The organism is Snuella sedimenti (assembly GCF_016428595.1).
Classification (GTDB): Bacteria; Bacteroidota; Bacteroidia; order Flavobacteriales; family Flavobacteriaceae; genus Snuella; species Snuella sedimenti.
Genome location: NZ_JAELVQ010000017.1, coordinates 1 through 57,671, shown reverse-complemented (window position 1 = coordinate 57,671; position 57,671 = coordinate 1). Strand labels below are relative to the sequence as shown.

Below are 57,671 nucleotides of genomic sequence, written 5' to 3'. Positions count from 1 at the left end.
AACTCTAAAATATTTTAACCTTTAAAAACATCCATATTTTGATATATTTACTACGCCTAAAGATAGTGACCTCTATTAATTTGTATAATAATTATAGTACTCACTAAAAAACGGTCTTGAAACGAACTTATATTTAAACATATCGTTTGTTTTATTAAACAAATGACTTGAAAGATGCTTTTGCCGTATAGTTAATATTATTTTTAGTAATTTGAAATGTGTTTTCATCTAAATCTGCTTTTGTAACACCTCCTCCATTAGGATTTCTTATATATCCCATTGCCACACTGGCTCCTGCTGTAGGCCCATACGAAGCACTTGTAGTATAACCTACTATTTTACCGTTCCATAAAATGGGTTCTGTACCCCAAAGGGTAATTTCCTGATTATCTAACAAAAAGCAAACAAGGCGTTTTTTAAGCCCTTCTTCTTTTTGCTTTAATAGAGCCGCCTTGCCTATAAAATCCTTTTCCCAATGTATTGCAAAACCCAAACCAGCCTCGAGAGGTGTCTCATCTGGTGATAATTCATGACCAATAGCTCGAAACCCTTTTTCAATACGCATTGCCGACACAGCATGATTACCTATTGGACGGATTCCAAATACTTCTCCAGACTGAATAATTGCATCATAAAGTGCACAAGTAGCTGCCACCGGAACATGGAGTTCCCACCCCATTTCACCAACATAACTAACGCGCAGAGCTTGTACCTGTTGATCTTCAATATTAAAATTTCGGACACTACCGTACTTGGCTGGTTGTACAGGAAATACCTCTGGATTTAAATTGTATAGTACCTTTTCTGCATTAGGTCCCATAACGGAAACAACATTAAATGCTTCCGTAACATCTTTAATCTCGGCTTGTCTATCACCAATATGCTTGGCTATCCAATCAAAATCCTTTAATTGCTGTCCAGTTCCCGTGACAATGTAAAATGTATCTTTACTTTGACGAAGGACAGTTAAATCCGATTCAAAAGTCCCTCTTTCATTAAACATTCCTGTGTATACTGTACGATTAACTACAACGTCAATATTTGCTCCACATAATTCTTGAAGAATATTTAGGGCATCTGGTCCTTTAAAAATGTATTTGGCAAACGTCGACTGATCTAAAATCGCAACATTATTTCTACATGTTTTCACCTCATCAATTACCCAATCATGCCAATTTTGCCTAACAAACGAATACTTGGTTTTTGGTTCAATGCCCTTAGGCGCAAAATATAATGCCCGTTCCCATCCAGCCGTTTCTCCAAAACAAGCGTTATTAGCTTTATGTTTTTCATACAGTTCACTAGAACGCACACCTCTAGATGTTTCCATCTGACGTCCTGGCCAAGCCATTTGATAATGCAAGCCCAATACTTCGCTTACGCGTTCTTGTAAATACTTCCGTCCATTTTGAAATGGTATGAATCGACGGATGTCTACAGAATTCAAATCCATAGTCATTCCACCATTTTCAATCCATTCTACAGTATATTTCCCTGCACCTCCTGCACATGCTATTCCTGCAGAATTCCATCCGCCAGAAACAAAAAGTCCTTCGGTTAAAGGAGGTTGCCCCATAATAAAATTGTTATCTGGAGTAAATGCTTCTGGGCCATTTACAAACTTAACAACACTATCTCTAGTAATTCCTTTTAACCGATGCATATGATCTGCAAAAGGTTCCTTAAAATCTGGCCAATCGGGTTCAAGTAAGTCAAAAGCAAATTTGCTGGGGACCTTATCTCCTATCTGCCAAGGCTTAGAACGTTTTTTAAATGCGCCTAGCTTTAACCCTCCATCGTCGAGTGCCCTAAAATACAATCCTGCATTCGGATCTCTAGTACATGGTGCATTTCTTGTAACCCCCTCTATAGGTTTTGTAATCACATAATGATGCTCACAGGGGTATACCGGAATATCAATTCCTGCTTTTAACCCCAATTGACGCATCCACATATTTCCAGCCATTACAACCCATTCGGCATTAATTTCCCCCTTATTGGTTTTAACGCCATTAATTCGTTTTATACCTGCTGATGTTTCACGGTATGTAAGTTCCTGCACTTCAATACCCTCAATAACTTTAACACCGCCTTGCATCGCTCCACTGGCTAGTGATATAGTACATTCACCAGGTAAAACACGACCATCACCCGGTAGATATACACCGCCAACCAAATCATCTGTATTTAACATCGGCCAATATTTTAAACACTCCTGGGGTGAAATTATTTTTGCTTCCACACCAAATACATCTGCCATAGAAGCCATACGTTCCAACTGATGCATCCTTTCCTTTGACGATGCCAACTGCAAGCCCCCACAGTTTAACCAACCAGCATCGTAACCGGTTTCCTTCTTTAAACGGGCGTATAGTAAAGCAGATTCCTTATTCACCCTAGTCTGAGCCGAACTGCTTCGTAGTTGTCCCACCTGACCAGCAGAATGCCAAGTAGTCCCTGATGACAATTTACTTTGTTCTAATAAATAGACATTCTCCCAACCAGCTTTCGCAAAATGATATGCTATTGATGCACCAGCTATACCGCCTCCAACAATTACAACACGGGCATGGGAAGGCACGGTTACTTCAGGTATTTCAAACACTGCCTTAACAGGTGTATTATTAAATAAAGTTTTAATTTCGGACATAATATTTTTAATATTTTAATTTTAGTATAAACATCAACTACTCCCTAACCAAACATGGATAGATAAAGAAGCACTTAATAAAAAACAACTGTTTTATTATTGTAAACCATTACCTTTCTGTTGGCATGTAATTTAATAGCATTAGCCAAAACAATTTTTTCTATATCACGCCCCTTGGCTATCAAGTCATTGACTGTATGGGTATGTGACACATGTGCTACACCTTGTTCTATAATGGGGCCTGCATCTAGCTCTTCGGTAACATAATGACTAGTTGCTCCTATAATTTTAACGCCTCTCCTATAAGCAGAATGGTATGGCTTTGCTCCTACAAAGGCAGGAAGAAAAGAATGGTGGATATTAATAATTTTATTGGGATAATTATCGATCAACTTACTGGAAACAATTTGCATATACCTCGCCAACACAATAAAATCCACATTATATTCCTGTAACAGTTGTAATTGTTTTTTTTCTGCTTCAACTTTATTGTCTTTAGTCACGGGTATGTGATAAAAAGGAATTTTAAAACTATCTGCTATGCCTCTTAAATTGTTGTGATTACTAACAATAAAGGGGATTTCTAAATTAAGTTCCCCTGAGTTGTAACGGCCCAATATATCATAAAGGCAATGGTCATATTTGGATACAAAAATAGCCATTTTTGGTTTTGTTTCTGAAGAATACATACGCCACTTCATATCAAACTTTCCAACTAAAGTATTTTTAAATAGTTCCTTAAATCGTTCAAGGGAAAAAGCTGAACCATCAAATTCACTTTCTAACCTAATAAAAAATATATCCTGCTCGCTATCTACATGTTGATCAACATAGACAATATTCCCTCCATTACCCCCTATAAAACTTGTTACGTTGGCAATTATATTTGGCCTATCCTTACAGTAAATTAAAATTGTAACTTTATTCATAATTATCGTTTTTTATGCTATCGCTTAAGTGTAAAATGTGCTTTGAATATTTTAGAAGTATTACTTCTTGGTTCTTTATACTCAACAGTAAACCAATAATCGTTTGCAGGCATTAGATTGCCTTTAAATGTGCCATTCCAACCTTTGTCTCTTGTCCTGAATTGCTTCAATAATTTGCCATAGCGATCATAGATACAAACTATTGCATTAGACTGCGCATCAATACCTCGTATGTTCCACGTGTCATTTATCCCATCTCCATTTGGGGTAAAGTATTTTGGGTAATCAATAATAACCTGCTGGGTGGTTATTGTATTGCAATTATAAACATCCCTAACGTAAATAATTCGTTCCCCTCCTCGTACCCGTTCAAATCTCGGTTCCATCTGCCAATCGGTAGTATCCAATTTATATTCGTATTCGCCATTCCCTACTACTGTAATGTCTAATATGTTATTCTCTGAAAAAGCTTCCGAACTTAGTTCTACAATAATACTTTCTGGCGGATAGGCCCCTACAACTTCTGTAGTGGCAGGTATAGTACAACCAGTAATTCTATCAGTTGCTATAACTGTGTAATATCCAGCCTCTGTTGGCATGTACGTTGCACTTGTTGCTCCTGATATGACGTTACCCGGCAGCGCTTCGACATCACTGTACCACTGAAAACTATATTCTGTAATACTTAGCATCGTATCGATAGGCGGATTTGGCAAGAATGTGTTTAATTGGGGAGAAATAGATTGATTATCTGCATTTAAACAGATAACATACTCATCTTTAATAGCTATTTCTGGAACAGGATTTACTATTAAAACCACTGGAACTACTCTATAACATTCATTAATACTAGGCTTTACACGAACGTAAATTGTTTGCGTATCTTTTTCTGTGTTTATGAAATTCTCAGGGTTTTTTATAGCGTTTGTATTACCAGCTATAGCATCAGCCTCTTGCTCATAATAGGTAAAGATAAAGTCTGATGCACTTAAACCGTTTAAAATAGCTGATTCACTTCTAAGCAAATCGAAATTATCAAAACCATCATTATCAACCTCACATTCTTCTATATGCATAGGTGCTAAGTTTAAATTAGGATATAAGATGGTTTTTAAGGACAGTATAATGGTACTAGTACACATATTTGCTCCTATGGCCAATACAATAATATCCCTATCTAACTGGGTATTAAGATATGTTGTTGGGTTGGCTATGGGATTACCATCAATAACATCTTGTTGGGTTTCAAAATAACTAAGAGCCATTGTTGTGTCGTTATTGGTTATTTGTTTGTCCCGTATGGTCAAATCGTATTCTGTTTCAACCTGCTCACTACAAATATGTATGGGATCTGGTGATGTTAACACTGGACTCGGCCTAACAACAAGGTTAAACGACATGTCTGTTCTAACACATTCTCGTTCGTCTGTTATACCATTATTGTTATCATCAAACTGAGCTCTTATGTAAATGGTTCTTGGAGTTGCCGTATAGCCTAAGGGATTAACAATAGGCACATTGTTTATAGCATCCTGCTCACTTTCGTGATAGCTTACTAATACAGGCCTGGTTTGCGTACTAATAACTTCGGGGGTTTTTGTGGTTAAATTGAATGTAGCCGTATTTGTATCACTACACAGGACGTAATCGGTTATGACCTGTGCCGCTGGCATTTCGTCTACTCTTAGAGTAATATAATGTCCCAAGCCCAAACAAGCATTTACAGCATCACTGTCTACGCGTACGTATATATCTTGTTGGCCAGGATAATCTTCGTTTCTATGGTTCGCTATATCTGGTATGGCATTTAATTCTGATAATGCATCAACCTCATTATTATAAAAAGTGACCGTTACACCTCCTGCGGGAAACAAGCCTTCAATTTGGGCTTTTGCATCACTAAAATTGAATGTTGTTATACCATTGGCATTGTTGCTATCTACATCTTTTGTATCGCATTCAAAATATTCCAATGGTGCAAATGAAACTGGTATTTGTGATACGCCCACTATAAGGTTTATTATAACTGTTCTATAACATTCGTCCATATTTTCTACCCGTGCATAAACTACATCGGTTAAAGGGGTGGTATTTGAATAGGTAGTAATATTGGTGATTTGATCCGTTAATAATCCGTTTTCAGCCTGAGCTAAAGTTTTATAATATGTAATGTTTTCATTTATATGATCTGTAGATATTAATTTATTGGCTTCAGTTAAATTAAATGGTGAAAGACCATCGGTATCATCATCGCATTGAACTAAATCTACTTCTGAATTTACCTTAGGCAATGGACGAACCTGGAGATTGAAAGAGACATTTGTATAACAAGTATTATTTAAAGTATTGACTATCTTCACGTAGATAACCTGTTGATCCCTAACCGTGTTTTGATAATTAGAAGGCATGGTAATTGGGATAGTATGTGCAGCGTCTTCAAAATAATAAAAATCATAATCTGAAACCTTCTTACCATTTACTAAAGTACTTTCGCTATTAGTTAAATTAAAACTAGTCTTTCCATTGGTATCATCTCCATCTGTATTAGTATCACAAGATTCTAAGATATAAGGTACTATAATTGGCTCAACAGTTTCATATACAACAACATCCACTGGTAGTTTAGGACTCTCGCACTTGTTTAATGTTTGGGTAGCGTAATAGGTTCCTGTTACCAATATTTCTGTCGCCAATAGCGGTGTGGTACTGCCATCTGTAGCATACCATTGTATAGCCGAACCTGTAACACCCAAACTAGATATGGTAGCATTTTCAACATCACAGAACGTTTGGGGTGAAATTGCTGTTGGTAACGTTGTATGGTGAACGGTTAAAGTTACTGGTTCTCTTACAGCAGAAACACGCCAATTATCCACAACTTCCACATAATAAGTTGTTGTAGTAGTCGTCAAAGGAGGTGTAAAAATTGCACCAGTTCCCAAAGCTATTCCTCCTGTGGGACTATCATACCAGGACATTATACCAGATGACGCTGTTGCACTTAGTTGTCCAAAACCTTGAAAACAAATTACATCATCCGTTGTAGACGTTACCGTTGGTAAGGATAAAACATTTACGGTTACAACCGCAGTATCGCATATTGCAGGGTATGCGTTATCACAAATTCTGTAAGTTAGGGTATAAACTCCAGTTGGCGCATTGGTACTCAAATTTACTGTTCCATCAGGATTTAAAGTGATATTGCCCGTTGGATCTGACGATACAACTGTTAAGGACACATCGTTTGGGTTTAAAGCAAGGTTTTCCCGTTCATCATTATCAAAAATATTAAGAACACTACCTCCAACTTGCCAGTTAGCATCTGGTTCTGTATCGTTTACGGCATTGATATTTGGCGGTATTAAACTGCATATAGTGTCGTAAACATTTTTAACTTGTGCGTCGGTAGACACACTATTTTTTACATTTATATAAGCTATCTGCCCATTAGTATCTTCATTGGGAGCTGAAGTCCCTGGTAAATTATCCCTAGCAATTATAAGGTTGGAGTAAAACTTATAGTAATCGTTAACATCGTTATAAGTTGTTACCAAATTGTCATTTACATATACTTTTATTTTTTTTGTCGCAGCCTCCCGTGTGATCGTTAAAAACGTAAATTGGGAACTACCAAAAACATTGGACGCTATATTGCCAGTTGGGTAAAAGTTAAGGTTACTTCCATAGGCATAAATCCCGTTGTCAGATTGCCCATTGGAAAAATCCAAAATTCTATAATATGTATTGGCAATTACAGTGTTAAGTTTTATAATAACCGTTATGGTATAATCATCAAAATTATCTGAACTTGACCTTGTGTACTTTAAACCTGTTTTTTGCCTAAAATTGTAAACCGTTTTTCTTGCAGAAGAACAAAAGGGGGACATTGAAACATTAGTACTAAAAAAATTACCCGAAGCACTCGGATATCCTGAATTACCACTTTCATTGTAATCTACTCCAGATAAGTGTTTTGTTCCTGGGGTATAATTTACGGGATCTGAATTAACTAATGCATTGTTTAAAAAGAAAAAGTGGTGGTCTACTTGTGCACTCGTTATATGTTGCAAGCAAAAGCATAACACAAATAGCACCAAGTATCTTTTCAAAAACATAATTCTTATAATATTTTTACCTCGACTTTACTCAAAATTTATTCTTGCCAGTGCTGTATTTTAAATCGTAATTTCAACAGACCAATTTGCTTTTTTATAAATATCTAAAACAACTCTTCCATTAAAACCTTCTTCTGTTCTAAATGTAACTTCAATTTGTTTATTGGGAAACTGTACGTTCTTCATGATCATGTAGGCACCATCCCTTTCTACCAAACTTTTTCCAGAATCTGATATATTTACAATACTTGGTATTATTTGCCTGCCGTTATATTTAAAGGATATTCTAATAACATTTATGTCTGGTGCTGTAATAATACTCGGATCCTCTCTAGCAAATATATTCTTAATTTCTCTTTTCGATATCACAGCATAAGCATATTTGTATTTTCCTAAATAAATTCCTTTTTCAAAATACCCACTTTGAATGGCAACTTCTCCCGAGGACTCATTCTTAAGGATTAATTTTCCTTTTCCATCCATTTTTCCTTTACTAAACTCTCCGGTATAGCTATCCCCATTTCCCCATTTGTAAGTACCGTAACCATGTGGCAATCCCTTTTTAAAGCCTCCTTTATAAGAATCTTCAATTCCATAAGCTTCACCTTTTCCGTTTGCTAAACCTTTTTTGCATTCTCCCGTATAACTTTGATTAATAGCTTCCAGTTTTACTACACAAGTAGATTGCGACAAACTGAATTGAATAAATAACAGGTTCAAAACAATTATTGAAAAAAGCGTTTTCATTAGGTCTTAATATATTTTTACACCTCTTTTAGTAATTAATTGGGGCAACTTGTGTCGATTATAGAATTTCCCTCTAAGTTCCAACTAGAATCAATGTCTATACACAAATGATTTAAAGCCGTAACCGCTACATCTACTGTTCTTGGTGTGTTATCGTAATTCTTCATAATTTCTACAGTACTAACCGTAGCATCTTTCCACACGGCATTTACTAAGGTACCATTATGCCCATTGGGAGCAGAATCTAAAATATCAGTTCCCGCCCCTTCAGTGAGTTTCCAATGTGCTAAAACATTAGTATACTTTAGATGGGTATTATCCAGTACTTTACATTTCCATTCATCTATATCCGATGCATCAAGCAAAACATCAAATAGCCTTACTTCGGCTACATAACCTTTATATTTCCAATTTAAATTGCCATCGGCTCCTATAGTAAACGGCAAATTATTATCAATATCACCAATAGAAGACATAGAAGCACTTCCCTTTAATTCTCCATCTACATACACCTTAAGTAAACCATCTCTATCGAAAGTAGTACTAACTGTGTGCCATTCATTATCGGTTATTTCACCTGCATTGACATCTACTCTATTGGCTCCGTCACCAACATTTACCTTAAAATTGCTGTTGCTTGGTGAAAATGAGAATACAAAACCTTTGTTTAAGCCACTCGACCAATTTTTTTTACCAATAATTTGTACATCTCCAGCCACCGCCGAACGTATTCTACATTCTAATGTAAAATCTTTATCTGAGCCAAAATTAAAATCGGAATTATGGGACACCTGAGCATATGCATTCTCAAACCATAATTCGGTATTACTATTTAGGCAGTTATTAGCAGGTGGTATAACAATCTGCTCCGTTGTCGCCTCAATTTTTTTATTTGGAATTTCATCTCCACTGGCAATGACGAAAATAGTACGCTCTTCATCGGATGGCCCTCCATGAGAGGTACCTAATCCACCATGGTCTGTACTTAACAAGACTAACCAATTCTCCTCACTATAGGTCTTTCTTTTCTTTAAAGCTGAAATTATAGACCCTATTTGGGTATCTACAACCTCAATAGCATTTATATAATTAGGGTTATCTGGCGCAAAACCTGTACTATGCCCCGCAAAATCCACATTAGATAATTGAACGAACAAAACTGTTGGGTCATTATTAGTCAACTCATTTGCTACTGCATTTTTAACATCATCATCTGTATCTGCATTTATAACCACATCTGCTTGTAAGGATGCCATATAATCGTTTATGGGATTCCACTGCACTATTGACACCGTTCTATTATCTGGATCATCCTGCTCGACATGTTTGAAAAAATGAGGATACCCTGCAAAATTTGGACTGGAATAGGAATTGTTGGTTACGTTATGTTTGTCCTGCCATACGCCACTTAACATTGAAGTCCATCCAGGGCCACTACTAGTTGTAAATAAACAACGTGCATCTAAAGAATAAGTAGCATTCGAAATTAGTGCATCTACGTTTGGTGTATTAGCAACCATTAAAGCATCTGGACGACAGCCATCAATACCAATTATAAGCACCTTATTTTTAATCGCTTCTGGTTCTGGATTTGGATCGGTGACTTCTTCGCTATTGGTCGATCCAGAGCAACCAACTACCATAAGGCAAAATGAACTAATTAAAACAATGTAGTTTCCTTTTTTTAAAATCATGATTGTAAATATTATGGTAAAACACCCACCTTTAATAAGTAATCATTTAAAGATGGGTGTCATTGATTCAAAACTAACTAGTTCAAAAAAGTTATTCTAAGGTACCGGCTGTCCTACAGGAGGCAAATCTTCAGTTACCCAGTTATTGTCGAAAGTTCTATTAAACAACATTACCTCGGTTACCTTAATAGGGACATCCTCGCTGCCGTTATCTATAAAAAGCAAGACTTTAGACAAATCCAATGCATGGTTAGGGTCATCCAACCCAGAACTACCAACTAAAATTCTTTGTCCATCAATATATGCCCTGTAATCTCCATCTCCAACAGTTATAACAATTCTATGCCAGCTATTAGCCTGAATTGCTCCTCCGCCACTACTTCCTATACCTCTGCCCCATAATCCGCCAGAAGGGCTTATATAAGTGGAACCATCGCCTTCAATATTAAGTCTTGTATGAAATAAATTTGAATAAGAACCATAAGACGATGAAGGGACGCTAACATCAAAAACAAGTGTATAATTATTCACCTTATTACCTCCTAAAGTAGCAGATAAATTATGTACTAATTCAAAATAACTTCCACTTGCTGTAAGCACCGCTCCATCCCCTGAAGCCATTCCTGAAGTCGCACTGTGACTTCCCGATCCTCCATCTTTATCCTTTGGCACTAAATCTGTACCAATTGTTGCCTTGCCTAAATTTGAAGCATCATCAAATTCCCATTGTCCAACAAGTATATCTGCTGCTGGCGGCAATGGCAATACAGACGCCACTATAAAGAATGCTGTACCAATAGATCCATCGGCATATACAATGTTAAACTTTAAGGCTTTTGATGAACCTGGCCCAATCTCAAGTTCGGCAAGAGAGGTGGTCATTGATAATTTAAACTTATCTCCTGAAGTTTCAGCAGAATTAAATGTTAAAAGAATCTCGCCATTCGTTCCATCCATAACCTCTACACTGTTAATCTGTTTGGATAGAACCAAATTTAACACAACTGGCTGTTCACCTTTAAAGCGCTCTTCTTTGGTACGGTCGTACTTTAATTCATCTATCTCTGCCTGTGTATATGCTAATCCCGTTTTAGGGTTCGGATTATCAAAATAGTGTTCAAAATTGGATAAGTACCTTTCATCGGCCCATCCTTGTCCATCATTATCATCGCAATTAGATAGTACAATAGCACCAATAATTACGAAAAATGGAATAAATAATCTTCTATGTATGTTAATATATTGCTTCATCATTTTAAATAATTTAGTCTTTAATTTCCCAGATTTCAAAATCTATATCATCCGACTCTATACCAAATTGACGGTTAAGAGCGGCAAGATAATTATCGGGGTTATCCGAATTTTCAGATCCAGGGTAAGACCATCGCTTAGGATAGCCTGGATCTACTCCTACATTAAAACTGGAAAATGGCAAATCTGGCACCCCAGATCTTCTGAAATTAAAAAATGATTCATCTCCAGAGTTTTCAGCAAAGGCTAAATATTTTTGTTCCAACAGCCTCGTTAATCCCTCATCTCCAGAAATATAACTCGACGATGAAGCTGACAAATAACTATTAATCGTTCCTTCGTCTACACCATACCATAGCATCGAACCTTTAACAGCATTATCGTAATGCTCTTTAGCATTGGCTGAAATCCAACCTCTATGCGCAGCTTCTGCAATACAAAATTCTTGCTCCCAATAACTTAACCATACACCTGGTTGCCCAACAAAATTCCAATATTTGTCTTCATTGGGTAATGAAAATTTACCTTCTAATCTCAGTGTAATATTATCGGCAGGACTTACAGTAGGGTCGGCTCCCACATAGGAGTCAAAATCAGCACGTACTCCAGCTTCATTACCAGGATCTTCATCTAGCGCAAACTGTGTGGGGTCTGCTACTAAAAACAACCTTGGATCTTGGTATTCCTTAAGCATTTCTAAATAAGTAGATGCATAATTAACTGATTGTCTATAAACTGCTACATCTGGATTATAGGTTTGCTTAAATCCATCTTCATTTCTAAAAGTTAGCTCTGCATTATCTGCTATACTTTCAAATAACGGGTATTGGCTTGGGTTATTAACTATGTTGGCAAAACGACCTTTAACATTCAGCTCTGAATCATTAGCTCGTTTACTCAGTGACACTAAAATACGTAGGGTATATGCATTTATAAGCTTTTGCCATTTAACCAACTGCCCTCCATAATAAACATCACCATCTATGGTATAACCTTGGTTATCTGCAATAAAATCACCAAGTTCATTATTGGCATCGTCCAACATATCTAAAGTACCAATATATACTTGCTTTTGTGCATCGTAAACGGGTCTGGGAACTTGTGACCCCGACAATGCTTGTGAAAAAGGGATATCTCCCATTCTTCGCGTCATTTCAATATACGCCCTAGCCGCATAAAATTTACCTAATATTCTGTATATAGGAGCATTATTGGCATCGGCAGCCTCGTTCATTTTTTCGATATCCCTTAAGCTGGAATACCCTCCAAAACTTCCTCCAAATCCACTGCGGAAGTTGATATTATATTCACTATCTGTAGACACCCAAATATGATATTGCATACGGATATAAGCGTCTGTAAACGAAGTCGAAACATCCGGAGTTAAACCTGCAAATAATAGCGATGGGGGAACAGAGGTAGGTTGATTAGGGTTTTCCCTTAATTCCTCATAGTCCAAACAACTGTGCAAACCACTAAATACGAATATTAGCAGTAAAATCTTTATATATTTTATAGTTTTCATATCCATTTTTTTAGAATTGTAAGTTTACGTTAAACCCTACCGACCTTTGCGACGGTTGTTGTAAATTGGTATCACCAGTACTTAAAGTATAAGTATCTAAGTCCCCATAGGTATCATCTTTCGTCCAATAGAACAAGTTCCTACCAATAACCGATATGGATGCTGATTTAATAAACGTATTTTCCAACATTTTTCTTGGAAATGAATAGGTGATACTTGCCTCTCTTAGTTTAGCAAATGTTTTTTCAATGATATTACTTCTCCAATCGCCCATATAGCCCTGTGCCCATTGCTGATAATTTACTTTTGTTTCATTGGGTACAAACTCTCTCGTGTCTTCAATTACGTTACCATCTGGATCCCAAGTAACATCACCAGAAACTACCTGCATTCCAGGAATTAACATGGTTCGAGCATCACCACCAGTTGCAAAGGCAATGTTGGTCAAGTCCCTTTCTGGATGTATGGACTCTGGGTGCGAACCAGAACGCCATAAATCATGACCATAACGGTCGAAAGTTACCCCTCCAAAGCGTCCGTCAACCAATACATTTAACGACCAATTTTTATAACGTAAAGTATTACTAACACTCGCTGTAAAATCGGGTTGAGTATTACCAAGGTCTACTGCAGGGGTGCTAACAGGTAGTCCGTTAGGACCAATAATCAATTGCCCATCGTCCATACGATCCCATGTGTTCCACCAGTAATGATTTAACTCACCGCCAACCCAAGTTCGACCTTCTCTCTCTGGTACTGATCCATCTTCAAGTGCAGGTAAAGAAATTAAGTAACGTGTATATTTATCAACATTAAATAGCATAGACCATTCGAAATCGTCAGTTCTTATAGGAACAATATTAATAGTAGCATCAAAACCTCTTGTCTCTGTCTTTCTACCATTTTGTAAAATTCCTGAATACCCGGATGCATCTGAAAAGTCTTGGGTGAATATCTGTGGGCCAAAGGTATTCTCATAGTACGAGAAGTCTATTCCAAGCCTACCTTTAAAGAATTTTAATTCTGCACCATATTCTACCGAACTGTTGAATTCGGGTTTTAGATCGGGATTTTCCAATCTACTAGGGTAGGACGCCGTAGGCGTGTTTCTCCATCGTCCAGTACTAAACTCATTGGTTGCCTCAAAAATCCCGAAATCGTCACCAACACTGGCAAAGGCTGTTCTTACTTTTAAAAAGCTTATAAACTCGGGGAGTTTAAATGCATCACTCAGCACAGCACTCATATATATCGAAGGATAAAAGAAACTATCGTTACCTTTTATTAATGTTGAACTCTTGTCTACCCTCGCAGTTGCTCCTACAAAAAGTAAATTCTTATAAGACAAATCAAAAGAAGCATAACCACTATACACACCTTTATACGATGTATTACTACTAGGTGTTACCTGATCTACTGAATTTTGAAGCGTGAATATCTCAGGAACAATCAACTGAGTTGTACTTGCACTTTCTCCAACTTGTTTTAAGTATCTCTGGTTTGCTCCTAAAGTTGCATCTATACCAAAATCATCATTAAAGAATTTTTGGTTATAGGACAGTAAGAAATCGGTATTGTTCTCAAAATATCTAGTATGGTTGTGTCTAAAGCGTCCACCTCGGTCTGGAATGTCGTAATTATAAATATCCTTCGATATTTCCTCATTATTAGTTAGGTCATAAGAATTTAAGGTTGACCTCACATGGATGTTTAAGTTATCTGAAAACTTATAATTAAATTTTAAATAGGTAAGAATATCGTTTTTTATCCAAGGCCGTTTCCAAGCATGTGCCAAAGCATAAGGGTTGTTAAAACGCCATTTTTCCACAAAATTTTGCGAAATACCCTCTTTACCTTCTTGCCAAACCTGTCTAAAATTCCTAACATCATAATGCGCTCCACCCCAAATAGTTAAATTATAAATAGGAGACGTTGGCCCATAACTCCCTCGAATTCTGTTATCGGAATTTTGATGGTTAAACTGTAAAGACCCATCTACCGAGGCTTTATCGGATATATCTAAATGACCTGCTAAACGTATGGTATTAATATCCAACCGTTGTCCTGGAGTTGACGCTTTTGAATACCTGTATGTGTCAGAAATAGCGAAGTACCCTCGATCAAAATTACTTTGTACGGTAACATTATGTGTGGATACAATACCGACATCCATAAAATTCTTTAGGTTATCCTCTCCTCTAGATATCCAAGGTGTAGCTATCCTGTATCCTGTTTCGGGATCTATAGGTGAGTCGAATTGCTCTATTAATCGTCCATCAAATTTAGGTCCCCAAATAGAGTGGTCAACATCGTTTTGACCGCCTCCCAAGGTTAAACCATCACCTCCGGCAATACCACCACCATAACGGTATATACCATTATTTCCAGGTCCGTATTCGGTTTGTGCCCGTGGAATCCTTAAAAACCCTGTTTGGAAAGTATTGGAAGTGTTATAGGTAATTACTGTACCTTGTTTTCCTTTACCCGTTTTCATTGTTACCTGTAAAGCACCGTTTTTTCCTAAAGATCCATAAAGTGCCGATGCAGCAGCACCCTTTAAAACTGTTATACTCTCAATATCGTCTGAAGACAGGTTCCAAAAATCACTATTTGGCTGCGGCACACCGTCGACAACAATTAACGGCGTTTCACCCCTTAAATAAATTTGAGGGTCTGAAAAGAAATCGGAACCATTGTTTGTAACAATAACCCCTGCTATTTTTCCAGTTAGACCTTCAACAAAACTAGGAGGTTGTGCTTTTGTTAAAGCTGCTCCTTTAACTTCCTGCGTAGCAAAACCTACTTTACGTTTTTCTTTTCTAATTCCTAATGCCGTTACAACTACTTCTTCTAATTGTGCAGCATCTTCTTTAAGTATAGCATTAATTACATCATCATCGCCAACAGTTATTCTTAATGTTTTCATCCCAATATAAGAGAATTCCAAAACATCTCCTTTATTGGCCTTAATGGTATAATTTCCATCAAAATCTGTTTGTGTTCCAATTGATGTACCTTCCTTAATAATATTAACACCGGGTAAGGGAACATCGACTACATCGGTAACTGTTCCGGTAATTGTCATTTCCTGCTGACCTTGTTGCTCATCCTCGCGAGCTAAAGCCAGAGCTTTTTCTTTTAAAACAATTGTATTACTATTGGCGAATTCAAAATTAAACACCTCACTTACAAGACTCTTTTTTAAAAGTTGATTGGTTCCTATAACACCTTTTTTTAAGATTACTTTAGGAAAGTCCTTAAACATATCTATTTGATAGATAAAAGTATAATCCGTTTGATCCATAATAAGATCAAAAACTTCGTCCACTGTTAATACTTTATCCTTATTAACAATGATCTTCGTGTTTTGGGATAAGATATTGCTAGGTGTAAAGCTTAATAGTGATGTGCAGAATAAGAATATAAAAGATCGCACCATAATAATTAGTAACTTCTTCTTAAATAGAAAAAGAAGATAGGTTGATTTAATTTTCATAAATTTGCATGTTATTAATTGGTTAAATTTTTAATTAATTAGTAATTCTAAAAAAGAGGGGTAAAGCGTTTACTTTGGCGAGCTAATTCTTTGCACTCTCTTTTTGCTTTTTTATTTAATAATTATTGCGTTGTTTTTTATTTCATAGGCATTTATAAATTTTGTGTTTTTAATTATTGTTAGTATTTCTTCTAAATCTTGATTTTTACTTAACACACCTTTAAAAAGCACGTTCTCCATACTCTTTTCAACAAATAATATCTCTACATCGTACCATCTTGACAATACCTTAGCAATTTCTTTTAATGATTTATTTTTAAAGCTAAAAAAACCGTCGCGCCACGATATTTCAGTTGCTACATTAACTTTTGATATTTCAACAGCTTTAGTTTCTTTATTCAAAGCTGATTGTTGGCTAGGCTCTAAAGTCTTTTTTTGAATTTTATTATCCAAAACCACTTTTCCTTCTACCAATGTTGTGTAGACATAAGCTTCATCCTGATACGCCTTAACATTAAACTCCGTTCCTAAAACCTCTATTTCTTGCTCTCCTGTGAGCACCTTAAATAGAGAGCCTTCATGATCGGTACTTGGAGACACATCAAAATAGGCTTCTCCATATACCAATTCAACCCTTCTGGTTTCACCTTTAACAAAAAACTTAGGATATTTTAATTGCGACTCCGAATTTAACCAAACCTTTGTCCCATCTTCCAATACAACAAAAAACTGCCCTCCCCTAGGTATTGTTAGATAATTGTAAACTATTTTAGAAACATCATTTATATTGTCTATTTTCTCATAAATAATTTTTTCTCCGTTACTTTTTACATTAGCGTTTGAATAAGATTGTCCTTCTTCCAAAACAATATTTGAGCCATCCTCAAGAGTTAGCGTTGCCTTATCCGTTCCTATTTGTATTATACTATTGGTTACAGAAACCTCTTGTAGTTCAGTTGATGAATCTCCTTCTTTATTTATAAACAGAAACACAGAAATTAACAATACAATACTTGCAGCTACCGCATACCTAAACCAAGGTTTAACAATACTTAGCATATTATTCTTTCCCGATTTATTAGAATGCTTTTGCCCTTTTAACTGTGTTATAGGTTCTGGGAATTGTAATTTGTTCTTAATCTTTATCCAGTCGGTTTCACTTTTACTAGAAGCCGTAAGAACCCAGGCCTTTTTTAATTGAATGAACAATTTTTTGTTTTCTGATGAAGCCTCTACCCATTGAAACAAAATGGTTACTTCCTCTTCGGAAGCGGTATTTGAAAGGTACTTAAATATTAGGTTATCCATTAAACGAGTTTTTCGCGTCATTAGTTTGTACACTTCAAACTCTATATACCCTATATTAAAAGTTTATTTTTTTATGAATTATTAAAAACAATTACAAAAACACCGATAAGTAATGCGCCAACTTTATATTAAGCTCCTTGATAGCTCGTGTCATATTAGCTTCTACCGCCTTAACGGAGACTCCCAATTCTTCAGCTATTTCCCTATTCTTTTTATTTTCGATTCGGCGTTTTATAAAAACCTCTCTACAGCGCTCTGGCAAATCCTGGATCGCCTTATCTATAGTCTCTTTTAATTCGGTAAGATTCATGGAATCAAAATTCAACGCTTGCAAGACCTCTTGGTTCAACTGCTGTTCTTTTTCCTGCAATTTAAAGTCCTTATACTTAGAAACCACTTTGTTATGTCTAATCTGATTTAAGCATTTTGACTTAGCAGCGGTGTAAAGGAATGCAGGTATACCAGTCTTTTTACTCACCTTTTCCCTATTAAGCCACAATTTAATGAAAGCCTCTTGGGCAACACTTTTAGCCTTATCTTCATCGTGCAAAAACTGCACACAAAAACCAACAATATTATTGTAGTACTTATCGAAATAAAATTTAAAAGCTACCTCATCTCCCCGTTTAAAACGGAGAAACACGGATTCTCTAGCAGATAAGACTCTCTCCATCATATTTAACCCCTCAAGTAACTAATTTAAATATTTAAAAAAATACGGTTTTAAGTAATTATATTTAAACTATTCAACCTTCTTTTTTATTAGAACGCGCATTTGCACATTGCTGTCTAAAAATAGCATCAAACGGATCGAAGTTACCAAAACGTTCCATACTAAACGAATCAATATTCGTAAACAATGGTATATTGTAAATTAATTCCGCTATAATACGCCCGTAACCTCCCGAAGTAGCCACACCCGCTCCCGAACAACCTGTAGCAACATAGAGTCCTTCCACATTTTTTGCTTTCCCCAGTGTTAGTGACGCATCTGGTGTATAGGTAGAAATCCCAGAAATACAGTGGGCTATTTCCATATCCTGAAACTCTGGAAAAAATTCCTGAAATTTTTCACCTTCATTCATTAGTATGTCCCAAGATTCATCTTCACTTATCATATTATATCCGTGCATGCTGTTAGGTAAAGCTTTCGGATCCACATGCAAACCCGTTTTATCTCGTATCCCAAAAAGCAAGGCTTCACCTTCTGGCCTACAATACGCAGAAGCATCTGGAAAAATAGCCATGGGCTGATTGGGATTAAACAGGCCTGGTCGTCGTCCAGTGATCCAATAAATACTTCTTACCGGTGCCATGGGAATAGCCTCATTCACTTGCATAGACAGCATATTACTCCAAGCTCCTGCTGCATCGACTACAACATCGCAATCAATCACCCCCTTATTTGTCTTCACCCCTGTTACGCTTCCTTGTTTACATAAAATTTCTTCTACATTCGTATACTGCTTAATAGTCGCGCCACATAATTTAGCGGCTTTAGCAAAGTTATTAGCTAAAACGGTCGATTCCATATAACAATCATCTTTCATAAAAGCGCCACCTCTAACTTCAGAAATGTCGATCCAAGGCAACCGTTTCTTAATATCTTCAGCAGTAATCCATTCATGTTCCAATCCAAACTCTTTAGCTATTTCCATAAGATTCCTAACACTTTTTTCAGAAGTATCGGATGCTACCACATGAATACTCCCCACCTTCATAACACCAGAAGGTTCTCCCAACAAAGCTTCCATCTCCCCTATAGCCAACATGGTTTCCATAACCAAAGGAATAATTGGTTTTTTTGTTCTGGCTAAAGTTACTAACGATGCTGCTGCTGCCGTATTGCCACTGCCAATGTAATCGCGATCTACCAATGTTACTTCAGCATTCCCCATTTTACTAACATAATATGCTACTCCAGCCCCAATGGTACCACCACCTATTACAACAACTTTTTTTCCCATCAATAAAATATTTTGATTTAACCCTAACCTTTTTACTATGATTTAAAACAAATTCAAATTTAACTTAAACTACAATGTTTTTTCATAATGGTAAAACGTTTAACCTAATAGTAAACTTTCGGTAACATTGAATTACTCTCTTTACATCATTTACTGTTCTTCACAAATATAAAGATATTAATGTTAAAAAATTATAATATATGTCAATTTTTATTCTCAAATATTATATTAATTGTAAAATTATTTTACATTTGTTAAAATTTTAAAGATAACTATTACAAAATACACAATGAAAATTAACAACAGAGAGTATCCAAAACAAAAGAAGACGATTATAGGCATATGTATGGACGGTACGTCATACCCCTATTACGAAAAGGCAAAAGATGTTATGCCAAACTTACAGCGTTTTATTAAAGAAGGCTCGATGGGATTGGTGAAAAGTGTTATCCCTTCGTTTACAAACCCTAACAACATGGCTATCACTACTGGTGTACCTCCAAAAGTAAACGGCATTTGTGGCAATTTTTATTGGGATACGGAATTACAGGAAGAAGTCATGATGAACGATCCGAAATACTTAAAAGTTCCAACTATCTTATCAGAGCTAAGCCATAACGGTCGTAAAGTTGCTGTCGTTACCGCAAAAGACAAATTAAGAAAAATGCTAGCCCATAATTTAGATGGCATTTGTTTTTCCGCTGAATTTGCAGATCAAGCGACTTTAGAAGAAAACGGCATTGAAAATGTTGAAAGTGATTTAATGGGTAAAGAAAGACCTGGTATATACGATCCTTACATATCCGTTTATTGTATAGAGGCAGGCGCTAAACTTTTACAACGCGATCACTATGATGTTATGTACTTAACGACTACCGATTTTGTTCAACATAAATATGCCCCGGGAAGCGAAGGTGCTAACGACTTTTTAGCAAAAATTGATCATTGGCTGGGAGAGCTTGATAAATTAGGTGCTATTGTTGGTGTAACTGCCGACCACGGTATGGAAGCAAAAACCAATGCCGATGGTTCCCCTAAAGTACAGTTCATAGAAAAATTATTAAACGAACAAGGTATTAAAACCCGTGTTATCCTACCTATTACCGATCCTTACGTTGTACATCATGGTGCTTTGGGAGGTTATGGAACACTATATCTTGATGACAAATCACAATTAGAAGCCGCCAAGACTTACTTATTAAGCTTAGATGGCATTGAAAAAGTTTTAACCAATGTAGAAGCTGTCGAAGCTTTCGAATTACCTTCAGATAGAATTGGAGACTTAGTCGTGTTATCTGATGCCGCTACAACCATAGGAAGAACACCGGAATGGCACGATCTTGACAAAGTAAAAGAAGGTTTACGTTCCCACGGTAGTGAACACTGCCAGGTAGTGCCTATGATTTTCAACAAAAAATTAAACGATACCTACGCCGAAAAATTAGCATCTGGAACGTGTAGAAACTTTGATCTATTCCATTTCCTTTCTAACGGATTTTAAACTGGAGTAAAACAAAAACTATTAAATGCAAAATTATGAAATGAGCCATAACAATTCTGGATCCCAATCCAAAATGCTTCATGGCGAATTACATCTGACCAATAAAGAACAATAAAAAATAAACAGATGAATGAACAAGTTGGAATTTTAGAAAAAGAAGGTCATAAAAATAGCGATGGAATCATTGAGTTTGGTGCTATTATAAATGGTAAACAAGTTAGTACTGGAGAATGGATAGAGGTGCACAATCCTTATACTAAAAAACTAGTAGGCAGGGTGGCTTCTATAAACACTGATACCTTGGATCAAGTTTTAAAGGACACTAAAAACACTAAAATAAATTTAACACGTTATGAACGTTATGAAATTTTAAATAAAATTGCTGATGCCCTTGAAAAACGTGTTGATGAAGTGAGTCAAATGATAACAGATGAAACGGGATTATGTTTAAAAGACACGCGTTACGAAGCTAGCCGTGTTTCTGATGTTTTACGCTTTTCTGCCATGAAAACCCTAGACGATGACTCCCAAGTATTTCCTTGTGATGTTTCCAAAAATGGAAAACCACGACGCATCTACACGACGCGCGTACCTTTAGGTTTGATAAGTGCTATCACGCCTTTTAACCACCCAATGAATCAAGTGGTACATAAAATTGCCCCTGCGATTGCTACCAATAACACCGTAGTTTTAAAACCATCTGAAAGAACACCGCTTTCTGCCTATTACTTTGCGCAATTGGCTTTAGATTGTGGCTTACCTGCAAACATGCTCAACTGTATTAACGGGAAAGATATTCAAGCAACTTCAGAAATGATGACGGTACACCCAGATATTACTATGGTTTCGTTTACTGGAGGCAGCAAAATTGGAAAAATAATAGCTTCGAAAGCTGGTTATAAAAAGCTTGTCCTTGAACTTGGTGGCAGTTCTGCCTTACTTGTTTTGGATGATGCCGATATTGACGAAGCTGTTGAAGTTACCATGGCAGGAACCTTTAAAAACTCCGCCCAACGCTGTACTGCTATTCGAAGAATATTGGTACACGAAAGCATTGCCGATGCTTATGCTGCCAAACTAGCCGAACGCGTAAAAACCATTAAATATGGCAACCCATATGACGAAACCAACGACATGGGAACGGTTATTACCGAAGAAGCTGCTATTGAAATGGAACGACGTGTGCAAGATGCCATAAAAAATGGAGCGGTTTGCCTAGCTGGAAATAAACGGGAAGGTGCTTTGTTTGCTCCAACAGTATTAGACCACATTAAAAATGACCATGAAGTAGTTGCTAAAGAAACCTTTGGACCGGTAGCGCCTATTATCCGCTTTTCAACCTTAGATGAAGCCATCGAAATAGCCAACGACACACCGTATGGATTATCTGGAGGTGTAGTAAGCAATCATTGGCCTTCCATACAACGGGTTATAACCGAACTGGATACTGGCACAGTAAATGTTAACGAAGCACCTAGTTACAGGTTGGAATGGACACCATTTGGAGGTGTTAAAGATTCTGGATTAGGTTACAAAGAAGGCGTTATAGAAGCCATGAAAGGCTATACTTACATAAAAACATATTCACTCCCATGGGATATTGCCTAGTCATCCATATACTATCGGTCACAAGTAATTACTAAATACCTGTGACCGATATAGCAATTGAATTAAGCACTTTTCGCAATTAGTTAAAACCATTAAATTATTAAAATAACGCACTCCTAATAAAACATCCGTAAATGCTCATCTCATCAAATATATGAATATACGGATGCTACTTGAGAGCTTTAATATCAAAAACAAACCTATGAAACCAATTACACGAAATATACTATTGAACCCTGGTCCAGCAACAACAACAGATACTGTTAAATGGGCACAAGCAGTATCAGACATCTGTCCACGCGAACAAGAATTTGGAGATCTCATGGAATTCTGTTCGACAGAAATCACAAAATTTGTAGGCAATACAGCAGATTATGCCACTGTACTTTTTGGAGGTTCTGGAACAGCAACAGTAGAAGCTATCTTAAGCTCTGTAATCCCCGAGAATGGCAAAATCTTAATTATAGATAATGGTGCTTACGGTAAACGTATGCGACAAATAACAGAGGTTTACAAAATTGAAACCGTTGCTTTCGAATCGTCGTCCATAGAGCCTATAGACCTAAATGCCCTTGAGTCTTTAATTAAAAACACCAATGGCCTCACCCATTTGGCCATGATTCACCATGAAACTACCACTGGTTTACTAAATGATATTACGGCTGTTGGTGAAATTTGTAAACAACATAACATTAGCTTTATAGTAGATTCCATGAGTGGCTTTGCCGCTATTCCTGTAGATATGGAAACCATGCACATTGATTATCTGGCTGCAAGCTCCAATAAAAACATACAGGGTATGGCTGGTATTGGTTTTGCAATTTGTAACAAAAAGGTGCTAGAATCAACCGCTTCCATTCCTATGCGAAATCTATACCTTAACCTGTACGCACAATACGCCTATTTCGAAAAAACACACCAAACACGATTTACACCTCCTGTTCAAACATTTTATGCGCTAAAACAAGCTATTATTGAAACACAGGAAGAAACCATAGAAGGACGTTATGCTCGCTATAGTAAGTCTTGGGAAACATTAATTTCTGGTTTAGAATCACTTGGCCTAGAATACCTGATAGACAAAAAATACCATTCTAAAATTATTACATCCATTATAGAACCCAATACAGATGCTTATGATTTTAACGCTATGCACGACTACTTTTTTGAAAGGGGTTTTACGATATACCCTGGAAAAGTAAACAACTACGATACCTTTAGAATTTCCAATATCGGACAAATAGATTATAAGGACATTGAGGCTTTTTTAAAAGTATTAAAATCTTATCTTGTAGAGATAAAATTTATACAATAATTAAAACCTTAAATTTTGGAAGATATATTAGTAAACCTCGGAAAACAATTAAAAAGAATAAGAGTAAACAAAAACTTAAGTTTAAAGCAAGTTGCTGAAATGAGTGATGTTAGCATTGGCTTAATTTCAAAAATTGAAAATTTCAGAACCACGCCTTCACTTCCCGTTTTACTTAAAATAATGCAGTCATTAGAAATTGATTTATCAGAATTAAATCTAACTTCTAACAATACCGCACCCTATATTTTAATTAGGAAAGGAGAAGGAACAATTGAGGATCGCGAAGATTCTGTTGGACTGGAATATACCTTCTTGTTTTCAGACAATATATCGGAAAGTAATTTAAGGACTTATATTGTTAATGTAAAAAAGGATGTGTACAGAGAACCCATTTCGACCGATGCTAAAGAAATTATTTATGTCATTCAAGGAAAACTAAATTATATCATTAACGATGAAGTCATTGTGCTGGAAGCTGGTGACACCTTGTTTTTTGATGGCTCCATACCTCATGCCGTCCAAAACATTTACAACGAAACCGCTTCCATGCTCAAAATGTACATGATTCAAAAGTATCCCTATTAACTGAACCACTATGCTTGAAAATCCATAGGTCCTAATACACAAAAAATTATCCGCCCGAACGGCACGGGTGGCTTTTGTTAATTGTTAAAAGTTAATAGTTCTTCACCAATAACCATTAACCATTAACCAATAACCATCAACCAATAACCATCAACCATTAACTAATAACCAATAACCAAACAACTTTAATGTAGGGAAAATTTACAGAACCTAAAATAACTACAATGAAATTACAGGGATTTAACCTTTAACTAAATAATAAATGAGCCTAACTAAAGAACAAAAGTATTGGAGAAAACGTATTTTTTTCCTTACATGGATTGCTTATGCCGGTTTTTATTTTGGCAGAAAAAACCTGTCTGTAACATGGAGTTCCATGGCTGCCGATCTCGAATTGAACAATTCAAATTATGCTAGTATTATATTTATATATAGCTTAATTTACACGATCGGACAATTTTTAAACGGTTATCTATCCGATACTTTTGGCCCTCGAAAAGTTGTATCCATAGGGCTCTTTTTGGCTGCTATAGGCAACTTTTTCTTAGGCATGACATTCTCTGTAGCTATTGTTGTATTCTTAATTGGTTTAAACGGCTATGGTCAATCTACTGGCTGGAGCGGCTTAATAAAAAATATGACACCATGGTTTAGAACCAACGAACGCGGTATTGTTATGTCCTGGTGGTCTACCTGTTATGTTACTGGTGGTTTTTTAGCAACTGTTTTTGCTACCTATGCAGCATTCGATATGGATTTCATGTCTGAACTGGGTTGGAAAAGGGGGTTCTTTTTCCCATCAGCTATTCTATTATTAATTGCTTTTCTGTATTTACTTTTCACTAGAAATGATCCAAAAGAAACCAATATTCCAATTATAGTAGAAGACAAATACAACTTTCAAACGGGAGGATCTGCAAAGGCTGAAAAGCTTAAAATATTAAAATTGTTAATTACCAACAAAGCGCTCTGGATTTATTCCAGTTGTTATATGATCTTAAAAATGACACGGTACTCCTTTTTATTCTGGCTACCTATTTACTTGGAGAGGTCTTTGCAATACGACCCTAATGAAGCGGGATATATTTCATCTGTATATGAATTAATAGGCTTTTTTGGGGTTATTTTGGCTGGATACACATCCGATAAGATTTTTAATTCGAAACGTTTTAGCACAGTATCCTTGATGATGCTAGGTTTAGCTAGCGTTTGTCTTCTACACCCCTATCTGGTTACATTTGGCAAATTTGGCACTATCTTGAGTATTGCATTAATAGGCATGGCAACCTACGGACCAGATTCGCTGATCTGTACTGCGGGTTCTATGGACGTAGGCGGCAAAAAAGGTGCAGGAATGGCCGCTGGAATCATTAACGGTATGGGATCTATAGGACAAATGTTTTCTGGTTTCATTGTTGTAGCTATTAACGAAGCCTTCGGTTGGAATAATTTGTTTTACTTTTTTGTCCTTATGGCTACAATTGGTGGCGGTTTGGCTGCATTAAAATGGAACTTTAAAAGCCCCGAAAGACATCTGGAATATCCTACCAATGCTTGATATTAATATTAATGTAATTTAATAAGAAGTAATAGCGTTATTTTCCTTACAAGAGACAAATGCTTCTTACTATTTTAAAAGTAATTCCATAATGCTTGTTTTTATTAAAAATATTGACAAAAGGTTTCTTTTCGCTATTTTTTTAAGTCTTTTTGCATCGAAATCGAATTCGCAAGCACCTTCGTTTAATAATAGCTACCAAACCTATGCCCAACTTCCCAGAGAGATCGCATATCTCCATTTAAACAAAACCACATTAATAAAAGGTGAAGACTTGGGCTTTACAGCCTATATTTCGGATAAGGCAAGCAAACGACTTTCACATGCCACCAGAAACCTTTATTGCCTAATCACGGACAAGAATGATAGTGTTATCAAGCAACAACTGCTCAAAGTGGACAATGGCATAGCCAGTGGTACCATGGCAATAGACAGCCTGTTAACCTCGGGCTACTATACCGTCAAGGCCTATACCAACTATATGTGCAACTTTAGGGAGCATAACCACTTTGCACAGCAGATACGGGTAATTGACCCTGAAAGGGAATCCGTTGTCAAATTTCAAAAAAGGGGAACAAAACCGGATGTACAGCTCTTGCCCGAGGGCGGGCACTTGGTATCGGGCATCCCCAATGTAATGGGGGTTATCGTCAAGGACAGTTTGGGTTTTGGTATTGGGCACGTAGTAGGCGAATTAAAGAACGATACTAATGAAACCGTTGCTGTTTTTAGAGTAAATCACCTGGGTATAGGCAGGTTTTTAATGATGCCCAAACTTGGAGAAAGCTATCATATTGAAATAGCCCAAAAGGACAACCTCTTTAAAATTCCAGTAAAAGCCGCAGAACCAAAGGGCATCAACCTGAAGCTTACCGATACGAAAGGGCAAATAGCACTGGAATTCAAAGCGAACAACGCAACCTATGAATCGATAAAGGACGATACCTACACTTTGGCCATACATAACGGCCACGAGATTGAAAGTGTACCGATAACCTTTTCTAAGGGACGAAAACCCATTAAAGTATTCAACAAGAAAGCACTGTTTACGGGCATCAATATCTTTACCCTGTTCGACCAAGGAAACCGTCCCCTGTTGGAGCGACTGTACTTTAACTATGAGGGCATCGATATACAAACATCAGAAGCCGAATCAAAAGCTACCCAAGCAAAAGACACTGCAACAGTAACATTGTTGTACAAAAATATAGACACAAGCAAGTTCAATAACTTCAGTGTATCGGTATTGCCAGCGGATACAAAAAGTTACGGGGCGCACCATAATATTGTGTCACAGGCCTACCTACAGCCCTATGTTAGGGGGTATATTGAGGATGCCCAATATTATTTTACAGACATCGATAAGAAGAAGCAGTACGATCTCGACAACCTGCTGCTCACCCAGGGCTGGAGTGCCTACAGTTGGGACGATATATTTAACGATCCGCCCAAACTGGAGTATAGTTTTGACAGGGGCATCAGTATTAAGGTGGTGGCAGAAAAGCAAAAGGACCAGAAGTTTTGGGTGCATCCCATTAATGACTCCGCGCCGGAGTTTTTGACATTTTCAAAAGAGGAAAAAGGGGGTATCATAACCGAAAAATATCCATTAAAAGGAAATTCCATAAAAGTGAGTAAGGTGCAAAATGCGGGGCATTTAATTAGTGCAGATGTGAAGTTAGCGTATTATCCGAATACAATCATTAGTATAAATGAAGATTTTCTTGAATTAGACCCTAAAGAATATAACATCGTACAACAGCCCATAACACAAGTGAAGCGTTTTGGCAATAGTCTATTATCGAATACCCAAAGGTTAGATGAAGTTGTAGTTTATGGGAAGAAGGAAACAGAGAGGGAAACGAAGATAAAAAGAATCGTTCAAGGCAAAGTTGATTTTTTTAGTGAAGGGCGTAATAAATACCCAACTTTTTTAAGTTATATACAAGCTAGAGGTTTTCCGAGTAAGAATGGAAGAATATTTAATGCAATTTCACAAAAGCCTCCAGCATTTTATATTAATGACAATAGAGTTAGAAGTTACGATGATCAACTTTTAAACTTATACCACCTACCTTTGAATGAGTTCGACTATGTTATAACTAATAGAACAAAAATGGAATTTCCCCATTTTGGTGACACGGAAACTGTACAAGGGTTCGTGAAAATATATTTAAGAGATCCCAGAAGCGTTACCATTAAAGATATACGTAAGCGCTCTACTAAGTTTATGCCTCCAATAGCCTTTGAACTTGAAAAGACATTTTACAAACCAAAGTACCCTAGCTATCATGATGATTTTTTCCAAGAATATGGTGTTATAGATTGGCTGCCGGAAAACCACCTCAATGAAAAAGGGGAACTACAGATTGCCTTCCCAAATTTGGAACAAGAAACAGTAAAACTATTTATTGAAGGTATTACCAATAAGGGCAAATTAATTTCAGAGATTATAAATGTCAAGTTATTCAAGAAATAAACACAACAAATCTAATATCATTAGAACACTACCTTTGTTTGCTAAACAAGGCCACTCTCATCAAGTTAATTATCACTGACTAACATATAAACAAGCTATAAAACTGCCTCGGTTATTAATCTAACTTAGTTAATTTATAAACAAAGCGCAGAATTTTAGTAAAAACCCGCGCTTTGCTTTAAATATTATACTTGACTCTATTTGACAGCAAGAGGTTCGTAATCTGGATTTAATTCGGTAGGAACAGGTGCCTTCATTTTTACCCGCCATGCTTTTAACGCTTCATGTAACTCCTTTACTTTATCCGGATTTACTTCAGACAAATCATGCTGCTCTCCAAGGTCTGTTTCCAAATTATATAACTCTAATGCGCCATCTTCAAAATATTCATGCAATTTCCATTTTCCCTTTCTAATCACACTACCTGGTCGTGTTCTAAACAACGAATCCCCCGCCTGGTCTTTTTCTGGATTTACAGATTGTAAATAAATTGGGAAATGCCATACCAAACTACGCTCTGCTAATGCTTTATTTTCTGTTAACAAAGGGTATAAAGATGCGCCATCCAACTCTAAATCTTCTTTACTTTTCACAACATCCAACAAGGTTGGAAAAACATCCATTCCCGAAATTGGAATATCTGTTTTTCTGGGCGTTTTAATTTTTTTGGGCCACTTTACCATAAAAGGCACCCTAATGCCGCCTTCATAATAGGAACCTTTACCTGCACGCAAAGGAAATTGTGATGATACACTTGCCAATCCTCCATTATCTGAAGTAAAAATAACCAAGGTGTTATCGGTTAAATTATTAGCTTCTAAGCTAGCCAGCAACCTTCCAATATTTTCATCCATCGCCTCTACCATGGCGCCATATGTAGCATTAAAGCGATTATCTGCATTAACAATCTTTTTGTATTTATCAATAAGATTCTTTTTTCCTTGTAAGGGCGTGTGTACGGTATAATAAGGCAAATAAAGGAAAAACGGTTTTTCCTTATTACTTTCCATAAATTGTATTGCCTCAATTGTAAGTCTTTCGGTTAGATACTCTCCTTTTTCACCATCTGTAAGTGCTTTATTCCTATAGGGACTGAAATACGATTTTGGATGTCCTTGATGGGTGCCTCCAATATTTACATCGAATCCCTGTGTTTTTGGATCGTCACTTAAGTGCCATTTCCCAACAGAAGCATTTATATAGCCATGCTTTTTTAAAACCTCAGCTATAGTCGTAAAATCTTCACCCAAATCGTCTGTATTGGGCGTTGGTATTAACTTTCTATCTTTTGACTTTCCCCGTGTTGAAGGACTAACGGTATAAATGCCATGTCTAGGGGTATTTAGTCCGGTCATAACACAGGCTCTACTTGGCGCACAATTAGCAGCTGGCGCATAAGCATTGGTAAATACGACACTCTCGGTTGCTAGCCTATCTAAATTTGGTGTTTGATACATTGGATTCCCCATAAAACCCAGATCGCTCCAACCCAAATCATCAATTACGACAAAAAGGATGTTCGGCTTTTCTACTTCTGGATCAGATACCTTTTTAGATACTGTATTGCAAGCACTAATTAAAAACAGACTGAGTATGCTACTTATTAATCTTATACGTTTTTTCACACGTTTAAATTTTAGTAATTGATTGATTTTATTGTAATTATAAAATTAAGAACGTGTGCAACCACTCCTTACACTCGTTCTCTCATTAATCTGTTTTTGATTAAACACATTACCAATACTATTCTGAAGAAATACTTTCATTATTCCCTACCAATGCCTCTAAAGCTTCAATTTTAAACTTATCGATCTCAGGGGTTCTATGCTCCTTTTTTATAATAGTGTATAGTTGTTCAATAATCTCTGGATGTGCCTCTGCTATGTCATTCTGTTCAGCAATATCTGCATCCAAATCATACAGTTCTACTTTTGTATTGCCTTTCTTTATATCTTTCCAAACTAGCTTCCATTTCCCCATTCTAACAGCAACTTGTCCACTATATTCCGGAAATTCCCAATACAGGTAATCATGTTCCTTTTGATCATTATTCTGGACAAGGGTGTCGTAAAAACTAATACCATCTGTAGTATCTGGTGATTTAATTTGAGCTACATCACACAGTGTAGGCATGACATCCCAAAAGGCAGAAATATGATCGGTGGTAGTGCCTGCTTTAACCTTACTGGGCCATGATGCGATCATCGGTACACGAATCCCCCCCTCGTACACAAAGCCTTTACCACGGCCATACTCACTTCTAAACGGCTTGGCACTATCAAACCAAGGAGAATCTGTTCCACCATTATAGGTCGGGCCATTATCGGAAGTAAAAATGATAAGGGTGTTATCGTACTTTCCTGTTGCTTTTAAATGTGCTATTAGCTTCCCTATATTCTCATCCAAATAAGACACCATAGCAGCATACGTCGCTTTTGGAAAGCGGTTAGGAAAATAGCCTTTATTGCCCACATAAGGTGGTTCCTCTCCAAACTTTTTAATATAATAATCTACCCAGCGCTTAGGTGCTTGTAACGGCATGTGCGGGATAGGTGACGCCCAATAAATAAAGAAGGGATCTTCTTCCTTTACCGAATCGACAAAGCCAATCATTTTTTCGTAGGACACATCGGGCGCATAAAATGGCTGTGTATATTTGGCATAGCTTTCTACAGCATTCGGATCGGCATCCTTGTCTATTTTCGTATTAGGAGCCACAGTATCATTGGCTAAATGGAAACGCTTTTCATTTTCGTATAAATGCAAAGGTGTATAGGTATGCGCCTGACGTTGACAGTTGTAACCGAAAAAGTAATCAAACCCCATAGTAGTGGGTATGGATTGGGTATGTGGTGCTCCCAGTCCCCATTTACCAAACATGCCGGTAGTATACCCTGATTGCTTTAACAATTTGGCAATGGTAATCGTGTTGGATGGTAACGGACGCTGTCCTTCCAGAGTAGAATCGGCTGCCACTTTACGATAGTTCCACACATCACCGGGTTCGCCGCGTTGCCATTCGTCATTCCCTCTAATATAAGAATGCCCCATATGGGTACCTGTAAGTAACGACGACCTTGCCGGTGCACAAACGGGCGCACCTGTATAATGCTGCGTAAAAAGCATACCATTTTTTGCTAATAAATCGATATTAGGAGTTTCTATTTTTTCCTGACCATAAGCACCAACTTCGGCATAGCCCAAATCGTCCGCCAAAATGTAAATGATGTTTGGTTTAGCCTGAGTCGCTTTTGCTGTCTTCTTTTCGGAATTACAAGACATTACAGACAAAATCATTAAAAAATAAATGCTGTGCTTAAATTTCATAAAATATGTATTTCGGTTATCTTTTAAAATTACAAGTATACGAGTAATACCGCTTATGTACCAAAAAATAAGAGAGATGTTCTTTAATAAAACATCCCTCTTTATTATTAACAACCAACCTTATTCCCAGCCTGTATTTTGCACCAATTCTGGGTTTAAAACTATTTGATCGGATGGTATAGGCTCTAAATAATAGTGCTCTGGAACTCCAGGAGGCACGCCCCAAGGTGATACATAGCCTTCGGCCACTCCTCCTTGAATTGGCAGTTTATTACCATAATCTGCATTGTTAACCCATCTTCCCAACTTTTCATCATCACCATATTCAACCAACTTTTTCCATCGCTTAATATCGAAAACCCTGCCTAATCCTTCTGCTAAAAACTCTACACCTCGTTCTCTTCTTATTTCCCATAGTTCAGGAGCTACATCGGCATCTCGTGTAGGATCATTAGGAATGTTAGCCAAATCTAGTGGCGCTACGGCTCCCCTAGCTCTTAATTTATTAATTGTCTTATCGGCTACCTCTTGAGTAAATTGTCCAAGTTCGTACATAGCTTCTGCATAATTCAAGAAAACCTCACCCATCCTAAAAGTAGGGGCATCATGCGAATCTCTACTCTGCAAACGACTAATTTTATTGGAAAATTTGTAAAAGGCATAGCCTGTATAGGTTACATTAAACCCATGTCCTTCATTAAACTTCCTAAAGTGTGGCGAAGTTCGAACAACAAGTCCACGCCAGTTAATCGTTGGCAATGTTTTATGCTCATCATCACTTAACGTAGCCATTAAATCTATGTATTCTCTACTTTTTGGATCACTGTCGTATTCCCATGTCAATTGATTTTTACCCCCCGTATCCACTCTAAATGGAGGCGGTGTATTGAAATATAACCTATGGTCTCTATTTCTAAACTCATCGTAGGCATCTTGTTCACCATCAAAAAGTGGACTTGTGTGGATGGTTTGCCCATCCAAACACAAATACTGATCTACCGCCTTTTTAGTAAGATCTCTGTGCCCTATGGAACTTCTGTTGAAATGAGACCATCTACCATTTAAGATACCAAACTCATAAGCTTTGTAAAGCAAAATTCCATTTACATCAGCCAAACTTTCACTGTTAAACACTTCATCATAACTAGGATGTAAATCTGGGTGTGCTTCAATAAGTTTAGCCCCAGCATCTACACTGGCTTGTAAATAAGTGTTTTCACCTCCCAATCCATGATACTTTCTCCAGGTACCTTCGTAGAGTCCAAATCTGGAGATCAATGCTCTAACGACATCGGTATTTACCGTATTATCCCCATTGCCACTCGGACTAATTAAGCTCTCAGCCTCTGTAAGGTCGCTAAGTATATTTTGTGCCAATTGATCTCTTGGTGTCTTGGGGCCAAACAATTCTTCATCGGCTTCTGTTAATGCTCTATCAACCCACGGCACTTCTCCGTAATTAGCAATGAGTTCCACGTACACATAGGCTCTAAAGAACAGTCCTACACCTCTCCAATGATCTTTCTCGCTGTCTGTTAACTGGCTATTTTCAATATTATCAAGCATTAGGTTTGCCCGTCTAATGTTAACATACGAATCATTCCACAAACCAGAAGATGAAGGCACCGTTTTACGCTGCCACAATAATTCATGTCCTACAGATCCTGCGTTATTGACCATTAAATCACTTCCCATTTCTCTAGTAATAGGTGCTAAATCCCAATAACCGGGCAAAATATTTGCGTACAGAGACCAAGCATAGGTTTCAAAATTAGCATTGGTAGTAAACGTTGTTGCAACCGTTAACTGATCTTTAGGAAGCTTTTCGAGAAAACTTTCACTACAACTACTACATATAAGTAGTAACAAAATTGCTATTGTAATATGTATATTTTTCATCGCTTTATAATTAAAAAGTTAAGTTTAAACCAACAGAATAGCTCTTAAGAAACGGATATATAGCACCGCTCCCTCGCGTAATCAATTCGGTATTAATACCATCGGGGTAATCGTTAAAACTAAACAGGTTTTCTCCGGCTACATATATACGTAACTTATCGATTTTGTTTTTCTTTAAGATAGCTTTAGGAATAGAGTAACCTAAAGTTAAGTTCTTTATTCGCAAATAAGCACCATTTAACATGTACTTGGTTTGCGTGCTTCTACTTACGCCGTAGTTAACACCTCCAAGTGGATAGTTTCTTGGAAAAAAGGCGTCTTGATTGTCGGGCGTCCAATAGTCTAATTGTGACTTATACACAACAGAAAACTCATCCAAATAAGGAAAACGCACACGGTTATTTAAATAGATATCTCTTTTGCCTACGCCATTTGCCAAGAATGAAAAATCAAAATTCTTGTAACTAAAGTTTCCAAAAAAGCCATATTGGTAGCGCCTGGTATTGTTTCCTATTACCTTCCTATCCCCAGGATTTTCAAGTGTATTGTTACCATCTGTTATAATGCCATCGCCATCAAAATCCACAAATTTAATATCTCCCGGATTCTGATTACGTCCTTCCCAATGTGGTATGCCATCTTTTAAGGTACCTCCTGTTAAATAATTAGGGCTTGAAGGATCCTCGTTCAAAGTTCCCGGTTCAAAATCGTCAACTGTATAATAACCATCGGTCGTGTACCCCCAAATATTACCTAGTTTTTCTCCAACATAATACTGACTCAATAAACCAGCAGGATTGTCGAACTTGGTTATTTTAGACTGATAATCATACAAGGTTGCACCTATAGTATATTTAAAATCTCCTATCTTATCATTCCAGGTCAACGCCAACTCCCATCCCGTAGATTCCAGATCGGCCACATTTTCCAAAGGGGCATCAGCTCCTAAAATAGCTGGAAGTTCTGCTCCCGGAGCTAACATGTCTAAAGTTTTTCTTTTAAACCAATCGAAAGAAGTTGACAACCTACTCTTAAAAAAGGCAGCATCGAACCCTAAATTTAATGTTTGTACCGTTTCCCAAGTAAAAGAGGAACTTACTAAATTTGGTAGTGATAAAGTAGAATACCTCGAACCTGTATCTTCATTTAACCAATTAACCGTTCCTGTTTCTCCATAATCGGTTATCCCTAAACCTGGCACTGCGGGATATAAAGATGAGGTGTTTTGGTTTCCAATTTCTCCCCAAGAACCTCTTAGCTTAAGACTAGACAAGAAATCTATAGATTCCATAAAGGATTCACGTCCTAAGTGCCAACCGGCCGAGAACGATGGAAAAAACCCAAAACGATTACCATCAGGGAATCTTGACGAACCATCATAACGTCCGCTTACTTCTAAAAAGTATTTTTCATCAAAATTATAATTTAATCTACCAAAGTACCCCAATACAGACCACTCTCCATAAGAATCATCGGTCGTTTGAGCACCTGTAGCCCCAGAAAGTGAAGGTAGGTCTACATTAATGAGGCCATTTCTTTGTGCATCAAAGCTCTCAAAACTACTTTCCTCATTGTTTATACCTGCAAGCACACTAAAGTTATGCTTGTTTATATCAATTGTATATTTTCCATACAAGTTTAAAGCATTATATTCTGTCTGCGTATTTTCCTTTCTAAAAAAGGTATTGACCGGATCTACTGCATTTAACACAAACCGCTCTGGATTTACAGTTAAAATTTGATTGTCACTGGTAGTTCTTGTAAAATTTCTTTTTTCGAAGGTATACTCACCTACAAGGTTTAGGCCTTTTACCAGGTTATAATCCAACTTTTGAAAAAATCGAATATTATCATTCAAAATTTTAGGGGCTACTTTAAGTAGTTCTCTATTGGCTGGAGTGTCGTAGGGCACCTCGGTACCATCATCAAATACAAAGTTTCCTTTCGCCGGTGAATACGGGTTAAAACTGATAGAGTTACTATAACTCCCCAGAGGTGTTCTTTGTGTACTATAGCGATAAATGATATTGGTTGTAGATGTTAACTTTGCCGTTAAGTTACTTGTTAATGCTGCATTTATATTGTATTTTCTATAACTATCATTTCTTGTAACAATAATACCATCTTCATCACTATAACCTGCAGAAACACGGTAACTCGAATTTTTACCACCTCCACTAAAGTTAAAGTTATGAATTTGGGTCAACCCTAAGTCATCAATCCATTCGCCTATAAGGTCGGTATCAGCTAAGGGATATCTTAAGCCATCTAATTCGGCATAGCCCTCAGGGTAAGCACTTGGATTTGCTCTATATTCTTCTAAAAAATCGACCCAGGAAGGAATATCTTGTCCGGTCCAAAATGGATTGGTTCCCCAATCATTTAGCGCATTTATAAAATCGTAAGTAGGCGCCTTATCTGGAATATCCTCTGGATATGCTAAACTAAAAGTGGAAGAATAGTTAAATTTTACCGGTTGATCTCTAGCCGGTGTTTTTGTTGTTATCAAGATAACGCCAAAAGCTGCTCTGGCTCCATAAATGGATGTGGCCGATGCATCTTTTAAAACGGTAATGGATTGGACATCCTGTGGGTTGATATCTTCTATGGATACAGGTACGTTATTCAACAAAACAAGAGGGCTTCCTCCGTTAATAGAGGTTGTACCCCTAATGTTTATACCTAATCCCGAAGCACCTGGCTGTCCTGAATTCGTGGTAATTTGTAAACCGGGAATAGTTCCTTGAATTGCTGCAATAGGGTTAGTAACCGGACGGTTTCCTAAAACATCTTCCATATCAACAGATCCAGTAGCACCTGTTACGTTGGCCTTTTTCTGTGTTCCAAATCCAACCACAACAACTTCGGCCAATTCTGCAGCATTTTCAACCAATGTCACAGTTATGTTGGTTTGATCGCCTACAATGATTTCTTTTGTTAAAAAACCAACATACGATACTACCAATATGGCATCTTTATTTGCTACTGTTAAAGAAAAATTCCCATCGAAATCAGACTGCATACCATTAGCTGTCCCTTTTTCTAAAATATTAGCTCCAGGTAATGGTTGCCCATTCGAATCCACTATAGTTCCTTTTATATCAACACCTTGCGGTAAGGTTTCAAACTCATCCTCTATGTTCACTTCATTTATTGGAACGGACAGTTCTTTTTTAGATTTAAGTATAATTTGCTTATCAACAACTTTATATACGATATTCAAATTTTTGAATAGCTTGTCTAAAACAGATGACACGCGTTCTTTTTGAACTTTTATTGAGGTTATTTTATGATAATCAACCTCGCTATCTTTGTATATAAATTTAAACTCCGTAAGGGATTCGATTTTATCCAAAACATTCTCTAACCTAACATTTTCTAAGGTTAAAGTAATTTTTGTTCTTTGCGCATACGATTCATTAGCTTGCAGCTGAAATAAAGAAACTATTAAAAAGAGTGTGGTTAGTTTCATTTTTAAATCAAAATTTAACGTTAAAGAAGTGCTATACTCCTTTAACTTAAGTCGCATTTTCATATTTTTGTTATGTATTAAGTGGTTAATTAATTTAATCACTAGTTATAAAGCGGAGGGTGTTGCAACCACCTTCCGTTTTTTTTTATAAAAAACTAGTGACTATTTTAGTTTGTTTTTGAGTTGTTTTACTTCATTGGCAATACTTGTTTTTTTAAATGATTAGTTAATTGTTATTAGGTTGTTTTTTATTGTGTAATCGATGGGGTGAAGTTCATTAATGTATTTAAACACTTGCTCGATAGTCTCGATATCAAAAGTGGCTGTTATAAAATCTTTACCTAAATCTTTATTGTTATTTTTAATCACCACATTATAATGTCTTTCAAGCTTTCTTACAATATCATCAAACGGTATGTGCCTAAAAATAATCTTACCGCTAATCCAAGCAGTATGCATTTCTACATCGGCCTTATCAATAGAAATACTATTGTATTTTTTATCCCAGGCTGCTTTGAACCCTGGTTTTAAGTATGTAGCCGTTTCTGGTTTATAGGGCACTTTCTTATTATGTACGCTTACAGCTCCTTCTACCAAAACAGTACTAATGGTTTCATCCTCTGGATAGGAGGATACATTAAACTGAGTCCCTAACACTCTTACATCAATTGCATTGGCATTAACCACAAATGGATGATTGGCATCTTTAGCTACATCAAAATAGGCTTCACCGTCTAAAAATACCTGTCTGTTTTCTCCTTTAATAAATTTTACAGGGTATTTAAGAGATGTCCCAGCATTAAGGTTTACGTTTGTTCCATCAGATAACATTATTTTAAAACGCTTACCGTAGGGAACGGTTAGTGTATTATACACCAAAGTATCTTTATCCGTCTCACTGGTGTAAACTAATTGGTTTCCTTTTTGGGATACAATAATGTTACCTTTGGCATCAACTATATTGGATGATGTGTTTAATTTTATAATCTCAATACTACCATCTTCTAATTGAAGCGTGATGTTTTCACTTGGAAAAACAGATTCAGACGGCTTATTAAAATACGCTTTTTGAAGCAAATATCCAATGCCGAGAAGAAAAACAACCACCGCAGCATATTTAAATATACCCCGCATTACACTTAATGATCTTAGTTTAGAACCAGTTGTCTTTGCTTTAGGCGCTAAAGGACGTTCGAGTTTTTCCACAACGCTTTTCCATGCGTTGTCAATATCGATATGTTCAATAAAACCAATACGCTGTGATTTCTTATACAATTGTAGATAATCAGCAAACAGTTGCTTATTCTCAGGTACTTCCTGCAACCATTTTTGTAAATCATTAAGTTGACTTTTACTTATGTTGTTTGCCGTGTAAGCTGCAATTAGCTTTAAAATATGATCGTTGACCTTGCTCATTATTTGACCTCTTGTATATTATATATATAGCTTAAGACCAAAAATGGGTGAAAAAAAATATATTTTTTTTAAACCAGAAGAACTAAAACAATAGCGTCTAACGAATTACGAAGTTGCTTTAAAGCTCTCGAATAGTGTGTTTTTACTGTGTTTACAGAAACACCTAAGTGCTCTGCTGCTTCTTTATATTTCATGTTTTGTAGAACAATCGCTTTAAAAACACCCTTGCTCTTTTCAGGAAGCGCCTCAATTTCTTTATATAGTTTCTTTTTCTCTTTTTCAACAGTAGCCATATCTGGCATTTCTTCTTCTATTAACAAATCTAACTGTTGGTCGATCACTTCAAAACGATATCTGGAACGCTTTTTTAAGGCTTGAAGGGTATTGTTCTTAACCGCTTTAAAAAGATAGGGACCAATAGCATTATTGAAACTCATAAATGTTTTTTCATCCCACAACTTAACAAATAGTTCTTGTACAATATCTTCTGCTAACGAAAACGAGCCACAAAATTTTAACGCATAAACACTTAAAGGCATATAATACAGATCAAATAGTTCCTTAAACGCTGAAGCATCTCCACTTTTAAGCTTTTCTAGTAACTTTAAATCTCTTGACCGCATAGAACAATTTAGAATTGCAGGAAATATTTGAAATAAAAGACTGTGCTAATATAAATTAATTTACAAAACTAAAACCAACTTCTTTCCCTAAGATAAAAAATTCTTGGGACATAATTTTACAAGACTATTAGCCAATACAACGCACTGACAACAAAAAAGCACCCATTTTAGAGGGTGCTTAAACTTAATTATGCTAAATACAAAACAAGCATTTCTAATAACTATATTATACTTGTCAATATTATTTAACGAGCCTTAACCAGTAAAATAGGACAAAATCCCTATGACTATAATGACCAATAACACAGACAATACTATATCAATTTTATTATAGCTGTCTTTGGACAGCCTCTTATCTTCGAGGGATAATGTTCCAAAGGACAAGCCTTTTATACGCTCATAATTTGGTGGATTGGTTGTTATGCTTACTAAAAGACACAGCCCTACTGAAAATACAAACATAAAGATTGCCATATGCGCAAAGTTGATCGTGGCAAAACCATACATGATCCCTGACGCTACCTGCTCTCCGGTTTCTCTAAAATGATTTATTTGTGGTTGATAATATATCTCTGATGCCAAACGTATTATAAGCAACCCAAGTCCAGTAAGTAATGTGGTTATTGCGGCCTGGGAATTGGTTCGTCGCCAGATAATCCCCAATAGGAATACGGCTGTTACTGGAGGCGCAATATAAGACTGTACATTTTGAAGGTACTGGTACATAACGCCACCGCCTATCTTTTCCATAATTGGAATCCACAATATCCCTAAAAACACGATTGCAGTTGTAGCTACTTTGCCAATATTCAACAACTCCTTCTCTGTCTTATTAGGCTTCAACTTTTTATATATATCGATGGTAAAAATGGTTGAACACGAATTAAACACGGATGCTAGCGAACTCATCAAAGCTGCCATTAATCCTCCAGCGACCAAGCCTTTTAGACCTATTGGCAACAAAGTCTTAACAAGCATGGGAAAAGCCCGGTCTGCCTTATCCAATCCAAAAACATCAGGATTTTGAATGCTCAAAGCAAAAGCAATAATACCCGGTATCAAAAAAATAAAAATGGGAAGCAATTTTAAATACGCTCCAAAAATAGCGCCTCTTCTACCAACCTTAATATTATTTGCAGCGAGTGTTCTCTGTACAATGTATTGATCGGTACACCAATACCAAATACCAACGATAGTCCCCCCAAATAACAGGCCTGTCCAAGGAAAATCGGGATCACTCATTGGACGCCACATATTAAAATGTTCGGGACTAACATTTGTAACAGTGCTTGAAAGTTGTCTCCATCCACCGACCTCTTGGAGTCCCAAATAAGTAATAATTACAGATCCCAAAATAAGAATTATGGTTTGTAGGGTTTCAGTATAGATCACAGCTTTCATTCCCCCTATAACGGTATAAACTCCTGTAAAAATGACAATCCCTATGGCTCCATACCAAAAAGGGATCCCCAATAATTCGGACACAACAATACCGCCTGCATAAATGGTAACGGATACTTTAGTTAACACGTAGCCTACTAAAGAAAAAAGGGACAAAAACCAACGGGATCGGCTATCGAACCTTTTTTCTAGAAATTCGGGCATGGTAAAGGCTCCACTTCGGATATAAAAAGGCAAAAATAACCACCCCAAAAGCAATACAATCCACGCATGCAGTTCGTAATGGGCCATGGGTGTTCCGGATTCGAACCCCGTTCCTGCCAAACCCACAACATGCTCCGACCCAATGTTGGAAGCAAATATGGAGGCTCCTATTACAAACCATCCCACATTACGACCAGCCAAAAAATAATCTTCAGTATTTTTGTTTTTTTGTAAAACAACCCACACTGCGACAGCAATAAGGGCTACAAAATAAATTCCTAAGACTACCCAGTCCCAACTTTCCAGTACAGTACCCATACCTTCTTTATATTATATGTATTGGCTAATTATATTTTCAAACAATTCTTGTTTGCCACTTTGCAGTGTTAATTCACCATTGTCTTGCGCTATCTCATATAAATCTTTTAAATTCAATTTTCCAGCTTCAAAATCCTTTCCTTTACCAGTGTCGAACGAACTATATCGTTTTTCCCTTAATGCTTCGTAAGGAGAGGAACTAATAATCTTATCGGCAATTAGCAAGGCGCGGGCAAATGTATCGGCACCACCGATATGTGCATAGAACACATCTTCCATATCGGTAGAATTCCTTCTTATTTTGGCATCGAAATTAATACCGCCTCCCTGAAGTCCGCCAGCCTTTAAGAATACGAGCATGGCCTCTGTAGTTTCCTGAATGTTGTTAGGAAACTGATCTGTATCCCAACCATTCTGGTAATCGCCTCTGTTAGCATCTAAACTTCCTAACATACCGGCATTGGCCGCAACTTGCATTTCATGCTGGAAGGTATGCTGTGCAAGCGTAGCATGGTTAACTTCTATATTCATCTTAAAATCCTTTTCTAACCCATACTTGTGCAAAAACCCTATTGCTGTAGCGGCATCGAAATCGTATTGGTGCTTCATGGGCTCCATTGGTTTAGGTTCTATAAAGAAATTCCCTTTAAACCCTTGTGCTCTGGCATAATCTCTCGCCATTGACAAAAATTGCCCAATATGGTCCAGTTCACGCCCCATATCGGTATTAAGCAAGGACATATAGCCTTCTCGTCCACCCCAAAACACATAGTTTTCACCATCTAATGCTATCGTAGCGTCCAAAGCCAGCTTTATCTGTCCGCCTGCTCTAGCTACCACATTAAAATCTGGATTGGTCGCAGCCCCATTCATATAACGCGGATTGGAAAAGCAATTAGCTGTTCCCCACAACAACTTAATACCTGAATTGGCTTTCTTTTGCTTGATATACTCGGTTATGGCGACCAATCTTTTTTCAGATTCAGCAAAGGTTGCTCCTTCCTGAACCAAATCGTAATCGTGAAAACAAAAATAATCGAAGCCCATTTTACTAATAAACTCAAAAGCAGCATCCGCTTTATCCTTTGCTGCCTGAATAGGATCTGAAGACTGGTCCCATGCAAAGTTTTGTGTTCCTGGGCCAAACGGATCACTTCCTTGTCCGCAGAAGGTATGCCAATAAGCTATTGCAAATTTAAAATGCTCGCGCATGGTTTTTCCCGCTACAACCTGATCGGGATTATAGTATTTAAAAGCTAAGGGGTTATCTGATTCTTTTCCCTCATATTTAATTGTCTCAATACCTTTAAAGTATTCTTTGTCTCCTAAAATTGCCATGATGTTATTATTTTTTTGATTCTATTACTAACTCTAATTCTTCTTTCCATCTTTTATAAGCCTCCAAATACAAGGTTTTATCGGCTGTTGGCTTAAATGTTGTAATAAGGTCGTTTTCAACAATCCATTTTCCAAAAGTTTCTGTACCTCCTTTGTATAAACCTGCTGCTCTTGCCGCACCAATAGCACCTGTTGTATTGTAAATCTCAATTTCCTGATCTATTAAAGTAGCGACTGTGTTTGCAAATAGTTCTGAACGGAACAAATTGTCATTTCCAGCTCGTATCACTTTAGCCTCAATACCGTCAGATTTTAATATCTCCATCCCATAGACAAAAGAAAATGCAATACCCTCTAAAGCAGCTCTGCAAATGTGTCCCCTGCCATGATTATTTAAATTGATATTTAACAGCCGTGTACCAACTTCCCTATTATTTAACATGCGTTCTGCTCCATTCCCAAAGGGAATCAAACAAACACCATCTGATCCTATTGGCACTTCTGCCGCCAAAGTATTCATCTCCTCGTATGAGCTTACATCTAAATTATTGAGTAACCAACGGTATTGAATACCTGCACCGTTAATGTTTAACAGTTTTCCAATTCGCGGTTCTGACTTTTTATAATTTACATGTGCAAAATTGTTAACCCGCGTATGTTCTTTACCCGAAAGTTTATCTGTAACCGCATATACCACACCCGAAGTACCTCCTGTAGCTGCTACTTCTCCGGGATTAAAGACATTTAATGACAATGCATTGTTAGGCTGGTCGCCAGCGCGATAAAAGATAGGAGTCCCTATAATTAAACCACTTTCTTCTGCTCCCTTTTTATCAACTACTGATTGTTCTCCGAAAGTATCCACTATATCTGGTACCAAAGACATTTCAATACCGTAATACTCTAAAAGAAATTTGGCAATAGCATCGTCCTTAAAATCCCAAAAGATCCCTTCAGATAATCCTGATATGGTTGTATTGATCTGATTAGAAAACTTATAAGCAATATAATCGCCAGGCAGCATAAACTTATAGGCCTGTTTGTAAATTTCAGGCTCATTGTCTTTTACCCATTTTAATTTGGAGGCAGTAAAATTGGCTGGTGAATTTAGCACATGACCGGCACAGGTATCTGCTCCCAAACCCTGAAAGGCTTTATTTCCAATTTCCACAGCACGGCTATCGCACCAAATAATGCTATTTCGTAGCGGGTTCCCTGCTTTATCAACTAAGACCAAACCGTGCATTTGATACGAAATCCCGATACCTTTAATTTGTTCTCCAGAAACGTGGTATTGTGCCTTTAACCTATTGATGGCTGCACAAACATGTTGCCACCAAACATCCGGATCTTGTTCGGCCCAACCATTTTTTAAGGCGAGTATACTCATTTCTGTTTCGGGCTCCTGAACAAGGCCTTTACGTTTTCCTGTAGTTGCTTCAACCAAAGCTGCTTTAATGGATGAACTTCCTATATCTAATCCTAAGTAATACATATTTATAACGATTCTCTAATTGCAATTTTAGTGGGTATATAACACTGTATAGATTCATTAGTGGTAACAAACTCTGCCGCTTTTATGCCCAAGGCTTCAAAATTGGTTGATACGACTGTAATTCCCTTATATATAAACTTTTTCATTGGTGTCTCATTATATGATAGGAAACCTACATCAACACCTGGCTCTAAGGCTTTATCTCGGCATTGCTCCAAAAACTTACCCAAAATGCGATCACTTACACTTATATAGGCTATACCCCTTTCTACCTTAAAGGCTTTAGAGTTATCAACGATGTTGTAATCGAATTGATGCTCTTCACAGAACTTCTCAAAAAAGATAAGAGTTTCCTTAGGGTGATACGTAAACTCGGGATATATGAAACTTAAGGACTTGTATTTTTTAAATCTGTTTTTAATATCTACCAATGTTTCGTAAAAGGCTTTGCCAAAATCTTGAAACACATAATTGTTGTCGGAATTAGAATGCACATTCCAATCAATTAATAACAACTTGTCTTTATCAATTTCTGAAAGCACACGAGGCACTTCCTTATGATCAAATCCCATGACCACATACTTATAATATTTACCTTTGGTATTCCTAAATATGGTTTTAAAATTATCGGGGTTATAGTGGTGAAATTGAAGATCGACAATAATATTATCTGGCAAATTATTGATAAAAGCCCCATACAATACTTCTTTATAGGCTTTAAAGGTGTCTAAAACTAAAAGCACCTTGATACTATTTCCTGAAATAAAATACCCTTTGTTAGGCGTAGATTTAACAATGCCATCCTTCTTTAACTGGGAATACGCCTTAAAAACAGTATCCCGTGCCATTCCATAATCTTTACTGAATGCATTAATGGATGGTAATAAATCGCCTATTTTTAAAACATTGTTCTCCAGCCCTTCTGTAACAGCATTTATTATTTGTTGATATTTAGGAATACCCAAATTATCATCCAGAACCAACTTGAGCTTGTTGTTACTCATCATCAATTTACTTTCTAAAATTGTTATTTTTTGTGTCTACATATAAAAGCAGCACAGAACAGCACAGGATACAATATTAGAAATAAATTTTATTTTCTCAAAACCTTGTTAATAAATTTTTCGTATTACTAAGAGACTGTTTAAATTCCACCTTTTGGTTTTGTTATGCCCCTTTTTTCACCACTTTTCGTTATGAAAATCCTCATTTAGCGCTGCTAAACTCCGGTTTTAAAGCCTTAGTTGGCAAAAAAATGACCTATAACAGATTTCAAAAACGAATTTTAAACAGTCTCAATAATGTTGGAAACAAAAAATAAGACTTATTTTTGTACTTAAATAACTATTATGCAATGTTACGAAGCCATATTAACCGTTACTAAAAATGATTTAGACGATCTTAATCATGTAAACAATGTGAGTTATGTGCAATGGGTTCAAAATATAGCCAAAAATCACTGGCTTCAAAAAGCTTCAAAATCAATACTAGACACCTATTTCTGGGTAATGGTATCCCATTTTATAGAGTATAAAGGTGAAGCCTTGTTAAATGATGTTATAAAACTAAAGACCTATATCACTAAATCAGAAGGGGTTAAAAGTACTCGAATTGTTGAAATTATTAATGAACGAACCAATGAATTATTGGCCAAATCAGAAACTACCTGGTGCTTAATTAAATCGGAAACAAAGAAGCCTACTAGAATTACACAAGACATAAAAAATCTCTTTTTAAAATAATTCCTTTAAATACTAAATTCTCTTTTTTTAAGTTATATTTTAGTTTTTTGTATTAAACTATTTTACACTAATACTACCTGTTAAACTTTATCTATTTATGAAACACCCGGCATATTTTGTACTTACATTAGTATTTTTGCTGTTATGGAGTTCCTGCCGGAAAGATTTTGAGTTTTCACCAAGTACCGGAACACTAGAATTCTCTAAGGACACAGTTTATTTAGACACTGTTTTTACAAATATTGGATCTAGCACCTATCAATTAAAAGTATATAACAGAAGTAACAAAGATATTGTTATTCCGTCGGTAAAGTTAGGTAGGGAAGAAAACTCAGAATACAGACTGAATATAGATGGTATCCATGGGAAAACCTTTGAAAATATTGAAATACTAGCCAAGGACAGTTTATATGTCTTTATTGAAACCACGGTAGACATAGCTAACAAGTCTACTACAGAAAATCAATTTTTATATACGGATGCGATTGAATTCGATTCGGGTACTAACCAACAAAAAGTGCCTCTGGTTACCCTTGTTAAAGATGCTGTTTTTATATATCCAAATAGGGATAATACAACCAAGATTATTGAAACCTTAACTCTTAATATTGATGGAGAAGCGGTTGAAACGCAATTACAAGGTCGTGAGTTACTCCCCGAAGAACTTAACTTTACCAACGAAAAACCCTATGTTATTTATGGGTTTGCTGCTGTTCCTAATGGAGAAACATTAACCATTGATGCCGGAGCCCGTATTCATTTTCATGCCGAATCCGGATTAATTGTTACCAATGGCGCATCATTAAAGGTAAATGGCTCTTATAGTACGAATCAAGAACTTTTGGAAAATGACGTTATTTTTGAAGGTGACCGCCTGGAACCAGCCTTTGCCGATACGCCCGGACAATGGGGAACTATTTGGCTTTTTGAGGGCAGTATAGATAACCAAATTAACTATGCTACCATTAAAAATGCCTCAGTTGGTATTTTATGTGATGGTGAGGTCAATGCCGTATCTAGCAAGCTAAGCATAACCAATTCACAAATCTATAATTCCAGTAATTTTGGTATACTTGGCAGAAACACCTCTATAACAGGCGAAAATGTCGTTATAAACAACTCTGGAAAATCATCGTTTGCAGGTGTTTTTGGTGGTAAATACAACTTCACCCATAGTACGATTGCTAATTATTGGTCTAATGGATTTAGACAGTTCCCTGCGCTCTTGTTAAACAATTACACCATCGATGACGAAGGTGTTACTCATGTAACCGATTTAGCGGAAGCAAACTTTAATAACTGCATTATTTATGGCAATGATAATCCAGAAATTCTATTGGACGAAATTGAAGACGATGCCGTAACATTTAACTTTAAGTTTACTAATTGTTTAATTCGCTTTCAAGACTCGAACAACAATTTTACCGGGCCTAACTACGATTTAAATGACTCCAATCGTTATGAAAATAACGTTTTTAATGCTACTCCCGACTTTAAAGATCCATCAACAAATCAATTGATCATTGGTTCAGAATCTAATGCCATAAATAAAGGGACTGCTTTATTTGCAACACAGGTTCCTACAGATATTTTAAATGTTAACAGAACCGCCGCTCCCGATTTAGGAGCCTACCAGCATATTATATTTGAAGAGGATAACCAATAAAAAAACCGTTGTGCATTTTGAACTAAAACAGTAATCATATGTCTGTTCTGTAAAGCTCAACTAATTGGAAAGCTAGTTTAAAAATCAAAACACCTGTTCTCGATACAAATTTCACTCAAATTGACAGGATTTTATCAGAATACAAACGGGTTAATAAAAAAATCCTGCATAAAGCAGGATTTTTTTATTCTTAAATTATATTGGTGCATTATGCAAATAACGGTTTTCCTTGCATCATGGCATTCACCTTTTCTCTTACAGCTCCTAAAGCTACTTCGTTATCATGATTTGTAATAACCTCATCTATCAATGTTACAATAGCATCCATGTCAGCTTCTTTTAATCCACGTGTCGTAACTGCAGCAACGCCTAAACGAATACCAGAGGTTACAAAAGGTGACTTATCATCGAAAGGTACCATGTTTTTGTTCACCGTGATATCTGCTTTTACCAAAGCTTCTTCGGCTTCTTTACCCGATATATCTTTATTACGTAAATCGATAAGCATACAATGGTTATCTGTACCTCCCGAAATAATATTATAGTCTTTAGCAACTAATGCTTTAGCCATAGCCGCAGCATTGTGCTTTACTTGCAATTGGTACTCTAAGAAATCATCACTTAGGGCCTCACCAAAAGCTATCGCTTTAGCAGCAATAATGTGCTCTAACGGTCCTCCTTGATTTCCTGGAAATACTGCTGAATCCAACAAAGAAGACATTTTACGTAGCTTGCCGCTTTTTAAGGTAATTCCAAATGGATTATCAAAATCCTCGCCCATCATAATCATCCCCCCTCTAGGTCCCCTTAAGGTCTTATGAGTGGTTGTGGTAACAATATGACAATGTGGTATCGGGTCGTTTAAAATGCCTTTAGCGATCAATCCGGCAGGATGTGAGATATCGGCCATTAAAATAGCTCCAACGCTATCTGCTATCTCTCTAAAACGCTTAAAATCAATATCGCGAGAATATGCTGAAGCGCCAGCTATAATTAATTTGGGTTGTTCTTTGGTAGCAATTTCCTGAATCTTATCGTAATTTAAAACACCTGTCTCCTGCTCTACCCCATAAAATACAGGATTGTATAGTTTACCTGAAAAGTTAACTGGCGAACCATGTGTTAAATGACCTCCATGAGACAGATCAAAACCTAGAATTTTATCCCCTGGCTTTAAACAAGCATGGTAAACTGCTGTATTAGCCTGACTACCAGAATGTGGTTGTACATTTACATAAGCAGCACCGAACAAAGCCTTTGCTCTATCTATAGCTATTTGTTCTACTTCATCAACTACTTCACAACCTCCGTAATAACGCTTTCCGGGATATCCCTCAGCATATTTGTTTGTTAAAACAGAGCCCGCAGCTTCCATCACTTGGTCGCTCACAAAGTTCTCTGATGCAATAAGTTCAATACCATGTAACTGGCGTTCTTTCTCAGCTTGAATAAGTTCAAAAATTTGTTCGTCGCGTTGCATAAATATAAATTCTGGTTAAATATTCGGCAAAAATAACAAATAGATTAGTTAAATACACCAAAAAACATATATTTGAAAAAGAAATTAATAAACTTTGAAATAAACCATATAGGCTATGCCAATATCAGCTAATAATCCAGATAGAAAATCCTGGTTGCACGTAGACAAAAATTCAGATTTTCCAATTCAGAATATCCCCTTTGGTGTATTCTTAACACGCGATGATATTATCACCATTGGCACACGCATTGGAGATACAGCCATTGACCTTGGTGCTTTACACCAACTGGGGTATTTTGATGGTATCCCACTAACAGATGATATCTTTCTTCAAGACACTCTGAACGATTTCATTGCTGATGGCAGGAAAACATGGCGGGCTGTTAGAAACAGAATTGCAGAAATTTTTGATATTGAAAATACCACACTTAAAAATAACAAACAGCATAAAGAGACTGTCTTATTTCGATTGGATGAAATTGAAATGCAACTTCCTGTACAGATTGGTGATTATACTGATTTTTACTCTAGCATCGAGCATGCGACCAATGTAGGGACTATGTTTAGAGACCCAGACAATGCGCTTATGCCTAATTGGTTACATATTCCAGTAGGGTACCACGGAAGAAGTTCATCCATAATCCCTTCGGGCATTCCTGTTCATAGACCACAGGGACAAACCCTACCTGCCAATGCAACCGAACCTGTTTTTGGTCCTAGTAAATTGGTTGATTTTGAATTGGAAATGGCTTTTATAACTACTGACGCCAACGACTTAGGTGAGCCTATCCCTATAGATGAAGCTGAAGAATATATTTTCGGTCTGGTTTTGTTTAATGACTGGAGTGCTCGCGATATTCAAAAATGGGAATACGTCCCCCTTGGCCCTTTCCTTTCTAAAAACTTTGCTTCATCCATATCTCCTTGGATCGTTACACTGGACGCTTTAGAACCTTATCGTGTTGAAAGCCCTAAAGCCATTAAACCACAATTGCCTTATTTGCAATACAAAGGAAAAAAGAGTTTCGATATTCATTTAGAAGTTGCTATTCAGCCCAACGGTTCCAAAGAAACGGTAGTGAGCAGATCTAATTTTAAATACATGTACTGGAATATGTCACAACAGTTAGCACATCATACGGTTAATGGTTGTCCAGTAAATTCAGGTGATCTTATGGGTAGTGGTACCATTTCGGGGCCAACACCTGACTCTTATGGTTCTATGCTTGAATTAACGTGGCGTGGCGAAAAACCACTTAAAATGAACGATGGAACAGAGCGTAAGTTTATTAATGACAATGATACCGTAATACTTCGAGGTCATTGTGAAAAAGATGGTACGCGTATTGGTTTTGGAGAAGTATCGACCAAACTACTGCCTCCTTACAAGAAAAAATAAATGCTCCTAAAGCCAATCCTGATTTATATGATCGCTTGATGAGCAAGGTGTAAATTGCTATTGAAGATAAAACAATAGCAAGCGTTACATTCATTTGGGTGTAGGGTGAACGTGATACTAGAGAACAATTGTGGGAATAAAGAATTTCTTGAAAAAAACTCCATCCGTTCTGATCGGAAGGGTATCCTCGAGGAATTCTTATTGATTAACAACAATTAAAAGCATATGCCATAGTGTTATTTTTTTTAATATATCTAAACCAAATACCATACTACCTGTGATAAGCAAAAAATAACGCACCACTAGGTTTCTTAAGTACTCTACAAAAAATATTTCATATATTACGTCCCGTTTCATAGTCGGCTAAAATGCAGTTTTGGCACTACTTTTGAAATAATTGAAAAATAACCCAAATTTTAATCTATGCATAAACTATTACTCTCATTACTATTAACAGTTACGATACTAGCTTGTAGTACCAGTAAACAAATTGAAAAAGCGGTAAGTATAGGCAACTACGACCTTGCCATTAACGAGGCCATTGGTAAATTAAGAACCAACAAAAATAAAAAAGGGAAAGCCGAATTTATCATCCTGCTTCAAGATGCCTATGGTAAGGCTAATGAACGTGATTTAACTAGAATTAACTTTTTAAAACAGGATAACAATCCTGAAAACTATGTTCGCATCTACGATTTATACCACAAACTAAACGATCGTCAAGAGCGCATCAAACCTCTATTACCTTTGTACTTAAATGGAAAGGCAGTAAAAATGAACACGGTTAATTACGCCAATGAAATTATTGCCTTTAAAAATAAAAGTTCGCAACACTTATACAATAATGCTTTGACTCTTTTAAAAAGCAATAATAAAATGGACGCGCGCTATGCCTTTGAAGACCTACAGGAAATAGAGCACATAAACCCTAATTTTAAAGATGTACGACAACTAATAGAAGTAGCCCATAATAAAGGCACCGATTTTGTTTTGGTAGATATGATAAATGACACCGAAAAAATAATCCCTGAACGCCTTGAAAATGATTTACTTAATTTTAGCACTTATGGCTTAAACAACTTATGGACTGTATACCATAGTAACGCAGACAAGCAAATAACTTACGATTACAGCATGCGTGTTAACCTTAGGGAAATAAATATCTCTCCAGAACAGGTAAAAGAGAGACAAATTATTAAAGAAAAACAGGTGGTTGACGGTTGGCAATATCTTTTGGACGATAAAGGTAATGCCGTAAAAGACAGTTTAGGCAATAAAATAAAAGTTGACAAAATGAAAACTGTACGCTGCGAATATTATGAGTTTAAACAATTTAAAGCGGCTCAAGTAACTGGCAATATTGAATACAATGACTTAAAGACCAAGCAACTTATCGATGCTTTTCCTCTTACCAGCGAATATGTTTTTGAACATATTTACGCGACCTCCAGAGGCGACCAAAGGGCATTAGAGACACAACTATTACCATTTTTAAAGAAAAGACGTGTTCCTTTCCCTACAGCCGAACAAATGGTTTACGATACTGGTGAAAATCTTAAACAACAATTAAAAAACATACTAAACTCCTATTCCTTTAAAAGGTAGACAAAAAGACTCTCAAGGGAGTCTTTTTGCTTTTATGTTAATCAATAATTGTTCTAAAAGTAAGGTTTATTCTTGCATTTAAAACTACTTTCGTAGGTGGTAACCGATGCAGCCAATACTTCTGCGTAGTTCCTTTCATAACCAATAAACTTCCGGACACCAAAGCTATTTTAATTTTCTCTTTTGTCTCTTTATGCTTAAAAGCAAAAAAACGTTCTGCTCCCAAACTCAATGATGCAATTGCTCCGTTCTTTTTTAAATCTTTTTCATCATCACTATGCCAAGCCATCCCCTCTTTTCCATCATGGTACAGATTAAGCAAACAGGAGTTAAACGTCTCCCCTGTCATATCTTCTATCATTGCCTTTAACTCTAGTAACTCTTTGGTCCAAGGCAATGCCAATTTGGTAGTTTTTGAATAGGTATATTCGAAAGGTTTGTCTCCATACCAAGCAACTTTTCTTTTTGTTATGATTTTTTTGCCAAATATAACAGCCGCATCGTGTTTCCATTCAACTGTTTTTAACAACGCATCAAAATAATAATCAGCTTGTTTTATACTTAACAACTTGCCATAATAATTAACAACACCATCTTTAGGCAGCAAGTTTCTTGTTGGGTCAATCCCTAATTCAAATAATTCCATCTTTAATCACAAGAGCAATATTTATCACTATTTGCCTTTTCAAAACATTCTCTCCCTTCTTTAAAAGCAAAGTATGACAGTCCCAAAGTTCCTATACTGTCAATGTACGGAATGCTAAACAATTCATAAATACCACTGCTAACAAGTAAGATTATAGACATATAAACGCATACCAACGTACAATTGGCATCTGCTAATATAGGATCGGAATGTAACCTGCTCCCAACGCTTCGTTTCCAAACAACCAATCCCCACATAACTAAAATAGACACTATTGAAATTATAACACCCCAAAAGGTTGTAATTGGTTTATGTCCAGTCCAAATATTGTAAATACTGGTAACTACAAGTCCAAAAACCAATATATAAAAAGCAAATCCTGTAATCTTTAGGGCAAGACGCTCAAAATCATCCCGCTTACTGTTTGGGTTTCTTTGAATTCGCAAAACCATATGTGCTATTCCAAGCCCCGAAATAACTTCAATAAAACTATCTGATCCAAAACCAAATAACGCCAAACTTTCATCTTCAAACCCTAAATAAGTCGAAATACCTCCTTCAACTATATTATAAATAATTGTAAACAAAGCCAGTCCAAAAGCAACCTTATAAAGTTTTTTAGCATCCATCATTAAAATTTGTTTTTAATTTTTCTTTCAAAAGGCCAGCAAAAAAAGCAATAGCCTTTGGCTATATAAAATTAACAATTATTTTCACCTCAGGATCATAGCCATAACGCATTTCTTATTGAACGCGTTTAACATCTAAAATTTCTGTCAAGGTAACCACCTAAAGACCATAACTTAATAAGTGTTAAAAAAACTAAAAACGATGCGGCACGTCGGTTTTTAAAGTATTTAATCCTATATTTGTTCGATTACAACCAAAACAAACCGTCTATTTACCCTATGCAAAGATTCAGGATCTTAGTAAAACCTACGCTTTTAATTCTTGCGACATTTATTCTTACCCTAAGTGTAATTGAATATGCATCGGTTCCCAAGGCTAAAGTTGAAACACCTACAACGACATCAAAAACACCATTAGTTGATCTACATAAGTTACAACTATACAGGTCCCAACAACAGGAATTAAAAACTGCTATTCGTGCGTATTTCGATAAAGCTATAGCCAAAGGTGAAATTGTAGGTGCAGGCGTAAGTATTGTAAAAAGTGACTCCATTATAATATCCGATGGTTTTGGGAAAAGGAATATTAACCTTAATGAAAAAGTTAACAAGGAAACCATATTTAGACTAGGATCCTTATCTAAAGGGTTTGCAGGGATATTAGCAGCTAGCTTTAAAAATGAGGGCATTTTGGATTGGAACGATAAAGTATGTGATTACATACCAGAATTCCAATTGGGTGACAAAACCAATACAGATAAAGTTACATTGGCCAATATTTTATCTCATACATCTGGCACTCCTTACCATAGCTATACAAACCTCGTTGAAGCGGGTTTACCTTTGAATGACATTGCGAAACGCTTTAAAAATATATCCCCTATTAGCAAACCTGGTTTAATGTATAGTTATCAAAATGCTGTATTTGCCCTTTGTGGTGAGGTGATGCATAAAGTAACAGGAAAAGAAATCTCAACGTCATTGGAGGATCGTTTTTTTAAACCCCTGGGAATGGAGACCATATGCATGGATCACGAAACCTTGTCCCATGCAAAGAATATCGCAATGCCACATATAAAGACAAGAAAGCACTGGAAGCCTATAAAACTCACCAATAAATACTACAATGCCATTGCCGCAGGAGGTATTAATGCAAGTGCTCTAGACATGGCAAAATGGATGCGGTTTTTGTTAGGGCACAATCCGGAAATCATGGATAAATCGGCTTTAAAGGAAGCCTTTACACCATTTGTAGAAATTAAAGGCAGAAGTAAATATTACCAACGCTGGCCAGGACATTTAAAATCTTTTTATGGTTTTGGGTGGCGCATTCATACGTTTGTAGAAAAGGATACAAATGAAGAAAAAACCATTTTGCACCATGGAGGAAGTGTTAATGATTTTAGAAATGAAATAGCCCTGTACCCAGAGTCCGACTTAGGGATATGTGTACTTTTAAATAGTCATTCTAGAATAGCAAGTAAAGTTATCCCTGACTTACATGACATTGTAAAAACGGTTTTGAAGCTAAACACCCCCATTAACTCTTCACAAAAACTTACTAGTGTTAGCGACTCTTTATTAAATAAAAAAATTGGTAGTATACAATAAAGGTGTTATTTGAGACACTATCCCGTAAAGTGTGTAAGTTATAAATCGAGGGTTTGTCCTTTTTAAATGTATTGCCTGTTTCAAAATTTAGTAAAGAATTCAATACATAATGTATCAGTCAGTCTTCTTCTTTTTAAATAGTTTTCCAAAAAATCCGCTATTGGTATTCTTCTGTTCTTTTGGCTGAATAGCTTTCTTTTTATTGAGTCTTTCTAAAGAATCCCTCTGCTTTTCCTGTTTTCTATTTAATTTCTTTTTAATTCTTTTAATAGAATCATTTTGCTTTATAATATACCTATTCTTCTTTTTACGAACCCGTTCTAAGGAATCCTTTTTCCTTTCAAGGTTTCTATCTATTCTTATTTGAACCTTTTCCAGTGAATCTTTTTTTCTAAGTTTTCTTTCGAAGAACCCCATTGGCCTTTCTTCAAACATTTCATTTTTCACATAATATACGGTATCTTTAGTATTATAATTAACCCACCTACCTTCTTTTAAATTATTCCAATAACTTCCTTTTTGGGATATGGAACCATCGTAATTAAAAGCAATCGCTTCGCCATGCTTAAAGCCATTACGCCATGCTTCCTGCAATCTCAATTGTCCATTTTCGTACCAATGCTTCCAGTTGCCTGTTTTTAATCCGTAATGGAATACACCTTTTTCGGCCAATTGATTGGATCTGTAATACTTAACATAATTATCATGTAATACATCTCCACCTGCGCTCGATACTGACTGGTGTATTTCTCCAGACCGATACCAAAAATAGATCTTATCGGGATAAAATAATTTTGGGCTCTTGTGTGTTACATAACACTCAACATCAAAATCTGCATCTCTTATTACTTTTCTTTGTAAATCGGAAGAAAAAGCAAAACATAAGATACAGGTTGATAAAAAAATACTGCTTCTAAATAGTACTTTACTCATTATGGTTATTCTTTTTCAAAAAGTCTACATCCCTTTAATTAAACAATTAACAAACCCATTACAGTCTTTTTTCTGATACGTTTCACTACAAACTCCCCTTTTCAAAAATAAGGGCATAGTTTCAAAATTGAACAAGGTTTTACCTTATTAATACTAAGGGCTTTGCATAGAATTGCTAATCATTGGTCGTTACATAGAAGTAATCCGCTTTTTTTCAAGTTTCTTCAAATAAACCTTTTGTAATTTGCTCCAAAAACTGGAGGTTATTTTACTACTGTATATTAAATCATTCTGTCTGTCCCATATTGAAAACTTCTTAACATTGTACAGAGGCGCACGTGCGGTAGACATTGTTGTAGAAAAGTTTCCGCTGGTAACGGTTTGGTTTTTAAAAACAACTCCTCCTGGACTAATATATTTATAATCAAAAACGTAACGATATATATTTGTATCCAAGTATTTGTCATTTTCCTCAAATTCACCTGCTGTTATAAATTCATAGCTTCCGTGATAGTGCTTTTTAACATTTCTCTTCAAATACTTATTATAGCTCCTATGATGGGTAATAAAAATTATAGTAGTATTGTCTCCTCTAAAATCAATAGGAATAGCTCCGTGTTCTTCCGTTAAGTATTGGTTACCTTTCATTCTAACTACCGCGCCACAAGAGTTCGCCAGCACCGCTAAAATTACCACATATATCGAATAGGGTTTGATCTTACTAAGCATCGTCGTGTTTTTAAAGATTAATATAGCTACTAAAAGTATTCAAAACAAAATAGAGTCTATCATCGTGTAAATAACACTAAAACATTAACCGTTGAGGTAATTGTTGCCCCAGACTGGGTAAAACTTTGTTCTTTTGTAGCACTAAGACGCATGGTTGTAGCATTTAATTCTTCAATAACATAATCTATAGATGAGTCACCAGGATCAACAAGATCTAAATCGGAAGGAGAAGAAAAGGACAACATCTCACCAACAAGGGTTAATATGTTGCCTTTAAGCGACCAGGTACCTTCTGACTGGTATTCACTTATTGAAATCACCTGCGAGCTTTCCTGACCAGCTACAGAATATGTTAGTGCAATATCATAAGTTCCTTGAGAATTAACAGCATTAGGGTTATCTCCAAAAAATACAGTTGCATCAATGTTCTGACCTTCTCCAGAAAAGTCTGTTGTAATACTGGTGCCTGAAAAACTGCTAACCGTTTCACCGTCGTAAGTTAAAGCTGCCAAGTTCCACGTTCCCAAAAGGTCTTGTGCATTGTTATTGTTATCATCATCGCTGCTACAACTACCTAAGGTTAACACACTCACACATGCCATAACCAGTATAAACAAGTTTAATCTCTTTTTAGTCATGATCTTAAATTTAATTAAATTTATAATTTTTATAAAATGACTACTAAGTAATTCAAAATTTATGAGTTTGACATAGGGTTTTACCTTATAAATTCTAGGGAAAATCCTTTATTGTATAAAGGAGAGCCAGAACTAAATACCCAAAACAGTTTGCTTGACGCTTTGTTTGTAAAAAAGCATTTTAGACCTATCATCTCACCCTTCAACCTATTATTAATGCCCAGTGGTGCAAACCTTTGCATCGTTAATTCATTTATCGACTTAGGCGTTTTGTAAATATTAATAATATGAGTAAATTCAAGGGATAAATACATAAACTTATGGAGCAAAGATTCAAAAGCCTATCCTTATTCGAATTTCAAGAGCGTTTTT

The 57,671-nt window shown here is 36.4% G+C and carries 38 protein-coding genes; 11 read left to right on the top strand and 27 right to left on the bottom strand.

Going from position 1 to position 57,671, the window contains the following annotated elements:
- Positions 1–154: 154 nt before the first annotated feature.
- From JF259_RS12655 to JF259_RS12605, 11 genes are all read right to left on the bottom strand, one after another.
- Positions 155–2,650: a GcvT family protein gene (locus JF259_RS12655; protein ID WP_199115702.1), complete on the bottom strand. Its 2,496-nt coding sequence runs from the start codon at positions 2,648–2,650 to the stop codon at positions 155–157.
- 74 nt (positions 2,651–2,724) lie between these two features.
- Positions 2,725–3,579, bottom strand: a complete 855-nt coding sequence (gene purU / locus JF259_RS12650) for a formyltetrahydrofolate deformylase (RefSeq protein ID WP_199115701.1) — start codon at positions 3,577–3,579, stop codon at positions 2,725–2,727.
- Between the two features lie 17 nt (positions 3,580–3,596).
- Positions 3,597–7,649, bottom strand: a complete 4,053-nt coding sequence (locus tag JF259_RS12645) for a T9SS type B sorting domain-containing protein (protein WP_199115700.1) — start codon at positions 7,647–7,649, stop codon at positions 3,597–3,599.
- A gap of 105 nt (positions 7,650–7,754) precedes the next feature.
- On the bottom strand, positions 7,755–8,441 hold the full coding sequence (locus JF259_RS12640; RefSeq protein ID WP_199115699.1) for an MORN repeat-containing protein: 687 nt from the start codon (positions 8,439–8,441) through the stop codon (positions 7,755–7,757).
- Positions 8,442–8,476: 35 nt separating this feature from the next.
- Entirely contained in the window at positions 8,477–10,135 is a 1,659-nt protein-coding gene (locus JF259_RS12635; protein WP_199115698.1) for an alkaline phosphatase family protein, read from the bottom strand.
- Positions 10,136–10,231: 96 nt separating this feature from the next.
- Positions 10,232–11,389 (bottom strand): hypothetical protein, encoded by a 1,158-nt coding sequence (locus JF259_RS12630; protein WP_199115697.1) that lies wholly within the window; start codon positions 11,387–11,389, stop codon positions 10,232–10,234.
- 10 nt (positions 11,390–11,399) lie between these two features.
- Entirely contained in the window at positions 11,400–12,911 is a 1,512-nt protein-coding gene (locus JF259_RS12625; RefSeq protein WP_199115696.1) for a SusD/RagB family nutrient-binding outer membrane lipoprotein, read from the bottom strand.
- 10 nt (positions 12,912–12,921) lie between these two features.
- Entirely contained in the window at positions 12,922–16,407 is a 3,486-nt protein-coding gene (locus JF259_RS12620; protein WP_199115695.1) for a SusC/RagA family TonB-linked outer membrane protein, read from the bottom strand.
- 111 nt (positions 16,408–16,518) lie between these two features.
- A complete protein-coding gene (locus JF259_RS12615) occupies positions 16,519–17,736 on the bottom strand; it encodes a FecR family protein (RefSeq protein WP_199115694.1) in 1,218 nt (405 codons plus the stop codon).
- A gap of 70 nt (positions 17,737–17,806) precedes the next feature.
- Complete coding sequence (locus tag JF259_RS12610; protein WP_233164257.1) at positions 17,807–18,391, bottom strand: RNA polymerase sigma-70 factor; 585 nt, start codon at positions 18,389–18,391, stop codon at positions 17,807–17,809.
- 70 nt (positions 18,392–18,461) lie between these two features.
- The gene (locus JF259_RS12605) at positions 18,462–19,682 is read right to left on the bottom strand and encodes an NAD(P)/FAD-dependent oxidoreductase (protein WP_199115693.1); all 1,221 of its coding nucleotides are present in this window, start codon (positions 19,680–19,682) and stop codon (positions 18,462–18,464) included.
- Between the two features lie 289 nt (positions 19,683–19,971).
- On the opposite strand from JF259_RS12605, the gene phnA reads away from it, so the two are divergent.
- The 6 genes from phnA (at position 19,972) to JF259_RS12575 (ending at position 28,728) form a co-directional block, all read left to right on the top strand.
- Positions 19,972–21,183: a phosphonoacetate hydrolase gene (gene phnA / locus JF259_RS12600; protein WP_199115692.1), complete on the top strand. Its 1,212-nt coding sequence runs from the start codon at positions 19,972–19,974 to the stop codon at positions 21,181–21,183.
- A gap of 126 nt (positions 21,184–21,309) precedes the next feature.
- Positions 21,310–22,791: an aldehyde dehydrogenase family protein gene (locus JF259_RS12595; protein WP_199115691.1), complete on the top strand. Its 1,482-nt coding sequence runs from the start codon at positions 21,310–21,312 to the stop codon at positions 22,789–22,791.
- Positions 22,792–22,993: 202 nt separating this feature from the next.
- A complete protein-coding gene (locus JF259_RS12590) occupies positions 22,994–24,106 on the top strand; it encodes a 2-aminoethylphosphonate aminotransferase (protein ID WP_199115690.1) in 1,113 nt (370 codons plus the stop codon).
- A gap of 15 nt (positions 24,107–24,121) precedes the next feature.
- Entirely contained in the window at positions 24,122–24,691 is a 570-nt protein-coding gene (locus JF259_RS12585) for a helix-turn-helix domain-containing protein (protein WP_199115689.1), read from the top strand.
- A 262-nt stretch (positions 24,692–24,953) separates the two neighbouring features.
- Positions 24,954–26,249 (top strand): MFS transporter, encoded by a 1,296-nt coding sequence (locus JF259_RS12580; protein WP_199115688.1) that lies wholly within the window; start codon positions 24,954–24,956, stop codon positions 26,247–26,249.
- 91 nt (positions 26,250–26,340) lie between these two features.
- On the top strand, positions 26,341–28,728 hold the full coding sequence (locus tag JF259_RS12575) for a hypothetical protein (RefSeq protein ID WP_199115687.1): 2,388 nt from the start codon (positions 26,341–26,343) through the stop codon (positions 28,726–28,728).
- Positions 28,729–28,925: 197 nt separating this feature from the next.
- On the opposite strand, the gene JF259_RS12570 is transcribed toward JF259_RS12575, so the two are convergent.
- The 10 genes from JF259_RS12570 to JF259_RS12525 form a co-directional block, all read right to left on the bottom strand.
- A complete protein-coding gene (locus tag JF259_RS12570; RefSeq protein WP_199115686.1) occupies positions 28,926–30,353 on the bottom strand; it encodes a sulfatase in 1,428 nt (475 codons plus the stop codon).
- A 118-nt stretch (positions 30,354–30,471) separates the two neighbouring features.
- Positions 30,472–32,055 (bottom strand): arylsulfatase, encoded by a 1,584-nt coding sequence (locus JF259_RS12565; protein ID WP_199115685.1) that lies wholly within the window; start codon positions 32,053–32,055, stop codon positions 30,472–30,474.
- A gap of 120 nt (positions 32,056–32,175) precedes the next feature.
- A complete protein-coding gene (locus JF259_RS12560) occupies positions 32,176–33,954 on the bottom strand; it encodes a RagB/SusD family nutrient uptake outer membrane protein (protein WP_199115684.1) in 1,779 nt (592 codons plus the stop codon).
- Positions 33,955–33,964: 10 nt separating this feature from the next.
- Positions 33,965–37,483: a TonB-dependent receptor gene (locus JF259_RS12555; RefSeq protein ID WP_199115683.1), complete on the bottom strand. Its 3,519-nt coding sequence runs from the start codon at positions 37,481–37,483 to the stop codon at positions 33,965–33,967.
- A gap of 165 nt (positions 37,484–37,648) precedes the next feature.
- Positions 37,649–38,842: a FecR family protein gene (locus JF259_RS12550; protein WP_199115682.1), complete on the bottom strand. Its 1,194-nt coding sequence runs from the start codon at positions 38,840–38,842 to the stop codon at positions 37,649–37,651.
- Between the two features lie 68 nt (positions 38,843–38,910).
- Positions 38,911–39,465: an RNA polymerase sigma factor gene (locus JF259_RS12545; RefSeq protein WP_199115681.1), complete on the bottom strand. Its 555-nt coding sequence runs from the start codon at positions 39,463–39,465 to the stop codon at positions 38,911–38,913.
- Positions 39,466–39,720: 255 nt separating this feature from the next.
- A complete protein-coding gene (locus JF259_RS12540; protein ID WP_199115680.1) occupies positions 39,721–41,388 on the bottom strand; it encodes a sodium:solute symporter in 1,668 nt (555 codons plus the stop codon).
- A gap of 12 nt (positions 41,389–41,400) precedes the next feature.
- Entirely contained in the window at positions 41,401–42,726 is a 1,326-nt protein-coding gene (xylA, locus tag JF259_RS12535) for a xylose isomerase (protein WP_199115679.1), read from the bottom strand.
- 7 nt (positions 42,727–42,733) lie between these two features.
- Positions 42,734–44,221 carry a xylulokinase gene (locus JF259_RS12530; RefSeq protein WP_199115678.1) on the bottom strand — a complete coding sequence of 496 codons (1,488 nt, stop codon included), beginning with the start codon at positions 44,219–44,221 and terminating at the stop codon, positions 42,734–42,736.
- A 2-nt stretch (positions 44,222–44,223) separates the two neighbouring features.
- The gene (locus JF259_RS12525) at positions 44,224–45,228 is read right to left on the bottom strand and encodes a GntR family transcriptional regulator (protein ID WP_199115677.1); all 1,005 of its coding nucleotides are present in this window, start codon (positions 45,226–45,228) and stop codon (positions 44,224–44,226) included.
- A 342-nt stretch (positions 45,229–45,570) separates the two neighbouring features.
- On the opposite strand from JF259_RS12525, the gene JF259_RS12520 reads away from it, so the two are divergent.
- Both JF259_RS12520 and JF259_RS12515 read left to right on the top strand, forming a co-directional pair.
- Positions 45,571–45,963, top strand: a complete 393-nt coding sequence (locus JF259_RS12520) for an acyl-CoA thioesterase (RefSeq protein WP_199115676.1) — start codon at positions 45,571–45,573, stop codon at positions 45,961–45,963.
- 97 nt (positions 45,964–46,060) lie between these two features.
- Positions 46,061–47,629 carry a right-handed parallel beta-helix repeat-containing protein gene (locus tag JF259_RS12515; RefSeq protein ID WP_199115675.1) on the top strand — a complete coding sequence of 523 codons (1,569 nt, stop codon included), beginning with the start codon at positions 46,061–46,063 and terminating at the stop codon, positions 47,627–47,629.
- Positions 47,630–47,837: 208 nt separating this feature from the next.
- On the opposite strand, the gene glyA is transcribed toward JF259_RS12515, so the two are convergent.
- Positions 47,838–49,109, bottom strand: coding sequence for a serine hydroxymethyltransferase (gene glyA / locus JF259_RS12510; protein WP_199115674.1), 1,272 nt, complete (start codon positions 49,107–49,109; stop codon positions 47,838–47,840).
- Positions 49,110–49,224: 115 nt separating this feature from the next.
- On the opposite strand from glyA, the gene fahA reads away from it, so the two are divergent.
- Both fahA and JF259_RS12500 read left to right on the top strand, forming a co-directional pair.
- Positions 49,225–50,508, top strand: a complete 1,284-nt coding sequence (fahA, locus tag JF259_RS12505; RefSeq protein ID WP_199115673.1) for a fumarylacetoacetase — start codon at positions 49,225–49,227, stop codon at positions 50,506–50,508.
- Positions 50,509–50,931: 423 nt separating this feature from the next.
- On the top strand, positions 50,932–52,113 hold the full coding sequence (locus tag JF259_RS12500) for a hypothetical protein (protein WP_199115672.1): 1,182 nt from the start codon (positions 50,932–50,934) through the stop codon (positions 52,111–52,113).
- Positions 52,114–52,150: 37 nt separating this feature from the next.
- Here JF259_RS12500 and JF259_RS12495 read toward each other — a convergent pair whose 3' ends face one another.
- Positions 52,151–52,759, bottom strand: a complete 609-nt coding sequence (locus JF259_RS12495) for an alpha-ketoglutarate-dependent dioxygenase AlkB family protein (protein WP_199115671.1) — start codon at positions 52,757–52,759, stop codon at positions 52,151–52,153.
- Between the two features lie 2 nt (positions 52,760–52,761).
- Positions 52,762–53,391 (bottom strand): cation transporter, encoded by a 630-nt coding sequence (locus tag JF259_RS12490; RefSeq protein ID WP_199115670.1) that lies wholly within the window; start codon positions 53,389–53,391, stop codon positions 52,762–52,764.
- Between the two features lie 276 nt (positions 53,392–53,667).
- Between JF259_RS12490 and JF259_RS12485 the strand changes: the two genes are divergently transcribed.
- Positions 53,668–54,999, top strand: coding sequence for a serine hydrolase domain-containing protein (locus tag JF259_RS12485; protein ID WP_199115669.1), 1,332 nt, complete (start codon positions 53,668–53,670; stop codon positions 54,997–54,999).
- Positions 55,000–55,113: 114 nt separating this feature from the next.
- Here JF259_RS12485 and JF259_RS12480 read toward each other — a convergent pair whose 3' ends face one another.
- The 3 genes from JF259_RS12480 to JF259_RS12470 all read right to left on the bottom strand — a co-directional run bounded on the left by JF259_RS12480 (position 55,114) and on the right by JF259_RS12470 (position 57,299).
- Entirely contained in the window at positions 55,114–55,932 is an 819-nt protein-coding gene (locus JF259_RS12480) for a toxin-antitoxin system YwqK family antitoxin (RefSeq protein WP_199115668.1), read from the bottom strand.
- Between the two features lie 189 nt (positions 55,933–56,121).
- On the bottom strand, positions 56,122–56,661 hold the full coding sequence (locus tag JF259_RS12475; protein ID WP_199115667.1) for a hypothetical protein: 540 nt from the start codon (positions 56,659–56,661) through the stop codon (positions 56,122–56,124).
- Between the two features lie 59 nt (positions 56,662–56,720).
- The gene (locus JF259_RS12470) at positions 56,721–57,299 is read right to left on the bottom strand and encodes a lipocalin family protein (protein WP_199115666.1); all 579 of its coding nucleotides are present in this window, start codon (positions 57,297–57,299) and stop codon (positions 56,721–56,723) included.
- Positions 57,300–57,671 lie beyond the last annotated feature (372 nt).

Excerpts from the sequence above, each read along its gene's own strand:
- JF259_RS12655 (WP_199115702.1), bottom strand. The coding sequence starts at position 2,650 with ATGTCCGAAATTAAAACTTTATTTAATAATACACCTGTTAAGGCAGTG.
- purU (WP_199115701.1), bottom strand. The coding sequence starts at position 3,579 with ATGAATAAAGTTACAATTTTAATTTACTGTAAGGATAGGCCAAATATA.
- JF259_RS12640 (WP_199115699.1), bottom strand. The coding sequence starts at position 8,441 with ATGAAAACGCTTTTTTCAATAATTGTTTTGAACCTGTTATTTATTCAA.
- JF259_RS12635 (WP_199115698.1), bottom strand. The coding sequence starts at position 10,135 with ATGATTTTAAAAAAAGGAAACTACATTGTTTTAATTAGTTCATTTTGC.
- JF259_RS12630 (WP_199115697.1), bottom strand. The coding sequence starts at position 11,389 with ATGATGAAGCAATATATTAACATACATAGAAGATTATTTATTCCATTT.
- JF259_RS12625 (WP_199115696.1), bottom strand. The coding sequence starts at position 12,911 with ATGAAAACTATAAAATATATAAAGATTTTACTGCTAATATTCGTATTT.
- JF259_RS12620 (WP_199115695.1), bottom strand. The coding sequence starts at position 16,407 with ATGAAAATTAAATCAACCTATCTTCTTTTTCTATTTAAGAAGAAGTTA.
- JF259_RS12615 (WP_199115694.1), bottom strand. The coding sequence starts at position 17,736 with ATGACGCGAAAAACTCGTTTAATGGATAACCTAATATTTAAGTACCTT.
- JF259_RS12610 (WP_233164257.1), bottom strand. The coding sequence starts at position 18,391 with ATGATGGAGAGAGTCTTATCTGCTAGAGAATCCGTGTTTCTCCGTTTT.
- JF259_RS12605 (WP_199115693.1), bottom strand. The coding sequence starts at position 19,682 with ATGGGAAAAAAAGTTGTTGTAATAGGTGGTGGTACCATTGGGGCTGGA.
- phnA (WP_199115692.1), top strand. The coding sequence starts at position 19,972 with ATGAAAATTAACAACAGAGAGTATCCAAAACAAAAGAAGACGATTATA.
- JF259_RS12595 (WP_199115691.1), top strand. The coding sequence starts at position 21,310 with ATGAATGAACAAGTTGGAATTTTAGAAAAAGAAGGTCATAAAAATAGC.
- JF259_RS12590 (WP_199115690.1), top strand. The coding sequence starts at position 22,994 with ATGAAACCAATTACACGAAATATACTATTGAACCCTGGTCCAGCAACA.
- JF259_RS12580 (WP_199115688.1), top strand. The coding sequence starts at position 24,954 with ATGAGCCTAACTAAAGAACAAAAGTATTGGAGAAAACGTATTTTTTTC.
- JF259_RS12575 (WP_199115687.1), top strand. The coding sequence starts at position 26,341 with ATGCTTGTTTTTATTAAAAATATTGACAAAAGGTTTCTTTTCGCTATT.
- JF259_RS12565 (WP_199115685.1), bottom strand. The coding sequence starts at position 32,055 with ATGAAATTTAAGCACAGCATTTATTTTTTAATGATTTTGTCTGTAATG.
- JF259_RS12560 (WP_199115684.1), bottom strand. The coding sequence starts at position 33,954 with ATGAAAAATATACATATTACAATAGCAATTTTGTTACTACTTATATGT.
- JF259_RS12555 (WP_199115683.1), bottom strand. The coding sequence starts at position 37,483 with ATGCGACTTAAGTTAAAGGAGTATAGCACTTCTTTAACGTTAAATTTT.
- JF259_RS12550 (WP_199115682.1), bottom strand. The coding sequence starts at position 38,842 with ATGAGCAAGGTCAACGATCATATTTTAAAGCTAATTGCAGCTTACACG.
- JF259_RS12545 (WP_199115681.1), bottom strand. The coding sequence starts at position 39,465 with ATGCGGTCAAGAGATTTAAAGTTACTAGAAAAGCTTAAAAGTGGAGAT.
- JF259_RS12540 (WP_199115680.1), bottom strand. The coding sequence starts at position 41,388 with ATGGGTACTGTACTGGAAAGTTGGGACTGGGTAGTCTTAGGAATTTAT.
- xylA (WP_199115679.1), bottom strand. The coding sequence starts at position 42,726 with ATGGCAATTTTAGGAGACAAAGAATACTTTAAAGGTATTGAGACAATT.
- JF259_RS12530 (WP_199115678.1), bottom strand. The coding sequence starts at position 44,221 with ATGTATTACTTAGGATTAGATATAGGAAGTTCATCCATTAAAGCAGCT.
- JF259_RS12525 (WP_199115677.1), bottom strand. The coding sequence starts at position 45,228 with ATGATGAGTAACAACAAGCTCAAGTTGGTTCTGGATGATAATTTGGGT.
- JF259_RS12520 (WP_199115676.1), top strand. The coding sequence starts at position 45,571 with ATGCAATGTTACGAAGCCATATTAACCGTTACTAAAAATGATTTAGAC.
- JF259_RS12515 (WP_199115675.1), top strand. The coding sequence starts at position 46,061 with ATGAAACACCCGGCATATTTTGTACTTACATTAGTATTTTTGCTGTTA.
- glyA (WP_199115674.1), bottom strand. The coding sequence starts at position 49,109 with ATGCAACGCGACGAACAAATTTTTGAACTTATTCAAGCTGAGAAAGAA.
- fahA (WP_199115673.1), top strand. The coding sequence starts at position 49,225 with ATGCCAATATCAGCTAATAATCCAGATAGAAAATCCTGGTTGCACGTA.
- JF259_RS12500 (WP_199115672.1), top strand. The coding sequence starts at position 50,932 with ATGCATAAACTATTACTCTCATTACTATTAACAGTTACGATACTAGCT.
- JF259_RS12495 (WP_199115671.1), bottom strand. The coding sequence starts at position 52,759 with ATGGAATTATTTGAATTAGGGATTGACCCAACAAGAAACTTGCTGCCT.
- JF259_RS12490 (WP_199115670.1), bottom strand. The coding sequence starts at position 53,391 with ATGATGGATGCTAAAAAACTTTATAAGGTTGCTTTTGGACTGGCTTTG.
- JF259_RS12485 (WP_199115669.1), top strand. The coding sequence starts at position 53,668 with ATGCAAAGATTCAGGATCTTAGTAAAACCTACGCTTTTAATTCTTGCG.
- JF259_RS12480 (WP_199115668.1), bottom strand. The coding sequence starts at position 55,932 with ATGAGTAAAGTACTATTTAGAAGCAGTATTTTTTTATCAACCTGTATC.
- JF259_RS12475 (WP_199115667.1), bottom strand. The coding sequence starts at position 56,661 with ATGCTTAGTAAGATCAAACCCTATTCGATATATGTGGTAATTTTAGCG.
- JF259_RS12470 (WP_199115666.1), bottom strand. The coding sequence starts at position 57,299 with ATGACTAAAAAGAGATTAAACTTGTTTATACTGGTTATGGCATGTGTG.